We start from the raw sequence: 57,671 nt of genomic DNA, 5'->3' as shown, positions 1-57,671 counted from the left end.
CACCGATCAAGAAGCAAATTCCTATCAGGATTCTAAATTGTAATTTCATATCTTGCCTTCTTTCTATTCACAGTATGAAAGATTACAATTGTATTTTATGCTTATACTATAGTACTTTTTCTGAGCAGATTCAAGCACGAATGGAATATTCTTACTTCTTTTACCTTACAAGCAAAAAAAGCTAGATACCTCTAGCTCTTTGCTTAGAATCTTAATTTTTCCCAATCATCATCTGTCCGTTTACGATAATAGTACTCGGACAAATCTGGGTCTTCCATCACTTCCAGCAGAGGAAGCATGTCGTAGGATAAATCCAACTTTTCTAATTGGTCTTTCTTAACCCAAGAAACTTCTCCTTCATCAGACGATCTTAGCTGGCCTGTATATTCTGTCGCTTTGTAGCAAAAGACGATGTAGCGGCCGCCCTCATCTTGTGGCCAGTCTTTGACTGCGACCAGTTTTGGATTTGTAATTGTAAGTCCTGTCTCTTCGTAGATTTCACGAATGACGGATTCTACAAGGCTTTCTCCTTCTTCGATATGGCCACCTGGAAAAGCATAGCCAGCCCAGTGAGTCTTTTCAGGTGAGCGGAATTGAAGGACCACCTTCCCATTTTCAAGATCTTCGACCATGCAAAGATTGCACAATATAGTAGGCGTTGTACGTGACATAAACTTCCTTTCTATGATTTATTCCTTTTTGTTTCAATATATTTCATAAACAAAACCATTAAAGCAGGTACAGTAAAAAAGACCAGATAGGTTGCTATAGGAAACCAAATGTAACGGTGATCTAGGGATAAGAGGGATGGCAAAATCCCTTTACTATTTTTCCCACCAACCCCGATAAAGAGATGGACCACTAAACCGATACTATTAAGATAAATAAATAAATCTGCATATCTTTTTATTGTCATCCTTGTCCTAGAAAAGTCTAGGAACCAATAGTCAAATAATCGATACACCAGACAAAAAAGATTTATATATAATGGAAAACTATAATTGATATCTCTATAGGGCGACGGAATAGGAAGACTATTAAAAATAAGATTGATACCTATTCCTATTCCTAAGATGAGATCAAGGATCAGGAAAAAGCCTATAATTTTATGAGAATCTAGCCAGAGCTGAAAACTTTCTCTCCTTGATAGATTCTTTTTTGTATTTGATTTTCTTTGATTATTTTTCATTTGTGTGGATTTAAACCATTTTCTTCTTCTCTCTTTTTATTATCAAGATGCTTGGAAATTAAAATTATCAACATAGCCACAAGAAAGAAGATTACATAGGTAAGAATAGGAAACCAGATATAGTGGTGGTCTAGAGTTAGCAGGGGAGGAATACTCTTTCTATTTCGACCCATTATTCCAAAAAACAAATGAAACAGAAAACCTACTCCATTTAGGTACAAGAATGGATCTGCAAAATCTTGTACTGTAAGCATTCCATCAAAAGTATCTCTAAAAACACCGTGATAAAGCATGTTCACTAAGAATACAAGATTCATATAAAGTGGAAAGACATAATAAAAGTTTTGATAGGGTTTTGGAACAAAAGTTGTCCCAAGCAAGAAATAGAGTATCCCAAAAGCTGATAAAAAAAATATACTACTATCTAATAGAAAAGCTATTTTTGAATGCTGTAGCAACCATAATTTTACTTTATCTAGCCAGCTCATTTTTCGATTTAGTTTATGGTATTTTTTTGATTTTTTCTGTGCCGTGACTTTCTTTTTCATTCGTTTCTTAATCTTTCGTTCCATTTACGCCTCCTTCTTCTCTTTTCTATCCGTATAACCAAAAGCAGAATGCCCAGCCCTAAGAAAAAGAAAAATAGATAACTTACAATAGGAATCCAGACATAGGCCGGATCCATAGAAATTATAGGAGGGAAATTCGTTGACTTACGACGTCCTAGCCAATTCAGTCCTACCAAGAGATGAAAAGGAAAAAGAGAACCATTGAAACCAATAAATATCCATGAAAAGTAACGCCATTTCTGAAGTGTATCACTTCCAGAATGAAAGACAAGGCAATAGGTTGAGAAGATCAGAAAGAAAAGATTGAAGCTTAAGGGAGAAAGATAGTTTAAGCTTGGGAGTTGATAACCAATGAAAGGGGCGGCAAGAAATGATACATACAAAGATCCAAATAACACACTCGTATCCAGGAGTTGACCAATCCTTCGGTGCCTTTCCATCCAAAGAGAAAACCTCTTAGTCCAAGAAGACTTTTCTTTTGTCTTGTACTTCATTTGTCTACTCATCTTCATTATCATCTATTCCTTTTTTTGAACCTTTAGAGAGAAAGAAGATTGCCAAAGTTAACATCAAGACTAGAAGGTAGATGACAATAGGAAACCAGATATAAGCTGAGTCAAGTGAAAATAAAGACGAAAGGACGACTTTCCCATTTTCAAGATCTTCGACCATACATAAGTTGGTCAATATAGTAGACGTTTTACGTGACATAAACTTCCTTTCTATGATGGTAACAATTAATCAATATATACTTTCTTCTCTATTTCTTTTTTCATGACAAAGGGATTCACCAGCTCATGGTATTCATCAAAGGCATCTAAAAGGGAGCCTCTTTGAAAGACAATTGACTTCTCTTTTAAATAATATTCCGAGTGAATCGTTACCGAACCATGACCATCAAAACTAAAGAAAAACACAATGAATAATACTAGGATCAGGCTAGCAAAGAAACTAAACAGTAGCCCCACTACATTCTTCCAATTGACTGTGTGAGTTCGATAGAAGCGATACCAGATGTGACTAAATGCCGTCACTGCTCCTAGATACAGCCAGGGATTCCAAAGAAGTGGCGTAAATGCGTAGCCAAACAATTCTAAAAGGAAGTTGGCAAACACGAAAAGTAAAAGAATAAGATACACAATCCTAAACAGGTACAAATACTTTCCCATCATTGACCTCTCCTATGTAAACATTGGTTCAAAGCTTAAAAAACCAATAATCTTCTTATCTTAGATAATGATCAAGAGTACATGGACTGCCAACCGTAGCCAATGATCAATTAGGGGCGCATCTGGATCACTTTTTTTGCTGTCTAAGAATAGACTTAGTGACAACAATAGTAATGCAAGGGCAATAACTAGTTTGAGAGATAACATCATACTACCAAGAACAAGAGAGGCTAGAAAACCAAAAAATGGCAAAGGGGAAAATAAAAATGCCAAAATCCTGAAATACATCATAATCAATGATAAAACCAATAAACCAAAGACGACAATCTTCGTAAAAATAGAGACTCTTTTTCCTTCTCTTTTCATTTTTGATAGTGAATAAATGACATAGATCATATAGATAAAAAGAAACATATGGAATCATTCCTACATTTTATAGATTATGTTAATAGTTTAACCAAAAGCCAATTAAAATACAACTAAAGACACTAACTTATCAGTAGTAACCCATCTCTGATCAAAGTTTCTTCACTTCTGCTGCTACCTTTTGGAGATGGTGTTGCCGCATGCTAGCGGTGTTCACATCCCGGCCGACTTCACCCAAAATGCAAACACGCTTGGTTTTAATCCCACAATGGTTCAAGACAGCATTCTTCAAAACAGAGATGCCATAACTATCTGGAATGTTGAGAGGGCCTGAAAAGATCTTGTACCACCAAGTAGGAGCCATTGAGGTTGCATAAATACTGGCTGTTTTCCCTTTGAGTAACTTCTTGAATTGCTTGCCTCTGAGGTAATTCCAGATAAAGCTTCCCTGATCATTGGACGAGTAGGCAATCCCCGGTGTAAAGACCCGATCGATCCAGCCCTTCATGAGGCTCGGCAGACTACTCCACCAGATGGGATAGACAAAGATCAGGTGATCCGCCCACTGGATCCATTCTTGAGAACGAAGGATAAAGGAATCTTCCTCCATCCGCTTTCGATAGCCGTAGCGAAGAACTGGATCAAAATCCTCTTCATTGAGATTGATCACTTTAAGCTCGTGGCGATTTGAGTCAATAGTTTCGACAATGGTTTGAAAAATAGCCTGACAGTAACTTTCTTGATCAGGATGTCCATTGATGACTAGAATTTTCATTCGTCTTCTCCTTCATTTCTTTAGTTCATTCTATCTCTTTTATTTTTTTACTTGATTAATTGATAATGATTCAAAGATTGATAGATACGTTCTTTAAGAATTATTATTTGAAGAACACATCATCCGCAACTCCTTAACAGGTTTTCCAAGTTCAAGTATTTTTTCTTGACCATCAAAAGTAAAACCCATTTTTTGATAGAAAGCAATGGCTCGCTTATTATCTTTCAAAACCCATAAATAAATTTCAGAGAAATGATCGAGAGCAGCAAATGCATCATGCATTAACTGTTCACTCACACCTTTTCCATAGTAATCTTTTAAAACATATAAGGCAATGATTTCACCAGCTTGAATGGCCTCATCACGAAAATTTCCATAGCTGATAAATCCAACGACCTTTTTTCCATCCATCGCAATCAAGGTATTTTCTGGATACTTTTGACTAAAGAAACGACATCTATCTAATGTCATCGTATCCTGATATTCCGCGGGTAAAAGATTGTCATAAGCCTCTCTCCACGTTTGCCAATGAACGAGAGATTTTCCTTCTATCTCTTCAGGAGTTTCCATTGTTTTAATAATAATCTTCATTCGCTTTATCCTATCTTAATCCAAAGCCTTGACTTCCAACATCATATCACGGATTTGTGCTGCCAATTCGAAATCAAGCACTTCGACTGCTTCTTGCATTTGGCCTTGCAGTTTCTTGACCAGTTCCTTGCGCTCTTGTCGATTGAGACTGGTGATATCGACTTCCTTATCCTCTTCCTTGCCCACCGCCTTGGTAACAGAGATCAGGTCACGAATTTCCTTCTTGATGGTTTGTGGCACAATGCCATGCTCTTCATTATAGGCCATCTGAATCTGACGACGGCGGGCGGTTTCATCGATGGCTTTTTGCATAGACTGGGTCATGGTGTCCGCATACATGATCACATGTCCCTCACTATTACGGGCTGCCCGTCCAATGGTTTGAATGAGGCCACGTTCATTACGTAGGAAACCTTCCTTATCCGCATCAAGGATAGCAACTAGGCTGACTTCCGGTACGTCTATCCCTTCCCGAAGAAGGTTAATCCCAACCAAGACGTCAAAAACGCCCAGACGCAAATCACGGATAATCTCCGTCCGCTCCAAGGTCTTAATATCCGAGTGCATGTATTTGACCTTGACACCCATTTCTTTAAAGTAGTCAGTCAAGTCTTCTGCCATCTTTTTGGTCAGGGTGGTGACAAAGGTCCGCTCTCCACGTTCTACACGCGCATTGATCTCACCCAAGAGATCGTCCATTTGACCCATGGTCGGACGCACTTCCACCTCAGGATCGAGTAGACCTGTCGGACGAATGATCTGCTCGATGACAGTATCAGTTTGTTCCATTTCATAGTCACCTGGTGTCGCAGACACATAAACGATCTGGTGGACATGGCTTTCAAACTCCTCCCGACGCAGTGGCCTGTTATCTAAGGCAGACGGCAAACGGAAACCATAGTTGACCAGCATCTCCTTGCGGGAACGGTCTCCATTGTACATGCCCTTGATCTGTCCCATGGTCATGTGACTTTCATCGATCATGATGAGGAAATCTTCTGGGAAGAAGTCAAGAAGGGTGTAAGGAGGCTCTCCTTCACTCCGGCCATCCATATGACGGGAGTAGTTTTCGACCCCATTGGTGTAGCCCATCTCCCTTAGCATTTCAATATCGTACTCAGTACGCTGTTTCAAGCGTTGAGCTTCTAGCAACTTCCCTTCCTTTTCAAAGACTTTTAACTGCTCCTCAAGTTCCGCCTGAATCTTGGCGATGGCCACTTCCATATGGTCATCATTGGTCACGAAGTGAGTGGCTGGGAAAATAGCCAAGTGGTCCACATCTCCCAGAACCTGGCCTGTCAAAGCTTCAATCTCCCGAATCCGCTCAATCTCATCCCCGAAAAACTCCACCCGGAAGGCATGTTCATCACGCGAAGCTGGGAAAATCTCGACCACATCTCCACGAACACGGAATTTCCCCCGTTGAAAGTCGATATCATTGCGCTCAAACTGGATATCCACCAAGTCATTCAGCAGTTTATCACGAGAAATCTCCAGACCTGGACGCAGACTCACCACGCTATCGGCATATTCCTTCGGCGAACCCAAACCATAGATACAAGAGACAGAAGCCACAACGATGACATCGTTACGCTCCAACAAAGCTGATGTTGCGGAGTGGCGTAGTTTATCAATTTCATCATTGACCGAACTATCTTTTTCGATATAGGTATCGCTCGATGGCACATAGGCTTCTGGCTGGTAGTAATCATAGTAAGATACGAAGTACTCGACCGCATTTTCCGGGAAAAATTCCTTGAACTCCCCATAGAGCTGACCTGCTAGGGTTTTATTGTGAGCAATGACCAGGGTCGGCTTATTGACCTGGGCAATGACCTGACTCATAGTATAGGTCTTCCCCGTACCAGTCGCTCCCATCAGGATTTGCGCCTTCTCACCACCCTCGATGTTATCCACCAACTGTTCAATGGCCTGCGGTTGATCCCCAGACGGTTGGTATTTGGATACTAGTTTAAATTTGTTATCAGTTACTCGATTAATCATCTCTTTGTCCTCACATATATAGACCTTATTTTACCATAAATCACTAGAATTCTCTGAGATGAGGAATGAAAGGGAAAACAACATATTACAAAATAATTAATTGGACACGCATTAGAGTGAAAACTAAACAAGACTCTCGCAATTACTTCGAAAGTCTTGTCTTTTATTCTAAAACAATGCAATACGTAATAAACATCAGTTTCCAAGATGTACAAAAATTAGCAAGGCTTGTTCATCGGTATCATTTTTACGAAATCAATTTACTACTTAACTTCTTGATTCCTTACCAAGAGGTAGAGAGTTGCTCCAAGTGAGCATACAAGTCCAATAACGTAAGTACAGAGTTGCAAATTGGAAATTCTCCCTAATATTGTTTCCGCAATGATATTATAAAATAAATAACTAGTCAATGGTTCCACTACTCTTTCAATGAATGGTTGTACCAAAATAGGAAATAGAAGCAAAATAGCTAAACTCCCCATTGGACTTTTGAAAAAATAACTTAGGAAGTAAGAAATCAAAAAATATTGGATGGAGCCAATCAAATAGAAACTGAAAAGTTCTAAACTGACACCATTTTCGCCACTTAAAGAATGAAACCATACAAGCAGTACAATGAAATATAAGGTTGATTGTAGTACTACATCACATAACTCTACGAACAGGATCCTAATTGAACTTAAGATCCTTTTTCCACTTACCAAATAAACCAGTTTTGTTTCGTGAGATTGTAACTCAACAAATGCATTAACGCACCCAATACTAACAGAGAGCATTGATGCAAAAACAAGAGCTTGCTTTATAGATAATTGTACAACAGTATCATTTATTGAAACTGGTAAAACACCTAAGAGACACACAAAACCTATAAAAAGTAACTGTATAGCTATCTGGTACTTTACGGGTTTTAAACTATATTTTTTGACAATAAGACTAAAAAATATTCTTACCATTCTTCCTCCTCATTCGAATCATTTCTACAAGCATTATGAATACCAAGAACAAGATCCCTTCAACTACTAAAAGTGTAAATCCATATAATTGGCTCGTTTGAGTCCCTTCAATTCGGCCAAAAGCAAATGACTTTGCTCCAATCAAAGGCAAGAGATTTTCTATTTTAGAAGAAATTCCTCTTAGAATACCTGATAAAGTGATTACCAATAACAAAACGTCTGCAATTAATGAAGTCATTGATTTTTTCGTTACTATTACGAAAAGTAAAGCTAATAAAGTAAGAACGATTGCAAATATCATAACTCTTACCGTGACATCTAAGAACAATGTAAATTCTAAATAATTCTTTAAAGTTGAATCTAGAAAAATGAGTAAGATAATAGCATTTACTATAGATAATACTAAAGTAGAAAGTATCGATAAAATAACCGAACTTGCAATAAACCCAGTAAGACGAACTTTCCAGTTTGGGATCAATAACTGAGTAAAATTATCATCACCAAATTGGTAATGGGTTGAATAAACAAGTGAAACTAAGATTGGTAAGAAAATAACACTTGCTTGGTAGGGTGAGGATAAGAGAGCATCTCTGACTGTATAGACTGGATTCGATGATAGCATAGATGGATCAAGGTTAACAGCCTGTCCATTTCCTTCTACTAAAGCATTTATCACCTGGATATTTTGAATTGAAAAAAATATGCTGACTCCCATAATAAGAAAAAAAGTGAATTTAAAAGTAGGTAAACTACAATATTTATAGAGGTCACTAAAAAAGGAACGCTTCAACATATTATTCACCTTCTTTCCCTTCGAGTGCCTTAAAATATGCCTCCTCAAAAGATCCAAACTGTTTCAAAATGTCTTTGGTAGGAGCATCAAGAACAATTTTTCCATTAGAAATACCAACCAAATGATCTACAGTTAATTCTAACTCACTCATATAATGACTTGTCATTAATACAGACTTACCTTCATTGACAAAAGACTGCAAAAAATTGCGTACCCAGCGTATACCCTCTGGATCTAATCCATTGATTGGTTCATCTAAAATTAAGATATCAGGATTTGCTAATAAGGCTGTTGCTAAACCAAGACGTTGCTTCATTCCTAATGAATAGTCTTTTACTTTTTTATTTTTAGCTTCACTTAACCCCACCAACTCTAAACATTCGTTGCACCTATTTTTGTCAACGCCACAAGCCAAACCAATCCACCGAAGATGCTGAAATCCTGTTCTAGTTGGATAAGGTTGACAACTATCTAGGAATGATCCAACAATACAAAAAGGATTATCTCCCAATTGAGAGTATTTTTTCCCATCGATCAACGCCATTCCCATTTGACTATTTTCTAAACCAAGCAAAATTCTAATTAAAGTTGATTTTCCAGATCCATTCGGTCCAATCAATCCAGTAATCTCACCTTTTTTGGCTTTGAAAGACACGTTTTGAAGGACAATTTTATTATTATATTCCTTATGTAGCTTTTGAATTGTTATCATTCATTCTTTTTCCTTTCTAACTTTTAGTGAAATTCCACCTTCACTTGGAGCAAGTATAACAGGAGAAAATCAGGAAATTCTCAGAATAATTATTTTTTTCATTTTCAACAAATTACATTCTATATTTGCTATAATATGCTCATATAATTGGAGGAACTATGAAGTATAAAATTTTAGCCATTGACGATGATGAAAAAATCTTACGATTAATAGAGAATGCATTAAAAGCCAACAACTTTCAGGTGGAAACTCGTAAAAATATAGAGGAGATTAATATCTGTGACTTTACTGGATTCGATCTAATTTTACTTGACGTCATGATGCCTATTTCTGGTTTAGAAATCTGTCGTTCCATTCGTTCACAAATTACTACTCCAATCCTATTTCTAACCGCTAAAGATTTTGAAGAAGATTTACTAAAAGGAATTCAAGCTGGGGCAGATGATTACATCACAAAACCATTCAGCATTAAAGAATTAATTGCAAGAATTCAAATGCATCTTCGTAGGGAAGAAAGATCTCACAACGCCTCTAGAGAAGAGATGGATTCAAATATAACTTTTTATCGAGATAGTCAAGAAGTTTATTATCAATCAAACAGAATTTCATTAACTAAGCGAGAGTTTGATTTACTTTATCTTTTAGCAAAAAATGAGAACCGAATATTTAGCATAGAAGAACTTTACAATTACCTCTATCCTGTAGACTCTGATGCACAACTACGATCCATTACTGAATACATCTATCAAATTAGACAAAAATTTAAGATTCATCAAATTGATCCAATCAAAACAGTATGGGGAGGAGGATACAAATGGAAAAAGAATTGACAATCAAGCAACTCATTAAGCGTACCTACCTTAAAATCATTTGGCAATTTCTTCTATGTCTGATACTTTTTTACATAGTTCCAGCTCTTCTATCTTCTGTATCTGGAATTAATGAGAAAAATGCCAATCACTTTGCTTTATTTTTTAGCGTCAGTTCTTGGATATATCTTTGCATCATTTTAATTTTTATCATTGTAATAAATATTAGACGATTATTAACTGAGATTCAAACAGAAATGAATATGGTTTATCATAGTGGTCTATACTTCACAAAAAATGAACATCACCATTTGCAGATTAAAGAATTCATTGAAACAAACGATCTGATTGAAAAAATGCAATCTGATATAAAAAATAGAATTCAAAATGAAAAAGATCAAAAAAAAGAACTCATGTTTCAAGTATCTAGCGCTGCACATGATCTTCGTAGCCCTCTAACTGTCATTAGAGGAAATGCTGAATTCCTACAATCCACCGAGCAAACACCTCAAACAATGGAATGTCTAAAAGACCTTGAGCAAGCAAGTATTCAGTTAAACGATTATTTTAACAACTTTATCCAATATTCCAAAACTTTTTACGACCATGATATCCAACTTGAAAATATATCAATTAAACAAGTAACTCATCAATTGAAGGAACAGATCACTCCTTTACTCCCTAGAAATACGAATTTTGTTTTTTCAAATACAGTAACTCCATCGACACAAATTGCCATTCATTCCAATCTATTTTTCCGAGCAATCACCAATATTATTAATAATGCAATACAACATCAACAAGATAATGATGCAAAGATCCAGCTAACAATGTCACAAGACAATGGTCAATTAGTTCTAACTATATGGAATAATCAATCTAGTTTTTCAAAAAATGTATTACAACATGCTGGAAATCTTTTCTATAAAGAGGACCAAGCAAGAACACTCTCTCAAGAAAGTCACTTTGGACTTGGTTTATCTTTCGTGAAACGTGTCATGAAACTTCATAATGGAACTATGCACTTAGAAAATAGTAATAATGGTGCACAAGTGAAACTAATCATTCCCATTATTATATAGAAAAAGCCGAACTCATCATTATGTGTTCGACTCAAAACGCAGACAAACGTCATTTTTGGTGTTTGTCTTTTTCATATATGACTTTCAGACATTACACAGAGGTTAGTCATCAAACTTTTCTTTCCTCTCCCCTAAGCGATAGACAATCACTAGGGATACAAGAAGAACCAAAGTGGTGATGATTGATCCTTCTGCTCCAAATGCCCCTCCGGTCAACCAGTCAGGTCCATCTCCCATGGTAAAACTAAAGATAGACGCATCTGCACCTGTGCCACTGACTTGAAAACCAAGGAGATTTCCTTGTACATAGTTCCAAGTGCCGTGTTGGGCGACCACTAGCCAGATACTATCCGTATAGATAAAAAGCAGAGCAGCCAGCACTCCATCGAGGATGATATTCAGAACGGATAAGAAGGTCACTCCTGCATTACCCATATGCAGAATGCCAAAGAGACTACTAGAAATCGCGATCGCTAAAGGCAGATTAGTTCTTGCAGCAATCCGAGTCAGAAGCCAACCTCGCGTCGCTACTTCTTCCGTCCCTCCTTGGATGAGCCAAAATGGAAATAATCCTAGGATAAAAAGCAAGGGCTCTAAACTGAGCTCATTTAACACAAAAGACCCGATGCCACTTACTTGGTAGACAAGCGCGATCACTCCCATTTGAACAAGTGAAATCATGATCCCCCAGACTAGATACTTGAGCCAATTTCTTTTTACAAAGCCTAAGCTTGATATTGCATTCTTCTCTATGACCTTCACCCAAAACATAAAGAGGAACAGAATGATTACAAAACTGAAGAGCTCATAATAGAGAAAATAATGGTAGAAAAATTCTTGAATACTTGCTGTCCCATTTCCTGGTGAAAAGAACTCCGCCAGAAAACCTATCACTAAGGAAAATGGTCCCACCAATTCACTACCAAGCCATAGTCCCCCTTCTATAAAGAGGGAGGCTAAAAATACATAGAATAGTGTAGAAATAAGAACTGGCATAGATGTGTTTGTTTTTATATCCTGAATGATCTTTCCTTTCTTCATGATCAACCTCCATTTATCTAATAGGTCCATTGTAACAAAGAAAATCCAGAGCTGCAATATTGTTTCATGTCAGAAAACCTAACATGAAAACTCGATTTTTCTTGCAAAGCAAAGTCTTTTCTGATATAATAGCTTTTGTAGAAAAACATAAGACCATTCATACTCGTTTTGGTATGAATGATTTGTTTTTTTTAGGCCATCCTTTGGTCAATGTGCTCATGGGTCAAATACCCAAAGAGAAAAGAATTAAAAGGAGACAGAAATGAAGAAAAAATTACTAGCATGTTTGCTGTTCTTATTTCCATTCGTTGCATTCGCTGGTCATGCTCATGCTGAAACGATCAAGGTCGTTTTCGACACAGCATATGCACCGTTTGAATTTAAGGATTCAGATCAAACCTATAAAGGAATTGACGTAGAGATCTTGGACAAGGTCGCTGAAATCAATGGCTGGAATTTGGACAAATCCTTCCCGGGATTTGATGCAGCGGTCAATGCAGTTCAAGCTGGTCAAGCGGATGCCATCATGGCAGGGATGACCAAAACAACAGAACGTGAAAAAGTCTTCACCATGTCTGATACTTACTACGATACAAAAGTTGTCATCGCGACTACGAAAGCCGATAAAATCACGAAGTACAGCCAATTAAAAGGGAAGACAGTCGGTGTCAAAAACGGAACTGCAGCCCAACGCTTCCTCGATAAAAACAAGGACAAGTACGGCTACAAGATCAAGACTTTTGATACTGGTGATCTCATGTACAACAGTTTATCAGCTGGTGCGGTCGATGCGGTGATGGATGACCAACCTGTTATTCAATACGCCATTCAAAAGGGGCAGGACCTAGCTATCAATATGGACGGGGAAGCAGTCGGTGGCTTTGCCTTTGGTGTAAAAAAAGGCGGTAAGCATGAAAAGTTGATCACTGAATTTAACAAGGCCCTCGCTCAAATGAAAGCTGATGGAACACTTGATGAGATCATCAAGAAATGGACAGGTGAAAGCCAATCATCAAGTAACAGTACCGTTCCAGAAACAACTACTCCTGCTGGTCAAAAAGCAACTCCTAAAAAATCAAAATATGTAATTTCAAGTGACTCATCTTTTGCACCATTTGTCTTCCAAAATGGAAAAAACAAATACACAGGGATCGATATGGACTTGATCAAGGCTATTGCCAAAGACCAAGGATTTACCATCGAGATTAATAATCCTGGATTTGACGCAGCGGTAAGTGATGTCCAATCCGGACATGCGCAAGGAATGATCGCAGGGATGACCGTAACAGATGCTCGGAAAGAAACATTTGATTTTTCTGAACCATACTACACGGCCAATTCTATTCTAGCCGTTCAAGAAAGCAGCAAGATTGATTCATATGATGACCTAAAAGGAAAGACAGTCGGTGTTAAAAACGGTACTTCCTCACAAAACTTCCTTGAAAAAAACCAAAAGAAATATGGTTACAAGATCAAAACGTTCTCTGATGGAGCTTCTATGTATGATAGTTTGAATTCTGGTTCTGTTGCAGCGATTATGGATGACGAACCTGTTATCAAATACGCTATTAAACAAGGACGTAAATTCAAAACACCTATCGAAGGGACTCCAAGTGGTCAACTAGCATTTGCCGTTAAGAAGGGTGAAAATCCTGAATTGATCGAAATGTTCAATAACGGTCTTGCGAACTTGAAGAAAAGCGGTCAATACCAAAAGATTCTCGATAAATACCTTAAAGCAGATAGCAAATCAAGTACTTCAAGTACAACGGCAGATGAAACAACGATCTGGGGCTTACTTCAAAACAACTACAAACAATTGTTAAGTGGTTTGGGTGTGACTCTTGCCCTTGCACTTCTCTCTTTCGCCATTGCTATGGTGATCGGTGTTATCTTTGGGATGTTTAGTGTTAGTCCTTATAAGTGGCTCCGCTGGACAGCAGAAATCTTTGTCGATGTTATTCGTGGGATCCCACTCATGATCCTTGCCGCCTTCATCTTCTGGGGAATTCCAAACTTGATTGAATCGGTCACAGGTCACCAATCCCCAATCAACGACTTTGTCGCAGGTACCATCGCCCTCTCCCTCAATGCTGCTGCTTATATCGCAGAAATTGTCCGTGGGGGGATCCAAGCTGTACCGATTGGACAGATGGAAGCCAGCCGAAGCCTTGGAATCTCTTATGGCAAGACCATGCGCAAGATCATCTTGCCACAAGCAACCAAACTCATGCTTCCAAACTTTGTGAACCAATTCGTCATTGCCCTGAAAGATACGACTATTGTGTCTGCAATCGGATTGGTAGAACTCTTCCAAACTGGTAAGATCATCATTGCTCGAAACTACCAAAGTTTCAAGATGTATGCTATCCTTGCCGTCTTCTACCTCGTGATTATCACCTTGCTAACACGATTTGCAAAAAAATTAGAAAAGAAGGTTAACTAATGGCTAAATTAAAAATTGATGTCCATGACCTCCACAAATACTACGGTGAAAATGAGGTCTTAAAAGGAATCTCAACAAAATTCTACGAAGGGGATGTGGTCTGTATTATCGGGCCGTCCGGTTCTGGTAAATCGACCTTCCTTCGTAGTCTTAATCTCCTCGAAGAAGTGACAAAAGGTCAAATTACCATAAATGGATATGATCTAACCGATCCAAAAACCAATGTTGATTTGGTCCGTGAAAATATCGGGATGGTTTTCCAACACTTCAACCTTTTCCCTCACATGAGCGTCCTTGAAAACATTATGTTTGCGCCAGTAGAGCACAAACTGATGACCCGTGAAGAAGCTCAAAAAGTCGGGATGGAATTGTTGGAAAAAGTTGGACTTGCAGATAAAGCCGATGCCAATCCAAATAGTCTTTCCGGTGGTCAAAAACAACGTGTGGCCATTGCCCGTGGACTCGCCATGAATCCAGATATTATGCTCTTTGACGAACCGACTTCTGCCCTTGACCCTGAGATGGTCGGAGATGTATTGAACGTTATGAAAGAGTTGGCAGAGCAAGGCATGACCATGATCATCGTTACCCACGAGATGGGATTCGCCCGCCAAGTAGCCAACCGCGTCATCTTTACCGCAGACGGTGAATTCCTCGAAGATGGCAAACCAGACCAAATCTTCGACAACCCACAACACCCACGTTTAAAAGAATTCTTGGATAAAGTTCTAAACGTTTAAAAAGATAAAAACGAGTGGTTCTGAAGCATCTAGCAATTTTGCTAGATGTTTTTTTAGTCCAAAAAAGCATTTTCAAACCTGAAAATGCTTAGATTGAAGATAAAGACATATTAAAAACTTTCCTTAGGTGAGTACGGACGTCAGCGAACTTCTACGAAGTTCCATGACTTAGTTTTGAACCTAAAGTTTCAAAACTCCCGAATGCCTGAAACTAAATTGTTTCAGGCACTTTTCTCACGGCGGAAAGTTTTAATGTTCTCTTAATTCGTTATACAAATTAAGTAGATATTTATTTCTTTACAGAATCACTTTACTTATTTACTTTAATAATAGTTTGTCTACATTCTAACTAATCTGTTGCTGAGCTGTCTGCATCTTGTAGTAAACACCTTGCGCTTCCATTAGCTCTTCATGAGTGCCATGTTCAACAATATCGCCATCGACCATGACAAGGATCATATCAGCATTTTGAATGGTCGATAAGCGGTGAGCAATGATAAAGCTGGTCCGTCCCTTCATGAGCTGATTAAAGGCGTCTTGAATCAAGACCTCAGTCCGAGTATCGATGGAGGATGTCGCCTCATCCAAGATCAAAATCTTAGGAACCGAAAGGAAAACCCGCGCAATCGTTAAGAGTTGGCGTTGTCCTTGAGACAAAGACTCTCCAGCATCTGAAAGATAAGTATCATACCCTTGTGGCAACTGCCGAATGAAGAAATCTGCATTGGCCGCTTTGGCTGCTTCTATGACTTCTTCTCTAGTTGCATTTGGACGAGAAAAGGCAATATTTTCATGAATGGTCCCGACCTTAAGCCAAGTTTCTTGCAGGACCATACCAAACTGTTGGCGGTAAGAAGCACGAGTGTAGTCCGTAATTGGTACCCCATCAATCGTGATCTCTCCAGAATTAACAGGGTAGAAACGCATGAGCAAATTAATCAAGGTCGATTTTCCTGCTCCTGTAGGCCCTACAATGGCCACTTTACTGGCGGCTGGAACCTGAATGGTTAGATCTTTAATCAAAGTCCGCCCTAAATCATAGCCAAATGTGACGTGTTCAAAACCAATCGCGCCTTTAACATCCTGACTTTCCAGGACCCGTTGCCCCGTCTCTTCGACCTCAGCTTGATCCAAGACGCTGTACAAGCGCTCTGCGCAGGCAAGGGCACTTTGGAGTTCTGACAAGACAGAGGAGATATCATTAAAGGGCTTGGTGTATTGGTTGACATAATTGAGGAAGGTCACCAATTGACCGACAGTAAAGTGAGATCCCGAAATAATGCGTACAGCACCAAATCCAGCCACTACTGCATAAATCAAGGCATTCACAAAGCGAGTGGCAGGGTTGACAGTTGAGGAATAAAAGACAGCGGATTGGGAATAATTGGCATAGCTTTCATTAGTCCCTTTAAAAGCCGTACGGAATTGATCCTGAGCATTAAAGGACTGGATCAAACTTTCCTGGGTCAAAGACTCTTCGATCAACTGGGTTTGAAGACCACGCGCCTTGGTCTGCTTTTTGAAAAGCGTATAAGAACGCTTGGCAATAAAACGAGCAATCAAGAGGGATAAAGGGGTCAAGACCAGAACCGCCACCATCATAAAGAAATCCAATTCTGCCATCGTCACGATAGTGACAAGAATGGTTAAGAGGCCAACAAAGAACTGGTTAAAGACCATCAGAAGACCACTATTGAGTTGCTCTACATCGGTCGTGAGGCGACTGACGAAGTCCCCGCTCCCTTGTTTATCTAGATAAGACAAGGGCAATCGGTATACTTTTTCCATCACTTCTGCTCTTAGGCTTTGGCTAAAACGATAGACCAATTGATTGTAGAGAAGAGGATTGATCCATTGGATCAAGGTATTGGCCACAATGACCAGAACCATTTGGATCAAAACGGGCCATAAGACTGTCATCCCTTGAGGATTAATGACCAAGTCAACCGCATGTCCGATCAGGATCGGCAACCAAACCGTTAAGGCCACTTGAGCGATGGTTCCAAGACTAGCTAGGATCAGGAGCCCGGGATGGTGAGCAAAATCTCTAAATAGACGTTTTACATAACTAGAACGTTTTTGACTCATGCTTCCTCCCTCCCGTGTTGTGAATAATGAATTTCTTGATAAATCTCATTGGTAGACAAGAGGAAATCATGATTTCCCAGTCCAACTTGATGTCCCTTGTTCAAGACTAAAATCTGATCAGCAGACTTGAGACTATTGGTTCGTTGTGATACTAAGATCAAACTCGTATCACTCAATTCTTCTTTAATCGATTTTAAGAGACGAGCTTCCGTCAAATAATCCAAGGCAGAAGTTGAATCATCCAAAATCAAGAAAGGAGCCTTCTTCAAAAGGGCACGCGCAATGGTCAACCGCTGGCGTTGGCCACCTGAGAAATTTCGACCAAAGGCTTCCACTGGCTCATCGAGTTGTCCTTCTTTTTCACGAACAAAATCAGCCGCCTGAGCTGTTTCTAGTGCCCACCACAAATCTTCATCCGATAGATTTTCTTCCATTCCAAGTAAGAGATTCGAGCGGATGGTTCCTCTAAAGAGCTCTGCCTTCTGTGGGACAACAGCTACCCACTCCCGCCACTCCTTAAGAGTTTTAGGAGAGTGACCTTGATGAAAGAGGGCTAATTTTCCATGACTAACGGAATATAAGTGACTCAATAACTGAACCAGGGTGGATTTCCCAGATCCTGTACCACCGATAATTCCCAACATCTGTCCATGATCCAGATCAAAGGAAATATCTTCTAGAGCTGGGCTTGAAGCCGTTGGATAAGTGAACGAAACTTTCTGGGCGCTGATCGCTTCTTGCTCTCTTGCAGTTTCTACTGGCAAAGCTTCAAGGAGGTCTTCTTCCTTCAAATCAAAAATCTCTTGGACACGCTTGGCAGAAATATAGCTGACATTTAAAGACGTAACCAGCATCGCGAGTTTGATCAATTCTGTTAAAATTTGCAATAAATAATTGACCAAAGCGACCAACATCCCTTGGGTTAGTAGGCCAGCAGAGATAGTTAGTTGTCCCTGCCAAATGACACAGACCAAGGTCGTATTGACCACAAGGAAGGTCAAGGGACTCACCAAACTAGACCAGATACCAACACGAATTTGCCAGATCTTGTAGTCCTGATTGACCTCTCTAAAATCTTCTAATTCACCAGACTGTTGTCCAAAGGCTCGAATCACCCGCATCCCTTGAAATTGCTGACGCGTCACCGTAACCATCCGGTCTGTGATTTTCCGAATCTTAGCAAAGAGCGGATTGACAATCCGTGACATGATCACAATAATCAGGGTTAAAATCGCCACCATCCCCAAGAACCAAAGGGTTAGTTTAGGACTGATGGTGAAAGCCATGATGATCGATCCAAAGACAATAATGGGTGCTCTCAAAAAGAGGCGCAAGAATTGGTTGATCCCAACCTGGATTTGATAGGTATCAGAAGTGAGACGGGTTACCAAACTAGAAGTCCCGATCCTATCTCGCTTGTCCTTTGGAAGTGATAAGATCTTATCATACAAATCCTTGGTCATCTCTCGGGTAAAGCCGACAGCTGCTTTAGAAGAAAAATACTGGGCCGTAATAGCTACGACGACACCAAAGCTCGCAAATAAAAACAAAACACCGACCGTCATCACAACTGCGCTCGTTTCCTTTTTTGGAATGACCTGATCGACTAAGTGGGCGATGATTAAGGGGACACACAATTCAAAAATAGCTTCTAAGAGTTTAAAAACGGGCCCTAGAAAAGTTTCCCATAGATAGCCCTTAAAATACTTCAATAATGATTTCATACGACTCGATTCTTTTTTTAATGGATATACATATTTTACCACAAATTCTTAAGATGAAAAAACTCTCCCTGGAAAGCAGAGAGAGTTGAATACTGACCAGATGAAGGTCAGAAATCTTATTCCTTCTTTGTCACCTTGCTTAAGGTCTTGCCCATTTTCCCCAACCCAAACATCAAGAGAGGGAAAGAGAATAGCGTTATAAGGCCTAATACAAGAAAGACTGCTACAAAGCCATAGCTATCAATGAACCAACCAGTCAGTGGGAAAATGACAATCATAGATAAACTAAACATCATCGAATTGATACTCAGCATAGTTGCTCGTACACTGGATGGCAGATAAGCTTGTAAATCATTGTAGTAGATAGGTTGATAAACGGCATAAAGGGCATTGGTCAAGAGATAGACACTCAGATAGGCAAATGGAGTCTTGAATGTTACCAAAAGCAAGACCAAACCTGTCAGTGCAACTAGAATCGGAAAGATTTGATTACTATTCCATTTTTTCCCGATTTGACTGGCCAAATAAACCGCTAGGAGATTGAATCCACTACCAATCAACATGATAAGCGAAACCTGCCAACTGGCTAGGTCACTGATTTTCTGTTGGTAGTAAAAATAAAACATACACATGATGGTCCCTACCAACTGATAGGTGAGCATCCAGTAAAACAAGACTGGTTTGTCCTGCCATTCTTGTTTCACTACCTCCAATATCCGCTTTAAGGTCAAATGATTTCTTTCATCACTCTTGCTCTCTGGCTCCTTCATCAGAAAAATCAGGAGAATAGAAAGCAAGGAAAGCCCAATAGCAATATAATAGGTCCAAGCCAATGCTCCGTGAATAAAGAAGCCTGCCACCACTGTACCTAACGTTCGGGTAACTTCGGCCACACCAGACAAGAAGCTGGAAATCTGAAGATAACGGTCCTTTTGGCCCGCTTCTACTGCTGAATCAAATAAGAAAGCGGTACTGGTCCCCGAGTCAAAATTATAAGACCAAGCATTGACCATCATGGCAATGGCATAGATCCAAAAATTCCCCTGACCAAATAAAATCAAGATAGAAGATCCAATACTGGACAAGCGAGCCAAATAGAGATTGGTCTTGTAGCTAAATCGATCAGCTAACATACCAGACGGGATCTCACACAAGAGACTCGTCCCATGAAAGATACTCTCTAATAAACCAATCTGAAGTAAAGAAAGACCATTCTGAATAAAAAAGAGAATCCAAAAACTGGTGATTCCAAAATAAGATGTAAATTCCAGACCTGCTAGGAGTGAAATATTGCGTTTGTAAGTTCTTTTAAACATCGTTTTTCCTCTTTCAATAGATTATATAAGTGTTTCTAAAAGACTTACTTAGATTTGCCTACATCTTCTCCACCTCCTTCATTTTTTCTTGATTCATTTCTTGACGCAGCTGGGCCACTTGATTAGACAAGGACACCAACAATTCGGTTTGCAACTTTTGAATTTCCAGTAAATCCGTCTGGTCTTGCTGCACCATATGATCAATCTTCGTATGCAGTAAGCGAATTTCTCTTTCCGACTCCATATTGACGTTAAAGTCATTTCGCGCTTGCAGGCGATCATAATCTGCTGCCCTGTTTTGGCTCATCATGATCAAAGGAGCTTGAATCGCCGCAATCGTAGAAAGTGCAAGATTGAGCAAGATGAAAGGATAAGGGTCAAAATTCCAGCCAAAGGGATGCAAGACATTGATCAACATCCAGATAGCCATCATCATGATGAAGCTAATAATAAAGGTCCAAGAACCACCGAAGCGCGCAACAGAATCCGCCACCCGCTGACCGAAGGTATAGCTGGCTGTCAAGCGGTCTTCAACGTTAAAGGGACGCTCGCTTTCAGGCATGACACCTGTCACCTGCTGTTTAATGGCTTCGTTTTTATCATTGGCACGCTCAATAATCTGTCCAAGATAATCCATACAATATTGGCTCAAATTTTTATACGTGATAAAATCATCTATTTGACTTTCCGGGTAGGAGGTCTTGAGCATCTGTTGAATACTATGGTCTAGATCTGCGATCAAAGACCCCTGACCATCCTCGTATTCTTTCCCATCGATGATATCTATTTTCAGCATTGAGTTTCCTTTCATAGTTTTTGGAGCAGATAAAAGTGAAAAACGCCTAATGGCGTTTTTACGTCTATTAAGGTTTGATACGATGCAACATACGTGGGAATGGAATGGCTTCACGGATGTGTTTAGTACCAGCTGCGAAGGTTACCATACGCTCGATACCGATACCAAATCCACCGTGTGGAACTGTACCGTATTTACGAAGATCAAGGTAGAATTCATACTCTGTAAGATCCATGCCAAGAGATTCCATCTTCGCAACAAGGGCGTCGTAGTCTTCCTCACGCATAGATCCACCGATGATTTCTCCGTACCCTTCTGGTGCAAGCAAGTCTGCACAAAGCACGCGGTCTGGATTACCAGGAACTGGCTTCATGTAGAAGGCCTTGATGTCAGCTGGATAGTTGATCACGAAGGTTGGTACACCAAAGTGGTTTGAAATCCACGTTTCGTGTGGTGAACCGAAGTCATCACCATGTTCAAGATGTTCGTAGTCCGCATCTTCATCGTTCTCATGCTCTTGCAAGAGATCAATGGCTTCATCGTAAGTAATGCGTTTGAATGGCTCAGCAATGTAGCGTTTCAAGAGCTCAGTATCACGCTCCAATGTTTCCAAGGCTTGAGGAGCACGGTCCAACACACCTTGGAGCAAAGCTTTAACATAAGCTTCTTGCAAGTCAAGTGACTCATCATGTGTCAAGTATGAGTACTCCGCATCCATCATCCAGAACTCAGTCAAGTGACGGCGAGTCTTAGATTTTTCAGCACGGAATACTGGACCAAAGTCAAAGACACGACCAAGCGCCATAGCACCTGCTTCCAGATAAAGCTGACCTGATTGGCTCAAGTAAGCTGGAGTACCGAAGTAGTCTGTTTCAAAAAGTTCAGTTGAATCTTCTGCAGCATTTCCTGAAAGAATTGGGCTATCAAACTTCATGAAGCCATTCTTATCAAAGAATTCATAAGTTGCATAGATGATAGCGTTACGGATTTGCATAACAGCAACTTGTTTGCGTGAACGCAACCACAAGTGACGGTTGTCCATCAAGAAGTCTGTTCCGTGTTCTTTTGGAGTGATTGGGTAATCTTGAGATTCACCGATCACTTCGATGTCTGTAATATCGAGCTCATAACCAAATTTAGAACGCTCGTCTTCTTTGACAATCCCTGTTACGAAAACAGATGTTTCTTGGCTTAGACGTTTGATGGTGTCAAATTTTTCAAGACCTACTTCTTCGCCGAATTTTTCGATAAAGTTTGGTTTGAAAGCAACACCTTGGAAGAAGGCCGTTCCGTCACGCAATTGCAAGAAAGCGATCTTCCCTTTTCCTGATTTATTCGCAACCCAAGCACCGATGGTCACTTCTTGACCTACATAGTCTTTTACTTCGATGATAGTAATCCGTTTTGTCATCATTCATCTTCCTTTTCTCGTTAAACTTGTCCGAAGACATTATCTTCTTAATTGTATCATAAATAGGCTTTCAGTGCTAGGTTCTACCTGTGAAAACCAGATATTTTTTAAAGAAAAAGATCCTCAGCTCATTACTAAGGATCTTGTAATTTTATTTTTCCATAAAGGCCTTGAGTCGGCGAACAGCTTCTTTCAGGGTATCCAAATCTGTCGCATAAGACAAGCGAACATTTTCAGGGGCACCAAAGCCAGCTCCCGTTACTAAAGCAACCTCTGCTTCTTCTAAAATTGCTGTGGTAAATTCCGTCACATCCGTATAGCCCTTCATCTCCATGGCCTTCTTGACATTTGGGAAGAGATAGAAGGCTCCTTGAGGTTTGATGGCTTCAAAACCAGGTACTTCATTCAACAAAGGATAAATAGTATTCAAGCGTTCTTCAAAAGCTTGACGCATGATCTCAATAGAAGATTGATCTCCTGTGAGGGCTTCGATTGCAGCATATTGGGAAACGGTTGTTAAGTTGGAAGTTGTTTGGCTGATTACCTTGGCCATGGCTCCAATAATCTCAGGATCTCCTACAGCAAAACCAACCCGCCAACCTGTCATAGCATAGGTTTTAGAAACTCCATTTATCACGATAGTTTGCTTGCGAATCGCTTCTGATAAGCTAGAAATGGGCGTAAAGGTATTGCCATTGTAGACCAATCGTCCATAGATATCGTCTGCCAAAATCAAGATGTCATGCTCGACAGCCCAATTTCCGATCGCTTCGAGTTCTTCTTTACTGTAGATCATCCCTGTTGGATTGGATGGCGAATTCAGCAAGACAACTTTGGTCTTGTCTGTCCGAGCTGCTTCCAGTTGCTCAACCGTTGCCTTGAAGTGATTTTCTTCTGTTGTTTGGAAAGTAACAGGTGTGCCTTCTACCATCTTGACCTGGTCTACATAAGAAACCCAGCAAGGGGTTGGAATGATGACTTCATCACCTGGATTGATGACAGAAGTAAAGAAGGCATAGAGGATAAACTTAGCACCAGTACCGACCACAACCTCATTTCGGTTCACTGCATAGCCATAAAACTCTTTCATATAGTCGCTAATGGCATCCTTCAATTCTGGAAGTCCAGATGCTACCGTATAAAAGCTAGCGCGACCATCCTCGATGGAAGCGACTGCTGCTTCTTGAATATTTTTTGGAGTCGCAAAGTCAGGTTGACCCAGGGTCAAACTTAAGATATCACGACCTTCTGCTGCCAAAGCTTTGGCACGCGCATTTGCAGCCAAGGTCACACTTTCTTCCATTTCCAATACACGATTTGATAATTTCATATTTCCTCCTCAAATCTTAAAAAACACCGGTGACTTTCCCAGTCTTGAAATCCACCACATAATAGGAACTCCCGGCCTTGACTTCCCAGATCGGTTTTCCTTTAAAGCGTCCAAAAGTGACACGATCAATCGCGTCCTGACTCTTCTCTTTGACGACAGAAGCTGCCTCTTTGGAACTAACTCCTTCTTTCAAAGGGTAGGTATAGACTGCATCATCCGCCTGCGCCACCAAGACCGCTAATTCTTGTCCTTCTTGGTCCTTGCCAATGAAGGAAAGATACGCTTCTTTGCCATGAAAGAAACTCTCCGTCTCAATGGTCGTAATCGAAGAGTGAGACAGAGCTATTTTTCTTGCTTGCGCCATTTGATCCTGCAAGCGATCAGAAGTTTTTTCAGCAAGAAATAGCCAAGAAAAAAGGATCGTCAACACTAAGATACAGATTCCTATTATATGTTGCCATACTATAAAAAGATTATTTTTCTGTTTCACTCCCTCATTATACACCAAAGCTACCTAGAATTCTATAGATTTTCAAGAAAGAATTGTTGCTAATATTTCATACCTATTACAATGTTTTAGCATGAAATTATTTGATAAACAAACTAAAATCAACACCTTTGCTATTATGTGTTCATAGTTTAATAAATTTGTCACAATTTTGTAACTAATTTGAAAATAAAATTAAACGACAGAAATACTATTTATTGATAAAATATAGATATGGAAAATTTAAAGAGATTATTCAAAGAAGCAAACGTAGATTTAAAAACCATGATCGTCTTCCACAAGGCAGAACGATTGATCCGTGCCTCTGAGGCTCATATCTTTAAAAAGCACCAGTTGACACCAACTCAATTCTCTGTACTTGAGACCTTGTACAGCAAAGGCGATCTCCGCATTCAAGATCTGATTGATAGCATTCTTGCGACCTCTGGGAATATGACTGTGGTTATTCGCAATATGGTCCGCGATGGTTGGATTACACGCGAAACCGATCCAGAAGACCGCCGTGCTTATCTTGTATCTATTACAGATGCCGGTCGTAAAAAAATCGAAGAAGCTCTTCCAGATCATATCAAAAATATTCAACGCTTGATGCAAGTCTTTAATAGTGGCGAGCAAGCTGAGTTGACAGAACTCTTGAAGAAATTCAAACATATCGCCTAAGCCTACTGCTCAAGACGATTCTGACTCCAAAATCCTCTATTTTGGAGTTTTCATCGTGCATTCTCTTTATCTAACAGATCAAAAAAATATTCCTGACGCTTCTCAGGAATATTTTTATTTATTCTTTCACAAAGACCCATTCTTTCTCTTGCGATAAATCCTCACGATAAGAGAAACCTGCTACTTCTAATGATTTCAGATCTTCTAGATGGGTGATTTCTTCCTTCATCATGGCTGTCACCATGGCCCCACGTGCTTTCTTTGAAATCGTCGAGTGAATCTTCAGTGTCCCATCACGATTCTCCATGAATTTGATCCGAATTATTCGCTCACGAATGGCTTTTGAAAAGACCTGTTCAAACTCAGAGGACAAAAGGGATAAGATCTGCTCCTCACCTTCTACTGCCTGATCATAGTCCTCTTTCCAGAGTACCTTTAGAGATTTTCCAGCTGGTTTTAACTTCATCATAAAATCCAAGCGATGGGGAGCAATCCCTTCATAGGCAGGTAGCACACCGTATAAAGCAGTCGTGATCAACAAATGCTCCTGCAGATAAGCCTGCTCTTTTTCGGATAAGTCTTGACGCTCGATACTACGATACATAAGGCCATCAAACAGTTCTAAAGCAGGATAGGTTTTAGCACTCCCAGCTAACAGAGCCTCAATTCTTTCCTTTTCTACTAGGGCTCTTTCCTCTGAGATACCGTAAAAGGTCGCTAATTCTTCTAGCGAGAATGCCTTCAAAGCTTGGAGGATGGTTTTTGTGTTCTCTGACAAGGGTTGGGGCTCGACGATACGAGCCTGTTCGTTCAGTTCTTTGGCGGATGGAATTAATAGTTTCATAGGTCTATTGTACCATATTTTTCAAATTTTCTTGACAGGAGTTTTTATTAATGTTATTATCTAGTTATGAAAACTAGATTAAAGAAAGGTGAAGATTTCGTGTCCACTTTTTCCTATCCAACGTGGGAGCAACTGCCTGAGCTAGACCTCTATCTCGATCAGGTCCTTCTTTATGTCAATAAAACCTGTGCACCTGTTCTCTCTTCTTCAGACAAGGGCTTGACGGCTGCCATGATCAACAATTACGTAAAACATGGCTATGTCGAGAAACCAGATAAGAAGAAATACCAGCGTAGACAGGTGGCCCGCTTGATCGCTATTACAACCTTAAAAACGGTCTTTTCTATTCAGGAGATTGCTTCTACCTTGAATTTCTTGCAGGACCAGGCAAGCTCAGATCTTCTCTATAATAGCTTTGTCGCTTATCTCAATGAGCAAAAAGAGCCAATCGCTCCTATCATTCGCTCTGCCTGTCAGACAGTTCAACTTTATCTTGAAACCCTATCTTATATTCAACCAGTAAAAACGGAGGAAGAAACTGATGAATTACACCATGAAACTAAGTAAAAAATTATCCTTTGGAGAAGAGATCGCAAATAGCGTAACCCATGCTGTTGGCGCCCTCCTCATGTTGATCTTACTTCCGATCTCAGCAGTCTATAGTTTTGAGCAACACGGTCTTCTCAGTGCTTGCGGGACTTCTATCTTTGTTATCAGTCTCTTTTTGATGTTTCTGTCTTCGACCGTCTACCATGCTATGTCTTACGATTCACCTCAAAAGTATGTGCTTCGTATTATCGACCATTCCATGATCTACATTGCGATCGCAGGCAGTTACACACCAGTTGTCCTCACCTTGATGAATAACTGGATGGGCTACAGCATTATCTTGATCCAATGGGGGACCACCATCTTTGGTATTCTCTACAAAATCTTTGCCAAAAGAGTCAATGAAAAGTTCAGTCTCGCTCTTTACTTGATCATGGGCTGGTTGGTCATCTTTATCATTCCCCAAATCGTTAGTCAAACCAATCCGATCTTCTGGGGTCTCATGCTCATGGGTGGTCTGTGCTACACGGTTGGAGCCGGCTTTTATGCCAAGAAAAAACCTTACTTCCATATGATATGGCACCTTTTCATCCTTGCAGCTTCTGCTCTTCAGTATTTAGCCATCGTTTACTTTATGTAATACTGCTACCACTCTTCGGAGTGGTTTTTTTGTGATTTTTTCTGTACAATAGAAAAAAACTGTATGGGGACAGTCAGAATGAAGACAAGCAAATACCAAGAAATTATTCATGTTTTAAAAAAAGGTATTCAAGATGGTGAACTAGAAACTGGACAGAAAATTCCTTCTGTTCGTCAATTAGCCAGTCAATTTTCTTGTAGTAAGGACACGGTGCAACGAGCCTTGCTGGACTTGACTTACCAGCACTTCCTCTATGCTAAGCCTCAAAGTGGCTACTATGTTTTGGAGCAAGAACCGAATCGACATGAGGATCTTCCACTAAAATTAGAGAAAGATCGCAACCAGGCTTTTGAGGACTTCCGGACCTGTATCAATGAAACCTTGATTGGACGGGAGAATTATCTCTTCAACAACTTTTCGGACCAAGCAGGCTTACTCGAAGTACGCCAATCCATTCAAGGCTTATTAAAGGAGGAAGGGATTTATACGACTGCGGATCAGATTGTTTTGACTGCTGGTACCCAGCAGGCGCTTAATATCCTCAGCCAGATTGATTTTCCCAATAAAAAATCGCAGATTTTGATCGAGCAACCGACTTATCACCGGATGAACCAACTCCTTGATTCGCAGCAACTTGCCTACCGTACCATTCAACGTAATTTAACGGGGATTGATCTCGAAGAACTTGAAGAGATTTTCAAAAGTGGCCATATCAAATTCTTCTACACGATTCCTCGTTTTCACTATCCGCTAGGTCATAGCTATTCGACCAAGCAGAAAGAAGCGATCTTGCAACTAGCTGACCAATATGATGTCTACCTTGTTGAGGACGACTATTTGGGAGATCTTGATGGTAGTAATGCTCCATCTTTTCATTATTTGGATCAAAAGGGCCGAGTCATCTACATCAAATCTTTTTCGACCAATCTCTTTTCTGCTCTTCGCATCACTTCCATGATCCTTCCTCAAGACCTTCTAAAGCCGGTCTTAACCTATAAGACGATTCTGGACTATGATAGCAATCTGATCATGCAAAAGGCCTTAAGTCTCTACATTGATAATGGTATGTATCTGACAAATAAAAAGCGACTCCTAGCCAGAAAAAAAGAGGAAGAAGCCAGTCTAAAGACCTTGATGGCCCAGTCTCCTCTTCTTCCCCATCTGACCCTGACCCACGATGGGATCCTTTTAGAACTCGGCCAAGTTCAATCACTTGCTGCCTTAAAACACAGTGGACTCCCGCTTGATTTCTTTGAAGCAGCCTACATCACTTCTTGTCCTTATCAACTCGCCAAGATCCAATCAGCAGATGTGGCCAACGTTTTACCAAAACTTACAACTTTTTTTGAATGAGAAACCCTCGTACAGATTATACGAGGGTCTTTCTTATTTCTTCAATTGCTCATAAATAAGTTTGGCATTTTGAAGGCCGATCCGATAATCGAGGCGAATCAGGCGAATCGCTTCCATCTCTGGTTCTTTGAGGTACTTCTCTCTTTGTTCCTTGGAAATACTACCTGGTTTTAGAAGATAATGAGTAAATTGATTTCTGACTTTATTGAGCTCAACTTGAAGGGTGAAATAGAGTCCAAATAAGACAATAACAACTCCCATCAGGATCAGATCGTTTGACATGGTGTATGCTCCCTTTTTCTGTTCTTTTCTTTATTTTACAGCTTTCAAGCAAGAAAAACAAGGTTAAACTTGCATTTAGACCTTGTTTGTCCTTATTTCATCATACCGGCCTGGAGGTCATACATTTTCTTATACGTTCCTCCTAGAGCAATGAGTTGGTCGTGGTTGCCTGATTCGATGATTTTTCCTTTATCGAGAACATAGATGCAATCGGCATCTTGGATGGTAGAAAGGCGATGGGCAATGGCAATGGTTGTCCGCCCTTGGCGCATCTTCTTCAGAGAATTTTGGATCATCTCTTCCGTCTCTTGGTCGATATTGGCAGTGGCCTCATCCAAAATGAGGATCTTAGGCTGGGCAGCAATCGTTCGGGCAAAAGCCAGAAGCTGACGCTGACCGGTCGACAAGGTAGAACCCCGCTCTGTTACCGGATGATCATAGCCACCAGGTAAACTCTCAATAAAGTCTGCTACATCCACAAATGCAGCTGCTTGTCGGATTTCCTCATCAGTCAGTTCTTCATGGTACATCCGGATATTAGAAGCAATGGTTCCATGATAGAGGAAGGGTTCCTGCAACACTAGACCAATGGACTTGCGCAAGGCTTCCTGGCTGTAGTCCTTGATATCCTGTCCATCAATCAAGATCTGGCCACGATCAAATTCATAAAAGCGCATGAAGAGATTGATAATAGAGGATTTACCAGACCCAGTATGACCAACAAAAGCGATGGTTTGCCCATTTTTGACCTCAAAGGAGATATCTTTTAGGACATCCCGTTTGCCATCATAAGAAAAAGATACATGGTCAAAACGAATATCTCCCCGCTCGATCTCTTTCAGGCTACCAGCTTGCTTGGGCTCATAGTCGTCTCGATCCATCATTTCAAACACACGACCTGCAGAAATGGTTGAGGTCTGCAAGGTTGCAAAATTTTGGGTGACATCAATCAAGGGCTGGAAAAGCTGGTTAACATATTGGATAAAGGCATAGATAAGACCTGCTGTAAAGCCTGAGGACTGCCAATTTAGGCCAAAAAAGGTTAGAATGACCGCATAAGCCAGGACCTGTAACAGGGTCATAGCTGGCCTCAAAAAGAGGGAATTGACATCCACAGATCGGTTGGCATAATCCAAATGTTCCCCATTAATCTGTTCGAATTCATCCGTCAAGCGCTTTTCTTGACGAAAGGCCTGCACGATCCGCATTCCTTCAATGGATTCCGATAATTTCACATTGATATCTGATAATTTTTGTCGGGTCATCTTGACCAAGCGATTGGATAACTTGCGATAGAGACGAATAGAAAACCAAATGATGGGAAGAAAAGGCAGGATCCAAATGGTCAAATGCCAGTCCAAGCTAAACATAGTTACCAGGGTGACTAGAAAGAGTAAAAAGGATGAAATCAGGCTTGAAAAGACCGTAGAAAACATATCTGCGACTGCCTGTGTATCATTAGTCACCCGCGAAACAATCGAACCTGCTGCTGTCTGGTCATAAAAGGACATGCCCAGCCTTTGAAGATTTTGGAAAATATCTAGACGGATATCTCTTACGATAGAATTGGATACACGCGCAAAGGTTAATTGACTCAGGTAGGTTGCTAGCACGCGCCCAATGAATAAGCCATAGTAGAGAATGAGAAACTGAAAAGCTGTCAGTACTGGAGAGCTAGCTTCTGTCGGATCCACTAGGTGGTCAATATACCAGCGAGCTGCAAGAGGAATCTCCGTCAATAACAGACTAGTCAGGAAGGTAAAGACTAAGGCTAGGGCTGTTAACCACTTATAACGCCACATGTAAGTCAAGAGCCGCTTCATCACATGAGCTTCAGATGTTTTCATTCAGCTTTCCCTCCATTTCTTCTGATAATTGTTGGGCTTGGTAGGTTTCATAATACCAACCTTTTTGAGCCATTAATTCCTCGTGATTTCCTCGCTCCTTGATCTGTCCATTCTCTATTACCAGAATCAAATCCGCATGAACGATAGCTGATAGGCGGTGGGCTGTGATGATCGTTGTTTTCCCCTTGCGTTCCAGCTTCATATTTTCAATAATTTGATGCTCCGTTTTAGCATCTACTGCAGACAGGGAATCATCCAAAATCAAGATCTCAGGATTCATGACCAAAGCACGACTCATGGCAATCCGTTGCTTTTGCCCGCCAGAAAGAGAGACCCCTCTCTCTCCCAACACTGTCTCCATCTGGTCTGGCATGGCCAGAATATCCTCATAGACTCCACAAGTTCTCAGAGCCTTCATTACCTCTTCTTCCTTGATCTGTGGATCTGAAAAAGCTACATTCTCGCGAATGGTCATGGCAAAGAGGATCTGATCTTGAGGGACGTAGCCGATCAAGCTTCGAAGATCTTCTAAGCGATAATGTTTGATGGAGATTCCATTGAGCAAAATATCTCCCTGCTCCAAGTCGTGCTCTCTAAGCAAGAGACGCAACAAGGTGGTCTTTCCAGATCCAGTTGGACCCACAATTCCAAGGGTTTGCCCTTTTTCTAAATAAAAGGCAACCTTTTCAAGGACAGGCTCTTTCTCATAGGCGAATTCTTTAATGTCATATTCCAGATCGCCGTTTTGAATGTCTGTGACTGGTTGACTCGGATCTTGAATATCAGGTGTTTCTGCTAAAAGTGTCTCAATCCGATCATAGGAGACGCTAGCACGCTGACTAATATTAAACAAGAAGCCCATGGCTTGAAGGGGCCAGACGAGCATATTGAGATAGGTAATAAAGGTTACGATTTGTCCAACCGTCAGGCTCCCTTCCTGAACAAATAGCCCTCCGAAGTAGAGCGTCAAAACATAGGAGAGACCGACAAAAAGAAGAGTAGTCGGATCAAACAAAGCATTGTAACCGGCTGAAGTCATATTCTTTGAAAAGACCATTTGATTGGTTTTTTCAAAAGCCCGAATCTCATCTGCCTGAAAACCAAAAGATTTGGTCACCTTGACTCCTGATACGGATTCCTGAACAAAGTTGTTCAGCTCTGAGAAGCCTTCTTGGGCCTCTTTGAAGGCTTTGTGGTTTTTGCGTCCAATAGCTGAAGTCACTACCACCATAACCGGTAAGGGCAAAATAGCTAAGAGGGTTAAGCGCCAATCAATCATGAAAAACATGCTGACCAGGGTCACCAAGGCTGTCACGGAAGCATCCACTGCAGACATAACCCCGCCACCGGCAAACATGGTTACCGCATTGATATCATTAGTAGCATGGGCCATGAGATCCCCTGTGCGATAACGCTGATAGAAAGATGGAGACATGAGCGTAAATTGCTTAAACAAACGGTAACGCAAGATCCGAGCCAACTTATTAGCCGTCCCAAAAATATAGCGTCTCCAGACAAAACGAAGGCCATACATGGAAAGAGCTGCTAGGACCAAAAGGGCAATATCCATAACTAACTGCCCCAGAGTCAGCCTTTTTTTATCGATCAAATCGATCACAAGCCCCATGATTCTTGGAGGAATGAGGTTTAAAAAACCAACCAAGATCAAGGACCCTATCCCGATCAAGTATCGCTTCTTCTCTAAATTAAAAAACCAAGATAATTTCCTCAACAGATTCATCTTATTTCCCCTTTTTGGTGAGTTGCCAGCTACTATCCACCAGAGCAAACAAGTCCTCATCAGCAATTGTTCCATCTAAGGGGATACTCACCCAATATTTTTTATTCATATGAAAAGCTGGATAAATCCCTTTCTGCTGGATGAAATGGGCTACTTGATCAGACTTAACATTCAAAACTTCTATTTTCCCAGACTTGCTAGCATCCAGTTTTTTCCAATCAATGGTCATAAAGACACCATACCACTTGAGGGTGTCTCGGTGGCGAATAGCGCCGGATTCCGGAGATCTTTCCCACAAATACTCAATCGTTCCCTGATAGTGCAGGGAGATATAGGCCATGAGACGCTTGGCTTGAGGATAGAGAAATTCTTCTACCTCAAAACAAGCTTGCCGAATCCTTGCAAGACTTTCCTGACAGGCTTCCCTGACTTGGCCGACGAAATTTCCTTGTAGCTGTTCCAGATGGATCTGGATATACTCGTCCCCTGTATCCTGATCATAGACCTGAAAAGAAATCTTCTGGTCGCAGACACGGACCTTTAAGAGAAAAGTGTCAGATAAGACGGGACACTGGTACTCATAGCCTGCCCCTCTCTTCTCAAATCCGTAAGCCAATCCCTTTTCTGGCTGAAAGGTGTACCGGTCAAAATAATGCTCTAAAAACATTTTCTCTCCCTTATTCATTTTTGCACTAGAAGAGGCTGGAAACAACGTCCCCAACCTTGATAACGGATCTTCAAAACTACTTCAAGCAGTGATCGTTTCTTCTTTAAAACACGATGCGCGTGCCATGCAGTTGACAAACGCCCAATTGCTCCAAAAAGAGCTGACGATTGTCAAGGGTCACACCTCCACCTGGCAGGATCTGAATTTTTCCCTTAGCCGCATCTAATAAACGATGATAGTGTGCAAAACGTTGCTCTAGTGGGTCACCTGGACTTCCAGCTCGTGATAAAATGCGGGCTACACCCTGATCAGAAAGCCACTCAATCGCTTCTAGCTGATCTGTATGAGCTAACTCATCAAAGGCCATATGAAAGACAACCTCTGCCTCTCCACAGGCTGCTAGTAAAAGCTGCATGATCCTCTGGTCCAACTTTCGATCGCTCGTCAGCGCTCCCAGCACAAAACAAGTAACCCCTATTTCTTTCGCAGCACGAATATCCGTCAGCATAGCTTCGACTTCCAGATCAGTATAGACAAAATCGCCACCTCGGGGTCGGATAATGACACATAGATCCACGGACTTCGCTCTTGTCAGTTTGATTGCTTCATTGATCACACCTATACTAGGTGTGGTCCCTCCTACTGCCAGGTTATCGCACAGTTCAATGCGACCTGCCCCAGCAGCAATCGCCTTATCAATATAAGTTAAATTCTCTGCACAAAATTCAAAGACAAGCATGACAACTCCAATTACAAAGACTTAAAACAAGGATATACTAACGGTTACCTTAGCATTGCCATTTTCCACTCTCGCTTTTGAGATGCTATAGCCTGCTTGAGGGATATCAAGGGTGATTTGATCACCATTCACTGTGAAGCCGCCTCCATTTTGATTGGATTGATCCTTCAAATAGTTGAGAACCAAGAATTTTGGAATGGGCATTTTCCCTAATTTAGCACCGGTCACGGTCAAATTCATGACATTGTTTTCAACTTGACCGGTCATGGTTAAATCTAGATAGCTATCAACTGGCCCTAAGGAAACAGGAACTTTGACATGAAGGTCATTGCCATCCATTCCTAATGCCATCTTTTGATAGTCAGAATTGTCAAGGGCGGATCCAGCACTTGTTTTTACGACCTGACTCAATTGCACTGAATTGAGACTTAGCTCAGTTGAGAGCCCTTCAGTGCTCACAGAGGCATTTGAAACAGCATTTTGAGCCAACTCAATCAAAGAACTCCCTGCCTGCACATTTCTCAGTTGCTCTCCTTCAGGGATAGATCCAGGAACCAACAAGATCACTAATAACATAAATAAAACGATCACCATGCCAATTAGGCGTCTCATCCACTTAAACATCTGCTCCTCCAATACGTGAAAAGTTGTATTCTTATTGTACCCTAAATCTAAAGAAATTGCGACTAAGAGGGGCCTTTAGAAAGCAAAAGAGACCGAGGAAACCTCGCATCTCTCTTTGCATTATTTCGATTTAATGTAGTTAACACCATCTGCTTTAGGCGCAACTGCTTGTCCGAAGAAGGCTGCCAAGACAACCATGGTCAAGACGTAAGGCGCAATTTGCAAGTAGATGGATGGGATACCTTTAAGCAAAGGCAATTGATTCCCGATAACAGCCAAACTTTGTGAAGCTCCAAAGAAGAGACTAGCAAGCATTGCCCCGATTGGGTTCCATTTCCCGAAAATCATAGCTGCGAGGGCGATGAAACCAGGACCAACAATAGTAGTCACCGCGAAGTTAACGGAAATAGACTGAGCGTAAATGGCTCCTCCGATTCCTGCTAGGGCACCTGAGATCATCACTCCTAAGTAGCGCATTTTATAAACATTGATTCCCAATGTATCTGCTGCTTGTGGGTGTTCCCCAACTGAACGAAGACGCAATCCAAATTTTGTCTTGAACATGATGAACCAAGCAAAGAATGAGAAGAGAATCGCAACCCAGCCGATGATGCTGGCATTGTTGAAGAAAATATCCCCAATTACCGGAATTTTAGATAAGACCGGAATGGAAGTCTTCCCAAAGGCAACTTTGATATTATCCGTTTGCCCCTTGTTATACATCGCTTTAACTAGAAAGACGGCTAACGGAGGTGCCATCAAGTTCAATACTGTACCTGAGACGATATGGTCAGCACGGAAATGAATGGTTGCCACCGCGTGGATCAAGGAGAATAATACTCCAATTCCTGCAGCAACAATCAAAGACAACCATGGTGTCAAATTCCCTAAGCTTGGCTCAAAAGTCAGGTTAAAGACAATTCCTGAGAAGGCTCCCATAACCATAATTCCTTCCAGACCAACGTTAACAACCCCAGCGTGTTCTGAGTAAGCTCCTCCGATACTTGTGAAGATCAGTGGCGCCGCATACACAATCATAGAGGAAACAAGAATACTTAAAATCGTTACAATACTCATTAGTTTGCTCCTCCTTTTTTAGCTGAACGCATTGAAATCATCTTTTCGATAATGTAGTGAGCACATACGAAGAAGATAATGGATGCTGTCACAATTTGAACGACTTCTTCAGGGATTGCAGCTGGCTTCATACCAACTCCCCCAATTTGAAGTGCTCCAAACAAGAAGGCAGCAAATGGAATCCCAATTGGTGAATTCATTGCAAGAAGGGCAACGGCCATTCCGTTAAATCCAACACTCATTGAGCTAGTTTGAACATAGACATTTGAGTAAATACCCAGACCTTCTACTACCCCACCGATACCAGCAAGAGCACCAGAAATGATCATAGAAAGGATAATGGTGCGTTTTGCAGACATCCCTGCGTATTCTGCCGCATTGGCATTGAGACCAACGGCACGGATTTTAAAAACCAAGAGTTGTTTTCTTCATCAAGAACCAGATGACTACCACTGCAATGATAGCAAAGAAGATCCCGATGTTCATTTGTGATTTGTCCGTCAAATTACGCAACCACTCCGTCTGGTAGACAGCGTTGGCTCCCACATCAATAGTTGAGTCCTTGTTTTTCATCAAGGAAGCTGGGAAGCTATGGATCAAGGCATTCCCACCATAGAGAACAATGTAGTTCATCATAATGGTGATGATCACCTCACTGGTTCCAAGATAGGCACGAAGGAAACCTGGAATCGCTCCAATAAATCCACCTGCAATAGCCGCAATCAAAACGGTTATTGGAATCATCAGTAATCGAGGCATATTTGGGAAGGAAAGAGCAAACCAAGTCGCCATGATCCATCCTGCAAAAGCCTGACCAGGAAGTCCAACGTTAAAGAAGCCGGCTCGGCTAGCTACCGAAAATCCAAGAGCAACCAAAATCAGTGGCCCCATAGCACGGGAAATATTACCCCAACTCTTAATCGAACCAAAGGCTTTCTTAAACAGCAATTCATATCCCCAAAGGGCATCATAGCTGAAGGCCCACATAATAATGGCACCCAAGACCAATCCTAAAAGGACAGACACCAATGGAACAGCAATTTGTTTTAAATTCTTATTCATTAGATGCTCCCTCCTCTACTTTTCCTCCTGCCATGAGGATTCCAAGTTCTTGCTTATTCGTCGTTTCAGGGGTTACGATCCCTTGGATCTTCCCATCATGAATAACCGCAATACGGTCAGAAACATTCAAAATCTCATCTAATTCAAAGCTGACAACCAGAACGGCTTTCCCATTATCCCGTTCTTGAATCAAACGTTTGTGGATATATTCAATCGCTCCAACGTCCAAACCACGAGTTGGCTGGCTGACGATCAAGAGATCTGGATCGCGATCGATTTCCCGCGCGATAATGGCTTTTTGCTGGTTTCCTCCAGAGAGAGCCTTAGCTGGTACCACTTCACTAGCTGCACGAACGTCAAACTCATCCATCAACTTCTTGGCATAAGAGGTAATATTTGGATAATTCAAAATACCATTCTTGCTAAGAGGTTCTTTGTAGTAAGTTTGAAGAGCCATGTTTTCAGAGATCATCATATCAAGGACCAAACCATCCCGGTGACGGTCTTCAGGGACGTGCCCTACCTTCATTTCTGTGATTTGACGTGGACGTAGTCCTACAACATCCTTGCCTTTAATCTTAATTGAACCCGATTTTACCTTCCGTAGACCTGTAATGGCTTGGATCAACTCAGATTGACCATTTCCATCAATCCCTGCGATCCCAACGACTTCACCAGCACGAAGTTCTAGCGAAAGATTCTTAACAGCTGGGACTCCCCGGTTTTCGTTTACAACCAAGTTCTCAATCGACAAGACCACTTCTTTCGGTTCAGAAGGACCTTTCTCCGTTTTAAAGGAAACAGAACGACCGACCATCATTTCGGCCAAGTCTTGGTTGGTAGCTCCACCAATCTCGACTGTTTCAATAGATTTCCCGCGACGGATAACCGTTACGCGGTCTGAAACAGCACGGATTTCATCCAACTTGTGCGTAATCAAGATAATGGATTTTCCTTCATTCGCCAAGTTCTTCATGATTGTCATCAATTCTTCGATTTCTGCTGGTGTCAACACTGCAGTTGGTTCATCGAAGATCAGGATGTCGGCTCCACGATAAAGCGTCTTTAAGATTTCCACACGTTGCTGCGCACCAACGGAAATATCCTCAACTTTAGCATTTGGATCTACTGCCAGGCCATATTTTTTAGACAAGTCAAGGATATCTTGGCTGGCTTTTTTAAGGTCCAAAACACCATGTTTAGTGGTTTCAGAACCAAGGATGATATTTTCAACAACAGTGAAGGCTTCAACTAACATAAAGTGTTGGTGCACCATTCCAATTCCTAAAGAAGCTGCTTTTGAAGGTGAGTCTAGGTTAACAGTATTTCCATTTACCACAATGTCTCCGCTTGTTGGTTCCAACAAACCAGCCAGCATATTCATCAGGGTAGATTTCCCTGCACCATTTTCTCCAAGAAGTGCATGGATTTCACCTTTGCGCAACTGAAGATTAATCTTGTCATTTGCTACAAAGTCACCAAATTTTTTGGTAATCTCACGCATTTCGATGACATATTCATGTGTCATGTGGGTGTTTTCCTCTCAAAATTTTTTTATTTCAATAAAATCTGCTAGAGAACTAACAGATTTTATTGAGACAAAAATGTCTCACTTTAAAAGAAACGGCCCTTAAAGGGAGGGCCGCCCAATCAAATATTATTTTTCAGGAACTTTAAGAGATCCATCAAGGATTTTAGCTTTGGCATCTTCGACAGCTTTTTTAGCATCTGCAGAAAGGTTGTCAGTTGTCAAATCAACTCCACCATCTTTCAAGCTATAAGTAATCACTTTACCGCCAGGGAATTTACCGTCAGCAGCTTTCTTAGCCAAGTCTTTTACAGATTCTCCGACTTTCTTCAAGCTTGAAGCCAAGACAAAGTTAGATTTTTTACCATCTTTAGAAGTGTATTCACCCTCAGCTTTTTGGTCACGGTCCACACCAAGAACCCAAACTTTTTCGTCTTCATTTTTCTTCTCGTTCAAGTCTTTTGCTTCAGAGAAGACACCTGCTCCAGTACCACCAGCTACTTGGTAGATAACGTCTGCACCTGCAGCGTATTGTGCAGCAGCAATTGTTTTACCTTTAGCAGCGTCACCGAATGAACCAGCGTAGTCTACTTGAACTTTGATAGATGGGTCAACAGATTTAACACCAGCTTCAAATCCAGCGCGGAAACGAGTGATAACTTCACTTTCCATACCACCTACAAAACCAACTTGTTTAGTTTTTGTAGTTTTCGCAGCAGCGATACCAGCAAGGTAACCAGCTTCGTTGTCGGCAAAGACAGCAGATGCTACGTTCTTTTTACCTTCAATACGGTCGTCAATGATAACAAAGTTTGTTCCTTCGTTGTCAGAAGCCGCTTTTTCTACTGCATCACGCAAGGCAAAACCAACACCAAAGATCAATTTGTAGTCGTTAGAAACAGCTTCATCAAGGTTTGTCGCATATTGAGATTCATCTGTTGATTGGAAGTAGTCAAATCCGTTTCCTTTAGAAAGACCGTTTTCTTTCCCCCAAGCTTGCAAACCTTCCCAAGCAGATTGGTTGAATGATTTGTCATCCACACCACCAGTATCGGTAACGATAGCAGCTTTCAAATCAGTTTTTGATTCTGAGTTTGCGCTATCTTTTTTAGACGCACGATTTCCACATGCTGCAAGTCCGATAGCAGCGACAGTTACTAGACCAAGGCCTAGCCATTGTTTCTTGTTCATTACTGAACCTCCTAAATTATTGTGCAACATTGTTGCGAAGTATTGAAAGGGTCAAAAGACCGCCTCACAGACCAACTAAGTCAAGTCTGTAAAGGAATATGGAAGTAATTCCTTGACCGTCATCACGACCGTCGATTTATCTTTAGATACCAAAGTTACAGGCAGGTCTGGTTCAAAAAATTCAGCCATGACCTGACGACAAGCACCACACGGAGAGATGGGCTTTTCTGTTTGCCCATAGATAATCAGCTCTTTGAACTCGCGAGCTCCTTCAGAAACAGCTTTAAAAATGGCTGTCCGTTCTCCACAGTTGGTTAATCCAAAACTGGCATTTTCGATATTGACACCTGTATAGATTTCCCCATCCTTCGTTAGCAGTACAGCTCCAATTGGGAAGTGAGAGTAAGGCACATAGGCTTGTTGACTCACTTCAACTGCTAAGTCAATCAACTCAGTAGTCGCCATGAGCCACCTTTCCTTCCATGATGGCTACACCAGAAGAAGTCCCGATACGGGTCGCACCTGCTTCGATAAAAGCAAGAGCATCTTCATAAGAGCGAGCACCACCAGAAGCCTTAACACCCATGTCGGGTCCAACAGTTTGACGCATTAAGGCTACATCTTCTACCGTTGCTCCTCCAGTTGAAAAGCCAGTTGAAGTCTTCACAAAGTCTGCGCCAGCTAACTTAGCAATTTGACAAGCAACGATCTTTTCATCATCGGTTAAGAGACAAGTCTCAATGATGACTTTGACCAGCTTATCACCGCTCGCTTCGACTACAGCTTGGATATCTTCCTCAACTAGTGCTAAATTCTTAGACTTAAGAGCCCCGATATTAATGACCATGTCAATCTCATCGGCACCATTTTGAATCGCATTTTTTGTCTCACACGCTTTGACAAATGGTGTATTTGCTCCTAAAGGAAAACCAATGACGGTACAAACTTTAACGTCTGAATCGCGCAAGCCCTCAGCCGCAAAATTCACCCATGTCGGGTTCACACAGACACTCGCAAAATCATAAGCCTTGGCTTCTTCGATCAGCTTTTCGATCTGTTCTTGTTGTGCATCTGGTTTTAAAAGAGTGTGATCGATATATTTATTTAACTTCATACAATCTCCTGAGCTGCTTAAGATATTATTTCAATAATTTCTTTAACGCTTTCAGCCCTTTCTAGTATTTTAACATTTTTTTTGAATTCTGTAACTCTTTCTTGTGAATTTTTTTCATTCATGAAAATGCGGGCAATGCGTTCCCCTTTTTTGACGTGCTCTCCCACTTTTTTGTCAAACACAATCCCTGTTTCATAATCGAGGGGATCCGATTTGACAGCACGACCAGCACCCAGCCTCATAGCAAACAAACCAAACTCCATGGCAGGTAAAGCAGCAATAACGCCATCTTGGTCCGCTGTTACTTCAAGGACCTGATCCACTTTGACGGGACGATGCAAATCTTCTAAGTCTCCACCTTGAGCCACAACCATTTCTTCAAACTTCGCTAAAGCCTGACCATTGTTCAAGTGTTCATGGATGGCTTCAATTGATTGATCTACATTGGCCAATTTCAACATGATTTGCGCTAATTCACAAATAAACTCTGTGACATCAGCGCGTCCTTGTCCTTTCAGAATATCCAGGGCTTCTAAAATTTCTAAACGATTACCAATGCTGGTTCCCAAAGGTTGGCTCATATCTGTAATGACAGCGATGGTTTTCCGACCCACTGCATTTCCAAGATCCACCATGGTACGTGCTAAGCGACGAGCATCCTCAATATTCTTCATGAAGGCACCCTCGCCTACCGTCACGTCCAAAAGAATGGCATCCGCACCTGCAGCAATTTTCTTACTCATGACGGAGCTAGCAATCAAAGGAATGGTATCCACTGTCGCCGTTACATCACGCAGAGCATACAAAAGTTTGTCTGCCTTCACAAGTTGGTCAGATTGCCCAATAACCGATAAGCCAATCTCCTGAACCTGCTGGATAAATTCCTCTTGGGTCCGTTCAATTTGGAAACCTTTAATGGATTCCAACTTATCGATGGTTCCACCCGTGTGGCCTAAGCCACGACCGCTCATTTTAGCAACCGGCACTCCAAAACTTGCAACCAGAGGCACCAAGACCAAGGTCACCTTGTCTCCCACACCACCAGTCGAATGTTTGTCTACCTTGATTCCTGGAATAGCTGACAGATCAAACTGTTGCCCCGTTTGGACCATCTTCATGGTCATATGGGAGATTTCTTCCGTCGTCATCCCTTTAAAATAAACAGCCATAGCAAAAGCGGACATTTGGTAATCTGGAACCGTTCCAGCCACATAGCCCTCAATCAGCCATTCAATTTCTTCCTTGTTTAAGGCAAGACCATCTCTTTTTTTCTGAATGATATCTACTGCTCTCATGATTCTTTCTCACTTCTTAAAATATAATAGCCCTTGTCTTTTTTTACTGTCTCACAATTGCCAAAGGTCTCTTCCATCTTGGCCTTAGCACTTGGAGCCCCTTGTTTTTTCTGAATGACAATGGTCAAGTCTCCACCTGGTTTCAAATGTTCAAAACTACCAGTGATCACTTGGTGAACCACTTTCTTACCAGCTCGGATCGGCGGATTACTGATCACATGGTCAAAGACCCCTTCTACTGCTTCATAGACATCCGAAGAAAAGATCTGAGCTTCCACGCCATTTCGGCTGGCATTTTTCTTAGCCAAGTCCAGCGCCCGCTCATTAACATCCACCATAGTCACTGCAACTCCTTGCGCTTTAGCGAGAGAGAGGCCAATTGGACCATAGCCACAGCCAACATCAAGGACACTTTCTCCTTCTTGAAAATCCAGGGTTGATAAGAGCACCTGGCTTCCATAGTCAATCATTTTTTTACTAAAGACGCCGGCGTCCGTATAAAAATTCATCTTTTGCCCCAATAAAACTACAGCCAGATCATGAATATCATGGGCTGCATCTGGGTTTACATCAAAATACATTTTACTCATAAGGTTATTTTATCATAATTCACTCCTTTTTTAAATCGTTTACATGACCTCTAAAAATTGGTATACTAAAGACTACAATAGGAGTGACATATGGACAAAGAATTTCTACATTTTGAAAAAATTAATCGGGAAACTTGGCAAAATTTGCACCGCAAAACCACCCCACCTCTCTCTCAAACAGAGCTCAATTCTATTAAAAGTTTTAACGACCGCATCAACCTCCAGGATGTACGTGACGTCTACCTGCCTTTGACAAACCTGATAGGCATCTACAAGCGTTCCAAAGAAGATTTGGCCTTCTCAAAAGGTATTTTCCTTCAAAAAACGAGTGAACGCCAACCCTTTATCATTGGGGTTTCAGGGAGTGTTGCGGTTGGAAAATCCACCACTAGCCGTTTACTTCAAATCCTGCTGTCACGAACCTTTGAAGGCTCGACGGTGGAGTTGGTAACAACGGATGGCTTCCTCTATCCAAATGCTATCTTAAAAGAACAAGAGATCCTCAATCGAAAAGGATTTCCGGAAAGCTATGATATGGAATTGCTCCTTGATTTTCTCAATCAAATTAAAAACAACAAGAGCGTAGAAATCCCTGTCTATTCCCACGAAATATACGATATTGTCCCAGATGAGAAGCAAACCATTTTACCGGCTGATTTTGTCATTGTAGAAGGGATCAATGTCTTTCAAAATCCACAAAATGACAGTCTCTATATGACCGATTTCTTTGATTTTTCAATCTATGTGGATGCCGCAGTCAATGATATCGAATCTTGGTATATCGATCGCTTCCAAAAACTCCTTGCATTAGCTCAGAATGATCCCAATAACTACTACTATCAATTTACAGAGCAACCCCTAGAAGAAGTTTTAAGCATGGCCCACCAGGTATGGGAATCCATAAATTTAGTCAACTTGCAATATTACATCCAACCAACCAGAAACCGAGCTGATCTGATTCTCCATAAAGCAACCAATCATGAAATCGATGAAATTTATCTCAAACGCTAGAGAAAATGGCCTGTTAACGGTACTTTTTTAAGGAAAAGCTATTTTAGGCTTGTCAAATCTTAACTTTTCATATATAATGAGATAGTTAGATTATCAATGGAGGTGAATAACTTGGCAAACATTAAATCAGCTATCAAACGCGCTGAATTGAACGTTAAACAAAACGAAAAAAACTCAGCTCAAAAATCAGCTATGCGTACTGCAATCAAATCTTTTGAAGCAAACCCATCTGAAGAACTTTACCGCGCTGCTAGCTCAGCTATCGATAAAGCAGAAACTAAAGGTTTGATCCACAAGAACAAAGCTAGCCGTGATAAAGCACGTCTTGCAGCGAAACTTGGTTAATCAAGAACAGCATAAAAATCAAGCTCTCCGGAGCTTTTTTTGTGCCTAATTTTTTGAGAGGTGCTTATGAAAATCGTTATTATCGGCTATTCTGGATCAGGTAAATCCACCTTAGCTGAAAACTTATCCCGCCACTACTCCATTCCCAAGCTCCACATGGATACCCTTCAATTTCAACCGGGCTGGATAGACAGTGACCGGGATACGATGGAAGGTGAGATGAGACAGTTTCTCAGCGATCATAAAGCCTGGGTCATTGATGGCAATTACTCTTGGTGCTGCTATGAGGAGAGAATGGAGCAAGCCGACCAGATTATCTTTCTCAACTTCTCTCGTTGGAACTGCCTCTTTAGAGCCTGGAAACGATACTGCCGTTATAAGGGACGCGTCCGTGAGAGTATGGCAGCAGGCTGCCCTGAACGCTTTGACTGGGAATTCATCCGTTGGATCCTTTGGGATGGACGAACAAAAAGTGCCAGAGAAAGGTATCAAAGCATCCACTCCACCTACCCTGAGAAATTTCTCTCTCTCAAGAATCAAAAAGAGCTAGATGCGTTTCTAAAAAACATACAATAAAAAGGTTGGGATATCAATCCCAACCTTTTTTATTTATCAACGTAATCGCCACCGGTGAAGCCATAGTATTCTTCCAGACTCAAGCCTGAGTCCGCGATATCTTGTGCTTCTTTTCCGATATAGCGGAGATGCCAGCTTTCTGGCATGTAGCCTGTCACTTTTTCTTTTCCTTCTTGGTAACGAACCACAAAGCCATATTTAGCGGCATTCTTGAGCAACCACTTACTTGGTCCAGGTTCTGTCACCAGATTACCACTGGTATCGATCAAATCAAAGGTCAAACCTGTCTGGTGTTCACTATAACCCGGTCTTGCGGAATAACGATCTGCTGCTTCCTGACCATCTTGATTGACATAGTTTTGATAGAGGCCAACTTGGGTGTCGTAGCTACGAAAACCACTGTATTGATCACTAATTGGATAACCCTCTGCCTGCATGGCTGCGATCAATTCATGAAGGGCTGAAACAGCTTCAGGATCTTCACCTGGGTTAAAGTCAGGCGACAAGGGATAATGTTTGTTGGCGATCATGACCTCACCATATTTCCCTTTTACACTATAGTAAGAACCATTATAGCTGACACCAGAGTCCACTTTCACATCTGACTTGCCAGCTTTTGACGACTCTTCTTTGCCAGTTTCTTTTGACGTATCCTTTGTAGAAGACGTTTCTTTGGAAAACTTGGTTTGCGTTTGTTTAGTTTCTTCTTTTGCAGAAGATTTAGAACTAGTGGATTGAGATTGGGAGCAAGCTGTCAGGGTTAACAAGGCAACTGTCACCAAAGTGAATTTGGAAAATCTTGCTTTCATGGGGAATCTCCTATGATTCTTTTGTTACGACAATATCCGTAATCACATAACTTGCACCTACTTTTTTCAAGGTGTAGGTCTTGTACTTGCGGTTTTGTGAATCTGGATGGCTATCTGTATAATGCACGGTAAAGTCTTCATAAGTCTTGATCGTCACCACACCATTTTCTTCCGTGACACTTTGAATGTCCAAAGCTCCTGGAGTATAGTAGTCAATTTTAGCCTTTCGAACCCCATCACCAGTTGTGAACTCAACCATGTCCTTGTAGGCTTGACTTTGTGTGTCATAGTATTTAGAGTAGGTGTTGTTTCGATTTGAAACTGAGCTAAAGACAGCGTCGCGGTACTCTTTCAAGAACTCTTCTGCCAAGGTCCGATTTTGTTCTTCTTTGGCTGCTTGCGCTTTCTTAGCATCTTGTGCACTCTTGATGCGTTTTAGGGTATCTTTGGCTAGTTTAAGTTCGATCGGATCGTTCTCACCCTCTTCAATCGTCACCTTAGCCTTTTCAGTTGTATAGGTTTCCCCATTCATGTTGAAGACGGCATGTACTTCAATTTCTTGATAAGGGATGCTATCTACCTCAAAGGTCGTGCTCGTTCCGACTTCTTTGCCGTTGACCACAACCTTCACATCTGTTGGGTTTTCAACTTCATCTGGAAACTCAACTTCTAAATTGCGTTTTTCAGAATTCAACTGCAATTCTAAATTATTCTTGGTTGCTTTTTTAGGATTGAGATGGATCTTAGAAGTAACATTTCCGACCTCTGTTTTAGCAGTTAATTCCATTTCTTTTGTATTGTAATGGAAAGAACCAAGATCTGTCACTGCATCTTTTTTCAAGGTTACCGTTTTATTGGCAGCCACTTTGAGTTTGGCTTGGTCCAAATTGGTCTTGACCTTCACTTGTACTGGATAGCTGGCCACACGGTATTCTTGGAAGATTCCAAATTTCTTGTCCGCTTTTTCCAAACCAAAGATCTTGTTTCCAGATTTATCCGTATAGCTGCCTTCTCCACCATTATCAATGATCTTGTTCAACTCTGTGCCGATATCGACCCCTTGATCTTCCATGCTGGTAATAAAGCTTTCGGCTTCATCCTTTGTCCATTTATCGTTATCGGTTGAAAGTAGATCTGCTGCTTCGCGATAATCCTTGGTGTCCACTGCCTTAATAAATTTATCTGCAGTCACTTCGACACGCGTTGTTGACTGGAAGTAAAAGAAGGCTGCTACCATAGCGATCACAAGGACTGCAATAGCAGAAATAATCCCAATTTTCTTCTTGGAAAGTTTCTTTCCACCCTTCGTTTTAGGAGCCTTTTGTTTTTTCTGAGCTGGACCTGCTTCTGTAACATTTGGACCAGCAAAGACCTGCGTTTGCTCAGCAGCAAGTGGAGCCGTATACGCTTGAGTCGGCTGTTGAGGCACATATTCCTGTGTTACTTCTGTTGCATCTGGGTTCGCAAATTCTGCTTCAGGAACAGGTCCTACAAAAAACTCAAAGTTTTGACTTTTAGCCGCGGTAAATTCTTCTGCACTTGGCTTGCGCCCATAGGTTTCTTCAAAATGTTGCAACCAAGCCTGACGAGCTGCTAGAAGTGGATCAACATTCTTCACTTCTTCAACTGGTTCAAGCACTGGTTCCTCAACAGGAGCGACTTCCTCTGCTGGGGCATTCCCTGCGATAGACTGAATTTGTTTCAAATCAAATCCACAAGCTTTCCCAGCCATAAACTCTTCTGGTGACGGTTTGCGACCGATCACTTTTTCAAATAATTCAACCCATTTCTTTTGCATGGATCTCTTCTCCCTCATTATAAAATAGGGAAAGTGGGTCCCCCCACCTTCCGTTTTGTGATATTGTTAGAATCCAAAGTTAGAGAAATTTGGAGCACTTGGAATAAATCCTACGGCTACTTGTTCTAAAATACGAGCATTCACATAAATGACAAAGATGGCAATGAGAAGCAAGACAACAAATGATGCTACTAGAAGTAAGAATTTATCTGCTTTAAAGCTTGTCTTGTTCAAACCTTGATGAACAACATAGCATGTTCCAACAAAGAACAAGAAGAAAATAAAGAAATTTACAAAGCCATAAAATTCATAAACTTTTACAAGACCTACTAAGAAAGCAAGAAGGGCAAGTGGCAAAGTGTAGACAGACAAACGTCCAAATTCTTCAAATGAACGACTATAACTGTATTCCTTATCTTGAAGAAGTACACGGCGAACAAAGAATCCTGCTACTTGGAAGGCGTAAACGCTAAAGAATAGGGAAATCAATGTCAACATAAAGGCACGGAAATCCATTCCATAACCACCTGTAGCTCCACTAGCTGTGAAGAAAGTTGATAGGGTCAAGACAAAGGCAGTTAAGACATACTGTAAAATTCCGTTAAGAGCTTTTGGATTTTCTACAGCAGTTGGACGTTTCAAAGCTGAAAGGAACCAATTCCAGTAACCACCAACGGCTACACCAAATTGACTTGGTTGGCCAGGATAAGGTTGTCCTGGTTGACCTTGGTAAGGAGCTTGTTGATAAGCTGCTTGAGTAGGTTGTTGGTAAGCTTGTTGTGGAGCTTGTTGGAAAACAGGTCCATTCGTTGGAGCTGCTTGAGGGGCAGGCTCTTGAACTTGAGCTGCGACTGGCTCTTCAAAAGGTGCAGTTGGGGCTGCAACAAACTCTGGGGCTTGTGGAGCTGCAACTGGTTCTTCAGTAGGGGCAGTTGGCGCTGCGACAAACTCTGGGGCTTGTGGAGCAGCAACTGGTTCTTCCACAGGTGCAGTTGGCGCTGCGACAAATTCTGGAGCTTGTGGAGTTTCTGGAACCACTACTTCTTCTTGAAATTCTCCTGCAGCCAGTGCTTGAGCAATTTCTTCTGCACTAGCAGAACGACCATTTACGGCTTCGAAATAATCCAGCCAATCTTGTTTTGACATAATGAATCTCCTTAACTATTGTTCATACTAGGATATTATACAAAATTTCTTAACCATTTTCAATGAAAGACTGGAAAATCCCTGTAATATCTTTTGAAAAACATACAAATTCTACTCATTTTTAGAAATTAGTAAAGAAAAAACCTCTTTTCAGAGGTCATTTTTTAGGATTCAAATGCATCCATGCCACCTTGGACGTTGGTCACATCATAGCCTTGCTCTTCCAAAAATTGGCAAGCGCGTGCTGAACGTCGACCTGACTTGCAGATGACATAATAGGGATGATCCTTCTCTAATTCCTGGTAGCGATCTGCTAACTCAGATAAGGGAAGAAGACGAACCCCATCTAAGTGAAGGGCATCATATTCCTCCTGCTCGCGTACATCAAGAACGTGTAAGTCTCCTTTTTGATAAGCTTGGTAAAAGCTTGAAAATGGAATTTCTTTCATGATTTCTCCTATAAGTTATGTTATGGAAGGGTTAGAATTTCATAGCTAAAGCCAATTGACTCTAAAAATCGGAACAAGTCTTGGGTTTTAATAAAGATCGTTTTTTCGTTGGTATTGGGATGGAAGGTCATGATCTCCTCTGACACAATGTCTTTATCGAAATATACTCGAATATCTTTTTCTTCATTGTTCAATAAACCAAATGGAGAAACCGTTCCTGGCGATAATTGCATTTTTTTAGCTAAAGAATCTGCTGAGGCCATGCGGATCCGGTTGGCTTCCACTTGCTCTTTGAAATCATCCATATCCAATGGCTTCTGGTCATCCATGATGAGCAGATAGTATTGGGTTTTCTTCTTGTTGGTCAAAAACATGGTCTTGGTCCGGACACCTTCTAAGCCTTCAATATAAGAATCCGCCTGCTCCGTCGTAAAGGCAGGTGGGTGTTCCACCACGTCAAATGAAATGCCTAACTCATCTAATTTTTCTTTAACTTGTTGATAAGGATCCATCGTCGCTCTCCTTTATTTTTGAATGATCTCTTGTACTAAGGTTTGCAATTCCGGCACCACCTTTGCCTCAAACCAAGGATTTTTAGCCATCCAGATTTGATTGCGAGGGGAAGGGTGAACGAGTGGAAAATAGGTTGGCAAATAATCTTTAAAATGGTGGACCCGTTCGGTTACTTTGCCACTAACCTTCTCATGAAGGTAGTATGCTTGGGCGTATTGTCCAATCAGGAGGGTCAACTCAATATCCGGACACTCTTTGAGAAGTTGAGGGTGCCACTTTTCCGCAAAGCCTTTGCGAGGTGGAAGGTCACCAGATTTTCCATGCCCTGGGAAATAAAAATCCATGGGAATGACCGCAAACAAACCAGAATTATAAAAGGTGTCTTCGTCAACTCCTAACCATTCGCGCAAGCGATCACCACTCTTATCCTTCCAGTAAATGCCTGCTTCTTGTGTTTTCAGTCCAGGTGCCTGTCCGATGATATTGATGCGAGCTGTCTTTGGAGCTGCAAAGAGTGGCTCGATTCCTTTATCCGTATATTCTTTATTTTGAGGATCTGCCATAATGACTTGTTTAATGGTTTCAATCCTTGACATAAGTCCTCCTTCTATGGAAAAACTCAGCCAGAAAAAACTGGCCGAGTAGTGGATTATTTGATTAGTTCATAGATAGCTTCTGCGTAAATAGCAGCTGCACGATAGAGATCTTCGACATCTGCGAACTCATTAGCTTGGTGCATGGTATTGACATAGTCTGGGAACATAGCACCAAAGGCAACCCCACGTTTCAAGAGACGACCAAAGGTACCACCACCGATCACTTGTTCGTGTCCTTTGAGGCCAGTTTGTTTTTCGTAAACACGCAAGAGAGTGGATACCAATTCGTCATCCATCGGAACATAGTGAGGTGTGTGACCATGAGCGGACAAGCTTACTGTAGCCACTCCTTCAATCTTTTCAAGGGTGGATTTGATGGTTTCAGGATCTGTACCTTGGGGGTAACGGATATTGAGGGCAATAGTGTTGTCTGCTTGGCTATCATCAAAATGGAAGACACCTGCATTCATGCTCAATGGTCCCATTTTGGCATCCGTATAGGCAATACCTAATTTTTCACCAGCAAAATCTTCGTGAAGAAGTGAAGCTGTCACATGAAGGTAAGCCTTAGCAGCACCACCAAAATCAAATTGGTTCAACAAGAGAGCCAAGTAGGTCGCACCATTGATCCCATCTTCAGGAGTTGATCCATGAGCAGATTTCCCAACAATCGTAACGGTATAGGTTTCTTCATCAACAGCTGAGATTTCATACTGAAGCTGGTGTTCCTTAGCAAAGGTATCTAAGAGGCCAGCAAGATCTGGAAGTTGTCCAGAAACGACTGCAGTCGCTGACTCTGGTACCATGTTTTCACGAAGGCCACCTGTAAAGCTATGAAGATGGGCACTTCCAGTGTTGTCATTTCCAAAATGAAGGTACTCAGTGATGTTTCCTTTTTCCCCATTGATGATTGGGAATTCCGCATCTGGTGAGAAACCAAAATCTGGCTCGGGAAGTCCGACGTGTTTGAAATAGTAATCCATATCGCCCCAGCCAGATTCTTCATCAGTACCGACCACGAAGCGCACGCGCTTAGATACAGGTAATCCCAGATCCTTGATAATCTTCAAGCCGTAGTAACAAGCTACTGTAGGCCCCTTGTCATCTGATGAACCACGCGCATAGAGCTTGCCATCGATAATCTCAGGTTTGTAAGGGTCTGTATTCCAGCCACTACCTGCAGGCACGACGTCCATATGGGCAAAGATCCCAAGCTCTTCTTCTCCTTCACCAAAAGTAAAGTGACCGGCATAATTGTCGACATTCTTGGTTTCATAGCCATCACGTTTGGCAATTTCCAAGAATTTTTCAAGAGCTTTTACAGGACCAGGTCCAAAAGGATGCTCTGCATCTGCCTTGCTGTCATCGCGTTCAGAATTGATTTCCAAGAGGCTGTATAGGTCAGCCATCATCTCATCGCGACGTTTTTCTACTTCTGCTTTAAAGTCAACTGTTGTCATGAATTCCTCCTCAATCTTCTATTTGCTAATTGGCTTAGCGTTTGTCAATGATTTCGTCCACTGGTAAGCGATAGCTTGGCTCTACTTTTTCAGCCGCGTAGCCAACCGTAATCAAGACTTCTGGACGGAAACGCTCTTCGATGTCCAATACTTCATTGATTTTTGATTTATCAAATCCCAAGATAATATTGGTTCCAATGCCTTGGTCCGTCAAAGCAAGTACCAAGTTCATGGCCACAAGACCAGCATTCAAAGCCAAGTAATCACTTGTTTGTTGGGCATCATAGCGTGCAAATTCAGCAGGAAGATTTTGCATAAAGTATTGCAACTGCTCGTCTGTGAAGTTTTTCACCCCACCGACACGTGCAATCTTGCGAGCCCGTTTTTGCAAATCAGTATCTGTAAAGAGGGCGATGGTCACAGGTGCTTCCATGACTTGATCGTAGTTTGCACCATAGGCTAATTTTGCCAATTCCGCATTTTTTTGACGAACGACCACAAATTTCCAAGGCTGGCTATTGTGGGCGCTAGGGGCCAAGGTTGCAATCTCAATGGCAGTCCGTACATCCTTTGGATCGACCGGTTGGTCAGTGAAATGCTTGATCGCATGGCGTTTTTTATTGAGCTCTAGAAATTTCATAAGCTTCTTCCTTTTCTATTTCTGTTACCTCTATTTTAACACAAAATGAAAGAGCTTGCAGGGTTTTACAGCCTAAGATTGTGAAAAAAGAAGCGGACATTTTGAAGATCCGCTTCTTTTTTATAGGTTGAATACACAAGAGATCCACCTATTATTCATTGGAAAGATTGAAATAGGCAGCTACTTCTTTGGCATAACCGTATTTCTCAATTAAGCTAGTTAGAAGCTCGATGTTATGGCCCCGATAGTTATCCTCGCGTCTCAATTCTTCGTACATCTCAATAAAGGAAAGGCCCTTGTCCTTAGCATCTTGGAGCTCTGCTTCATAGTCATAGGCCACCTTACGAAATTGCAGGTTGGTCACCCCATCTTCTTCGACATCGATCAGAGCATACTGAGCTCTATGGTTTTGAATTGGTTCCCAGTCGAAATAAGGCATGCCAATAGTCCCCGGATTGAGGATCTGTTGGCCCTGACTGCCATAGCGAAGTATCTGTTTGTGGACATGACCATAGATCGCCAGATCCGTCTGATCATCCAGCAATTGGTCAAAGTTCTCCGTCGCATTTGCTGGACGCAAATCTCCACCATAATTCTTTTCTGGCAAATTGTGGGTCAGTGAAAAGCGAATACCGTTGACCTCCTTCTTCTCTACCAATGGAAGGGAGCGAAGCCAATCGATCCGCTTAGGATCTAGTCCTTCCATAAGATACTGAGTAAGACGTAGAAGTTGGATCTCCTGCGGATCCTCAAGACCGTACTCGCCATCCAAAGCCTCTAGGACACAATCGTCCCAATTTCCACGAACAGCTGCTGTAATAGGTATCGCATCCAGCAATTCAAAAAGGTCCTCTCTTCCAGGCCCCGGTAGCAAAATATCTCCCAAAAGCCAGTATTCCGTTGCGCCTAGAGCACGCGCATCCGCAATCACTGCCTCCAGGGCTGTCGTATCTCCGTGGATATCAGATAAAATAGCGATTCGATGGTTCATTTTAAACTCCTTATGATTGGTATGATTCAGAATCCTCCGCAACTTCCATCAAGAGACTTGCTTCTTCTTGCTTTCCTTGATGGAGCTTAGCTTGCACCGCTTCAGCCACTGCTCGTGGGATGCCAACTGTGACGATCTCATCTACAGTAGCTTCTTTGATTTTGGTCAGTGACTTGAAGTGTTTCATCAGCAACTGCTTGCGTTTTGGTCCCAAGCCTTCGATCCCATCCAGCTGGGAGGAGAAGGAATTCTTAGACCGAAGCTGGCGGTGGAAGGTGATGGCGAAACGGTGGACCTCATCCTGGATCCGTTGCAGGAGGAAAAATTCCTGCGAGGTTCGAGAAAGTTCGATGACTTGGAGAGGATCACCGAAGAGCAATTCATGGGTTTGGTGCTTGTCATTCTTTTGCAGGCCTGCGATGGGAATGTCCAGCCCCAACTCTTCTTGGATGACTTGCTTAGCGACATTAACCTGGCCCTGACCCCCATCGATGACGATTAGATCTGGTGGCGTCAAGCCATCCCGCATGACCCGACTGTAGCGTCTGCGAATGACCTCCCGCATGCTGGCATAGTCATCTGGTCCGACAACGGTCTTGATCTTGTACTTGCGGTAGTCCTTTTTACTTGGCTTCCCATTGACAAAGACCACCATGGCAGAAACGGGACTGGTCCCCATGATGTTGGAGTTGTCAAAGGACTCAATACGCACAGGAGTTGGGATTTGCAGGAGTTTTCCAAGGTTTTCAATAGCACCTTGGGTCTTCTCCATGGATTTTTCAAGGAGATTGAACTTCTGCTCCAGACTGACACGCGCATTTTTAATAGCCAGATTGACCAACTGCTTCTTCTCCCCACGCTGGGGCTTGAGGACCTTGGTATCCACTAGGGCCTTGACCGCTTCCTCATCGATATCCTGAGGGATCAGGATTTCATTGGGGATCAGGTGGGATTTCTCCTGGTAAAACTGCCCCACATAGGTCAAAAAATCCTCGTCCGGATCATTGTAGTAAGGAAAAAGGTTGACGTCGCGCTCGATCAGCTTACCCTGACGGACAAAGAAGACCTGCACACACATCCAGCCTTTGTCCACGTAGTAGCCAAAGACATCCCGGTTCTGCAAATCCTTAGCCATGACCCGCTGTTTGGTCCGCAGGGTCCCGATGGCCTGGATCAGATCGCGGTACTCGGCTGCCCGCTCAAATTCCATGTTTTGCGCAGCGGTATTCATCTTGAGCTTGAGCTCATCGATAATCTTGTCATCCTGCCCCTTGAGGAAGTCAGAAACCTCCTGGGCCATGCCCTTGAAATAGGCCTCGTCCTTGTGGCAGACTGTGTGAGCCATACACTGTCCTAAATGGTAGTAAAAGCAGACCTTGGAAGGCGGATTGGTGCACTTGCGGAAAGGGAAAATCCGATCCAAAAGCCTTTTGATCTCATTAGCCGCTCCTACGTCTGGATAGGGACCGAAATAGAGACCGCCATCTTTTTTGACCTGGCGCGTGATGATAAGACGGGGATAACGCTCATTGGTAATCTTGATGAAGGGATAGGACTTATCGTCCTTGAGCATGATATTGTACTTGGGCTTGTTCTCCTTGATGAGGTTGATCTCAAGAAGCAAGGCCTCAATATTGGACTCAGTGACGATAAACTCAAAATCCACAATCTCAGATACCAGCGCTTCTGTCTTGGTATCGTGGCTTCCTCTGAAATAGGACCGCACGCGATTGCGAAGATTCTTAGCCTTCCCCACATAGATGATGGTACCGTTCTTATCTTTGTGAATGTAACAGCCCGGACTCGTCGGCAAGAGCTCGAGCTTGGATTTAATCAAGTTATTCATACTCTCTATTATATCAAAAAAGAGAGGCGCTTACCTCTCAATTGTATGTATCCAACTTTACATCCTCAGCCTTTGAGATTAGCCATCTGGAAGATCGGAATCACATAAGGAACAATAGACATCAGGATAGTGAATAGCACGAAGAACCAGAACCAGAAGGAAGCGAGGGCACGCTGGAAAACTCCTGGCTGTGGTTTATTGGCCTGAATATAAGCCTTGATAGCTGGCCATTTGGTCGCAAGAACCACTATCATGACAATGGAACCAATGGCTAAAACACCGATTTGGAGCCAATTCGCTAGTCCCTCGTCCACATGATAAGCTACATAATGCAAACCTTGGGAAATGACAAAGTTATTGAAAATGTGATAGAAAATCGCCCACCAGATATTGTATTCAAAGGCAATGTAGCCGAATCCTAGACCAATGATACCCGCGAAAAAGAGCTGGTCAAAATTGGCATGGAAGAGGCCGAATAAAATAGCCGTCATGACAATGGCAAAGATTTTGCCATACCGTTCCAAGCCTCGCAAGCCTGCCCCACGGAAGAAGAATTCCTCTGTGATAGGACCAAAAAAGCCAGCATACAAGAGCATAGTCCAAGATCGCTCAATCGTATCTCCTAGATCTGGTGTTGGAGAATGAAGGCCAATGGTCTCAAACATGCGCTCAATCACTTGTGTCATTACAGATGAAAAGACTTGAGAAAAGCCAAGAAAGGCGAGAAGAATAAAGAAGACTGAAAGTGTCATCTTACGTCCCTTATGCTTAAGATCATATTTATAAAGGGCCTTCTTGCGATAGGCATTAAAAAGAAAGAGTCCAATGGAAATAGAGATGAGGTAGGGAATACCTGCCCACACATTCAGGGTATTGAGCTTCTCCGTTACTTGACTTGGATCTTTTCTGAGCGAACCTGAAAGGATCATGCCTAGGAGCACTTCCCACAGGACGGTTACCAAAGTCATCACCAAGAGATAAATGGCAAGTGTCCCAGAATACATTCCTATATCTTTTTTAGGGTCTAATAATCGGTTATATTGGTTCATTTCTTCCTCCTAGAAAATAGATAAAAACTCGCACAGACTCCTTCGTATAAGACAAAGAAAATCAAAAAGGCATGCATAAAGTAGTCTTCTGGTAATGCAAGAATAATCGAATCCACGCGCGGATCAAAGAGCCAAGTATTATCTCCAGCAAATAAGACCTGATGAAAGAGCGTAAAGAATTGATCAAAGCCAATCATAACAGTCATCACTGCAAGCACTACTGGTAAAACCATCATCCAAAAGAAGAGACTTCGGTACAGGGCCAGGTAGCCTTTTTTGACGACTGTTCGCATAAACTGGATAAAACCAGGTAGAGTCACCAAGAAAACGACCGTCACCAAGTGAAATAGGTACTTGACGGCCTCAAAATGGTGCAAGCCATTTTTTGAAGAGGGGAATTGAGGCATCTTCAACACCCATTGAAAAGGATTGGTCAAATAGTTCATCAAGACATTAAAATTCTTCATGATGACTGAAGCCGAAAAACCAGTTCGGCTTTGAATCCCCAACCAATGAATCTCCATGGGATAGAGGACCCATGCTAGGCCAATGGTGAGAAGGATCGTGGCTGACAAGATAAAGAAAAATTGGTTGATTGATTTCAGACTTTTAAGCATCAAAATCCCACTCCGCTAAACTGGAAACAACATGTGTCGGTGCAATTGGTAAGGTCGGCACTTCTTCTGGTTTGGTAAAACCTGTCGTCACCAAAAGGGTTGGAATCCCATTGTCAATACCTGCACGAATATCTGTTAGATAATTATCCCCGACCATAACGACTTCTTCTCTTTCAAGACCCAAGTGTTCAATAGCCTTATCCATGATGATGGCCTTTGGTTTTCCAATGATCACTGGCTCCACCCGTGTCGCTGCTTCGACAAGGGCAATCAGGGATCCCGCACCCGGCATCAAGCCACGCTCTGTTGGAATGTTCAGGTCCGGATTGGTTCCAATAAAGTGAGCTCCTTTTTGAATCGCCAAGGTCGCAATAGCAAACTTCTCATAATCCACTTGCCAATCCAGGCCAATCACCACATAATCAGGCGCTTCTTCATCGATGATATAGCCAGCTTCTTCAATAGCATCTTTGAGCCCCGCTTCTCCGATCACATAGACCTTTTTGCCCAGATTTTGATCATTCATGTAGTCAATGGTCGCAAGGGTAGCTGTATAGATAGTCGAAACTGGGGTTTCAATATTGAAATGAGTGGCCAACATATCCCGAACAGTCTCTGGTGTGCGGGTTGTGTTATTGGTGACAAAGAGATAGGGAATCTCACGCGCCTGCAATTCATGGACAAAAGCTTCTCCTGCTGGAATTCGTGATTTACCTTTGTAAATAGTGCCATCCAAATCAATTAAATAGCCCTTGTAGTGCATTTATTCTTCCCTTTCTGTATCAGCTTTTTCATGCAACTTCTCTGCATCGACTCGTCCACCAGAACCATATAAAAGCAAAGCTCCAGCATAGAGGACAAATTGTAAAATCAACCCTGTAAAATTGATCCCTTGATTTCCTGATTGGGTAAACAAGAAGGAAGCCACCATGAGAATCACAATGGTCAATAACAGGCCTATTACGGTTGCCTGATCCACACTGATTTGATAAACCGTGCGTTTGGTGCTCCGGTTCCGGCCGTCTGACTTGGTTTCTGGTTGCAAATTCTCCACAAAATCCGTCACCAAGGTCGCAGCGAGGCTGACTGTTGTGCTAAAGAGCACGCCTTGAGACAAACGATGATAGAAATTAGACCAGAAAGAGCCTGATTGGCTGGTAATGCCAACTGAAAAGATCACGACAGGCAAGAGAAAGGCCAAGGTGAAATGGATCCAGACCCGGTACCAACGTACATCTTCTTTCAAGAAACGGCTAAAACTCTCTAAATTCAAACGGTAGCGGAAAAATTTGTAAATTTCTTCCACCAGGATGATGCCCAAAGCACAAAGAGTCAAGAGCCAATCTCCCAACATGTACAAAGGGTTCTTTTGACGCTTAGCATAGGCCACAACCCGTTTTTGGTAGCCTGCTAGCTCTTGTTTTTTATTTTTTAATCTTCTACTTTCCATAAGTCCAACCCTTTTCTTCTACTTCTTCCCACTCAATTTCAGCTTGGGCATTGATATGACCATCTGAGCTAATTTGGTGCTGGGTCTTCAAGCCCTCTTGTTCATATTGAGAGGTAATGACACCTCCTGCCAGCACTTCTTTGACATATTTTAAATGAAC

The 57,671-nt window shown here is 41.8% G+C and carries 60 protein-coding genes and 1 pseudogene (2 of these 61 cut by a window edge); 11 read left to right on the top strand and 50 right to left on the bottom strand.

Going from position 1 to position 57,671, the window contains the following annotated elements; all coding sequences use genetic code 11:
* From SM121_RS06395 to SM121_RS06340, 12 genes are all read right to left on the bottom strand, one after another.
* Positions 1–49, bottom strand: the start of a protein-coding gene (locus SM121_RS06395) for a hypothetical protein (protein WP_320910670.1). 92 nt of this gene lie to the left of the window's left edge; only the first 49 of its 141 coding nucleotides appear in the window; its start codon is at positions 47–49; its stop codon lies off the left edge, out of view.
* Between the two features lie 154 nt (positions 50–203).
* Positions 204–671 (bottom strand): 8-oxo-dGTP diphosphatase, encoded by a 468-nt coding sequence (locus tag SM121_RS06390; protein ID WP_320910669.1) that lies wholly within the window; start codon positions 669–671, stop codon positions 204–206.
* Positions 672–682: 11 nt separating this feature from the next.
* The gene (locus tag SM121_RS06385) at positions 683–916 is read right to left on the bottom strand and encodes a hypothetical protein (RefSeq protein WP_320910668.1); all 234 of its coding nucleotides are present in this window, start codon (positions 914–916) and stop codon (positions 683–685) included.
* 269 nt (positions 917–1,185) lie between these two features.
* A complete protein-coding gene (locus SM121_RS06380; protein ID WP_151378835.1) occupies positions 1,186–1,761 on the bottom strand; it encodes a hypothetical protein in 576 nt (191 codons plus the stop codon).
* Between the two features lie 495 nt (positions 1,762–2,256).
* On the bottom strand, positions 2,257–2,469 hold the full coding sequence (locus SM121_RS06375) for a hypothetical protein (protein WP_320910667.1): 213 nt from the start codon (positions 2,467–2,469) through the stop codon (positions 2,257–2,259).
* A 26-nt stretch (positions 2,470–2,495) separates the two neighbouring features.
* Positions 2,496–2,930: a hypothetical protein gene (locus tag SM121_RS06370; RefSeq protein WP_003001615.1), complete on the bottom strand. Its 435-nt coding sequence runs from the start codon at positions 2,928–2,930 to the stop codon at positions 2,496–2,498.
* 514 nt (positions 2,931–3,444) lie between these two features.
* Positions 3,445–4,068 (bottom strand): NAD(P)H-dependent oxidoreductase, encoded by a 624-nt coding sequence (locus SM121_RS06365; RefSeq protein ID WP_320910666.1) that lies wholly within the window; start codon positions 4,066–4,068, stop codon positions 3,445–3,447.
* Between the two features lie 93 nt (positions 4,069–4,161).
* Positions 4,162–4,659: a GNAT family N-acetyltransferase gene (locus SM121_RS06360; protein WP_320910665.1), complete on the bottom strand. Its 498-nt coding sequence runs from the start codon at positions 4,657–4,659 to the stop codon at positions 4,162–4,164.
* 15 nt (positions 4,660–4,674) lie between these two features.
* A complete protein-coding gene (gene uvrB, locus SM121_RS06355; RefSeq protein WP_320910664.1) occupies positions 4,675–6,663 on the bottom strand; it encodes an excinuclease ABC subunit UvrB in 1,989 nt (662 codons plus the stop codon).
* Positions 6,664–6,926: 263 nt separating this feature from the next.
* Entirely contained in the window at positions 6,927–7,616 is a 690-nt protein-coding gene (locus SM121_RS06350; RefSeq protein WP_320910663.1) for a hypothetical protein, read from the bottom strand.
* Positions 7,597–8,409, bottom strand: coding sequence for a hypothetical protein (locus SM121_RS06345; RefSeq protein WP_320910662.1), 813 nt, complete (start codon positions 8,407–8,409; stop codon positions 7,597–7,599). The genes SM121_RS06350 and SM121_RS06345 overlap by 20 nt, the downstream gene beginning before the upstream one ends.
* A 1-nt stretch (position 8,410) precedes the next feature.
* On the bottom strand, positions 8,411–9,121 hold the full coding sequence (locus SM121_RS06340; protein ID WP_320910661.1) for an ABC transporter ATP-binding protein: 711 nt from the start codon (positions 9,119–9,121) through the stop codon (positions 8,411–8,413).
* 158 nt (positions 9,122–9,279) lie between these two features.
* Here SM121_RS06340 and SM121_RS06335 point away from each other — a divergent pair, with 158 nt between their 5' ends.
* The gene (locus tag SM121_RS06335) at positions 9,280–9,951 is read left to right on the top strand and encodes a response regulator transcription factor (protein WP_320910660.1); all 672 of its coding nucleotides are present in this window, start codon (positions 9,280–9,282) and stop codon (positions 9,949–9,951) included.
* On the top strand, positions 9,936–11,012 hold the full coding sequence (locus SM121_RS06330; RefSeq protein WP_320910659.1) for a sensor histidine kinase: 1,077 nt from the start codon (positions 9,936–9,938) through the stop codon (positions 11,010–11,012). The genes SM121_RS06335 and SM121_RS06330 overlap by 16 nt, the downstream gene beginning before the upstream one ends.
* A 102-nt stretch (positions 11,013–11,114) precedes the next feature.
* Here SM121_RS06330 and SM121_RS06325 read toward each other — a convergent pair whose 3' ends face one another.
* Entirely contained in the window at positions 11,115–12,053 is a 939-nt protein-coding gene (locus tag SM121_RS06325; RefSeq protein ID WP_320910658.1) for a CPBP family intramembrane glutamic endopeptidase, read from the bottom strand.
* 262 nt (positions 12,054–12,315) lie between these two features.
* Here SM121_RS06325 and SM121_RS06320 point away from each other — a divergent pair, with 262 nt between their 5' ends.
* Both SM121_RS06320 and SM121_RS06315 read left to right on the top strand, forming a co-directional pair.
* Entirely contained in the window at positions 12,316–14,499 is a 2,184-nt protein-coding gene (locus tag SM121_RS06320; RefSeq protein WP_070588928.1) for an amino acid ABC transporter substrate-binding protein/permease, read from the top strand.
* Positions 14,499–15,239, top strand: coding sequence for an amino acid ABC transporter ATP-binding protein (locus SM121_RS06315; protein WP_320910657.1), 741 nt, complete (start codon positions 14,499–14,501; stop codon positions 15,237–15,239). The genes SM121_RS06320 and SM121_RS06315 overlap by 1 nt, the downstream gene beginning before the upstream one ends.
* A gap of 345 nt (positions 15,240–15,584) precedes the next feature.
* Here SM121_RS06315 and SM121_RS06310 read toward each other — a convergent pair whose 3' ends face one another.
* From SM121_RS06310 to SM121_RS06280, 7 genes are all read right to left on the bottom strand, one after another.
* Positions 15,585–17,327: an ABC transporter ATP-binding protein gene (locus SM121_RS06310; protein WP_320910656.1), complete on the bottom strand. Its 1,743-nt coding sequence runs from the start codon at positions 17,325–17,327 to the stop codon at positions 15,585–15,587.
* Positions 17,324–19,051, bottom strand: a complete 1,728-nt coding sequence (locus SM121_RS06305) for an ABC transporter ATP-binding protein (protein WP_320910655.1) — start codon at positions 19,049–19,051, stop codon at positions 17,324–17,326. Before SM121_RS06305 ends, SM121_RS06310 begins: the two co-directional genes overlap by 4 nt.
* Before the next feature lie 116 nt (positions 19,052–19,167).
* On the bottom strand, positions 19,168–20,367 hold the full coding sequence (locus tag SM121_RS06300) for an MFS transporter (protein WP_320910654.1): 1,200 nt from the start codon (positions 20,365–20,367) through the stop codon (positions 19,168–19,170).
* A gap of 58 nt (positions 20,368–20,425) precedes the next feature.
* A complete protein-coding gene (locus tag SM121_RS06295) occupies positions 20,426–21,163 on the bottom strand; it encodes a DUF1003 domain-containing protein (RefSeq protein ID WP_320910653.1) in 738 nt (245 codons plus the stop codon).
* Positions 21,164–21,230: 67 nt separating this feature from the next.
* Positions 21,231–22,577, bottom strand: a complete 1,347-nt coding sequence (gene asnS, locus SM121_RS06290) for an asparagine--tRNA ligase (protein WP_195487552.1) — start codon at positions 22,575–22,577, stop codon at positions 21,231–21,233.
* A gap of 148 nt (positions 22,578–22,725) precedes the next feature.
* Positions 22,726–23,904, bottom strand: coding sequence for a pyridoxal phosphate-dependent aminotransferase (locus tag SM121_RS06285; protein ID WP_003014756.1), 1,179 nt, complete (start codon positions 23,902–23,904; stop codon positions 22,726–22,728).
* A 16-nt stretch (positions 23,905–23,920) separates the two neighbouring features.
* A complete protein-coding gene (locus SM121_RS06280) occupies positions 23,921–24,334 on the bottom strand; it encodes a cell wall elongation regulator TseB-like domain-containing protein (protein ID WP_320910652.1) in 414 nt (137 codons plus the stop codon).
* A gap of 291 nt (positions 24,335–24,625) precedes the next feature.
* Here SM121_RS06280 and SM121_RS06275 point away from each other — a divergent pair, with 291 nt between their 5' ends.
* On the top strand, positions 24,626–25,072 hold the full coding sequence (locus SM121_RS06275) for a MarR family winged helix-turn-helix transcriptional regulator (protein ID WP_003001765.1): 447 nt from the start codon (positions 24,626–24,628) through the stop codon (positions 25,070–25,072).
* A gap of 118 nt (positions 25,073–25,190) precedes the next feature.
* Here SM121_RS06275 and yaaA read toward each other — a convergent pair whose 3' ends face one another.
* Positions 25,191–25,916 carry a peroxide stress protein YaaA gene (gene yaaA / locus SM121_RS06270; protein ID WP_320910651.1) on the bottom strand — a complete coding sequence of 242 codons (726 nt, stop codon included), beginning with the start codon at positions 25,914–25,916 and terminating at the stop codon, positions 25,191–25,193.
* A 66-nt stretch (positions 25,917–25,982) separates the two neighbouring features.
* On the opposite strand from yaaA, the gene SM121_RS06265 reads away from it, so the two are divergent.
* From SM121_RS06265 to SM121_RS06255, 3 genes are all read left to right on the top strand, one after another.
* The gene (locus SM121_RS06265; RefSeq protein WP_049498294.1) at positions 25,983–26,483 is read left to right on the top strand and encodes a DUF1836 domain-containing protein; all 501 of its coding nucleotides are present in this window, start codon (positions 25,983–25,985) and stop codon (positions 26,481–26,483) included.
* Positions 26,458–27,105 carry a PAQR family membrane homeostasis protein TrhA gene (gene trhA / locus SM121_RS06260; protein WP_320910650.1) on the top strand — a complete coding sequence of 216 codons (648 nt, stop codon included), beginning with the start codon at positions 26,458–26,460 and terminating at the stop codon, positions 27,103–27,105. The genes SM121_RS06265 and trhA overlap by 26 nt, the downstream gene beginning before the upstream one ends.
* Positions 27,106–27,168: 63 nt before the next feature.
* Positions 27,169–28,458, top strand: a complete 1,290-nt coding sequence (locus SM121_RS06255; RefSeq protein ID WP_320910649.1) for an aminotransferase-like domain-containing protein — start codon at positions 27,169–27,171, stop codon at positions 28,456–28,458.
* A gap of 33 nt (positions 28,459–28,491) precedes the next feature.
* Here the strand turns inward: SM121_RS06255 and SM121_RS06250 are convergent, their stop codons facing one another.
* From SM121_RS06250 to SM121_RS06185, 14 genes and pseudogenes are all read right to left on the bottom strand, one after another.
* Positions 28,492–28,740, bottom strand: coding sequence for a hypothetical protein (locus SM121_RS06250; protein ID WP_003001593.1), 249 nt, complete (start codon positions 28,738–28,740; stop codon positions 28,492–28,494).
* 92 nt (positions 28,741–28,832) lie between these two features.
* Entirely contained in the window at positions 28,833–30,587 is a 1,755-nt protein-coding gene (locus SM121_RS06245; protein ID WP_320910648.1) for an ABC transporter ATP-binding protein, read from the bottom strand.
* Positions 30,574–32,328 (bottom strand): ABC transporter ATP-binding protein, encoded by a 1,755-nt coding sequence (locus SM121_RS06240; RefSeq protein ID WP_320910647.1) that lies wholly within the window; start codon positions 32,326–32,328, stop codon positions 30,574–30,576. The genes SM121_RS06245 and SM121_RS06240 overlap by 14 nt, the downstream gene beginning before the upstream one ends.
* Position 32,329: 1 nt before the next feature.
* Positions 32,330–32,995, bottom strand: a complete 666-nt coding sequence (locus tag SM121_RS06235) for an MmcQ/YjbR family DNA-binding protein (protein ID WP_320910646.1) — start codon at positions 32,993–32,995, stop codon at positions 32,330–32,332.
* Positions 32,996–33,098: 103 nt separating this feature from the next.
* Entirely contained in the window at positions 33,099–33,734 is a 636-nt protein-coding gene (locus SM121_RS06230; protein ID WP_320910645.1) for a copper homeostasis protein CutC, read from the bottom strand.
* 21 nt (positions 33,735–33,755) lie between these two features.
* Positions 33,756–34,358, bottom strand: coding sequence for a hypothetical protein (locus tag SM121_RS06225; protein ID WP_320910644.1), 603 nt, complete (start codon positions 34,356–34,358; stop codon positions 33,756–33,758).
* Positions 34,359–34,478: 120 nt separating this feature from the next.
* A complete protein-coding gene (locus tag SM121_RS06220) occupies positions 34,479–35,435 on the bottom strand; it encodes an ABC transporter permease (RefSeq protein WP_155126008.1) in 957 nt (318 codons plus the stop codon).
* A pseudogene (locus SM121_RS06215) lies at positions 35,435–36,497 on the bottom strand (ABC transporter permease). The gene SM121_RS06220 and the pseudogene SM121_RS06215 overlap by 1 nt, the downstream one beginning before the upstream one ends.
* Positions 36,490–38,025: an ABC transporter ATP-binding protein gene (locus SM121_RS06210; protein WP_155126012.1), complete on the bottom strand. Its 1,536-nt coding sequence runs from the start codon at positions 38,023–38,025 to the stop codon at positions 36,490–36,492. Before SM121_RS06210 ends, SM121_RS06215 begins: the two are co-directional and overlap by 8 nt.
* 129 nt (positions 38,026–38,154) lie before the next feature.
* Positions 38,155–39,216, bottom strand: a complete 1,062-nt coding sequence (locus tag SM121_RS06205; protein WP_155198880.1) for a BMP family lipoprotein — start codon at positions 39,214–39,216, stop codon at positions 38,155–38,157.
* Between the two features lie 75 nt (positions 39,217–39,291).
* Positions 39,292–39,681, bottom strand: coding sequence for a cytidine deaminase (locus SM121_RS06200; protein WP_155172025.1), 390 nt, complete (start codon positions 39,679–39,681; stop codon positions 39,292–39,294).
* Positions 39,668–40,330, bottom strand: a complete 663-nt coding sequence (gene deoC, locus SM121_RS06195) for a deoxyribose-phosphate aldolase (RefSeq protein ID WP_003001619.1) — start codon at positions 40,328–40,330, stop codon at positions 39,668–39,670. Before deoC ends, SM121_RS06200 begins: the two co-directional genes overlap by 14 nt.
* Before the next feature lie 17 nt (positions 40,331–40,347).
* Positions 40,348–41,625, bottom strand: a complete 1,278-nt coding sequence (locus SM121_RS06190; protein ID WP_320910643.1) for a pyrimidine-nucleoside phosphorylase — start codon at positions 41,623–41,625, stop codon at positions 40,348–40,350.
* The gene (locus tag SM121_RS06185; RefSeq protein ID WP_037615364.1) at positions 41,622–42,215 is read right to left on the bottom strand and encodes a class I SAM-dependent methyltransferase; all 594 of its coding nucleotides are present in this window, start codon (positions 42,213–42,215) and stop codon (positions 41,622–41,624) included. Before SM121_RS06185 ends, SM121_RS06190 begins: the two co-directional genes overlap by 4 nt.
* A 90-nt stretch (positions 42,216–42,305) precedes the next feature.
* Here SM121_RS06185 and coaA point away from each other — a divergent pair, with 90 nt between their 5' ends.
* From coaA to SM121_RS06170, 3 genes are all read left to right on the top strand, one after another.
* Complete coding sequence (coaA, locus tag SM121_RS06180; protein WP_003001846.1) at positions 42,306–43,226, top strand: type I pantothenate kinase; 921 nt, start codon at positions 42,306–42,308, stop codon at positions 43,224–43,226.
* Between the two features lie 96 nt (positions 43,227–43,322).
* Positions 43,323–43,571, top strand: a complete 249-nt coding sequence (gene rpsT, locus SM121_RS06175) for a 30S ribosomal protein S20 (protein ID WP_128861136.1) — start codon at positions 43,323–43,325, stop codon at positions 43,569–43,571.
* Between the two features lie 66 nt (positions 43,572–43,637).
* Positions 43,638–44,147, top strand: coding sequence for a DNA topology modulation protein (locus SM121_RS06170; protein ID WP_003001866.1), 510 nt, complete (start codon positions 43,638–43,640; stop codon positions 44,145–44,147).
* Positions 44,148–44,176: 29 nt separating this feature from the next.
* Here SM121_RS06170 and ldcB read toward each other — a convergent pair whose 3' ends face one another.
* From ldcB to SM121_RS06095, 15 genes are all read right to left on the bottom strand, one after another.
* Positions 44,177–44,956, bottom strand: a complete 780-nt coding sequence (gene ldcB, locus SM121_RS06165) for an LD-carboxypeptidase LdcB/DacB (protein WP_320910642.1) — start codon at positions 44,954–44,956, stop codon at positions 44,177–44,179.
* A gap of 10 nt (positions 44,957–44,966) precedes the next feature.
* Positions 44,967–46,754: a TcaA second domain-containing protein gene (locus SM121_RS06160; RefSeq protein ID WP_320910641.1), complete on the bottom strand. Its 1,788-nt coding sequence runs from the start codon at positions 46,752–46,754 to the stop codon at positions 44,967–44,969.
* A gap of 66 nt (positions 46,755–46,820) precedes the next feature.
* Positions 46,821–47,900, bottom strand: coding sequence for a DUF6574 domain-containing protein (locus SM121_RS06155; RefSeq protein WP_320910640.1), 1,080 nt, complete (start codon positions 47,898–47,900; stop codon positions 46,821–46,823).
* 164 nt (positions 47,901–48,064) lie between these two features.
* Positions 48,065–48,349 carry a rhodanese-like domain-containing protein gene (locus SM121_RS06150; protein WP_070449063.1) on the bottom strand — a complete coding sequence of 95 codons (285 nt, stop codon included), beginning with the start codon at positions 48,347–48,349 and terminating at the stop codon, positions 48,065–48,067.
* Between the two features lie 20 nt (positions 48,350–48,369).
* Complete coding sequence (locus SM121_RS06145) at positions 48,370–48,861, bottom strand: prolyl-tRNA synthetase associated domain-containing protein (protein WP_320910639.1); 492 nt, start codon at positions 48,859–48,861, stop codon at positions 48,370–48,372.
* 12 nt (positions 48,862–48,873) lie between these two features.
* Positions 48,874–49,458 (bottom strand): uracil-DNA glycosylase family protein, encoded by a 585-nt coding sequence (locus tag SM121_RS06140; RefSeq protein ID WP_320910638.1) that lies wholly within the window; start codon positions 49,456–49,458, stop codon positions 48,874–48,876.
* 53 nt (positions 49,459–49,511) lie between these two features.
* Positions 49,512–50,918: a dipeptidase PepV gene (pepV, locus tag SM121_RS06135; RefSeq protein ID WP_320910637.1), complete on the bottom strand. Its 1,407-nt coding sequence runs from the start codon at positions 50,916–50,918 to the stop codon at positions 49,512–49,514.
* Between the two features lie 34 nt (positions 50,919–50,952).
* Positions 50,953–51,558: a nitroreductase family protein gene (locus SM121_RS06130; protein ID WP_003001591.1), complete on the bottom strand. Its 606-nt coding sequence runs from the start codon at positions 51,556–51,558 to the stop codon at positions 50,953–50,955.
* A gap of 151 nt (positions 51,559–51,709) precedes the next feature.
* On the bottom strand, positions 51,710–52,549 hold the full coding sequence (locus tag SM121_RS06125; RefSeq protein WP_320910636.1) for a metallophosphoesterase family protein: 840 nt from the start codon (positions 52,547–52,549) through the stop codon (positions 51,710–51,712).
* 10 nt (positions 52,550–52,559) lie between these two features.
* Positions 52,560–54,395: an excinuclease ABC subunit UvrC gene (gene uvrC / locus SM121_RS06120; protein ID WP_023918337.1), complete on the bottom strand. Its 1,836-nt coding sequence runs from the start codon at positions 54,393–54,395 to the stop codon at positions 52,560–52,562.
* 65 nt (positions 54,396–54,460) lie between these two features.
* Positions 54,461–55,444 carry a CPBP family intramembrane glutamic endopeptidase gene (locus SM121_RS06115; RefSeq protein ID WP_320910635.1) on the bottom strand — a complete coding sequence of 328 codons (984 nt, stop codon included), beginning with the start codon at positions 55,442–55,444 and terminating at the stop codon, positions 54,461–54,463.
* The gene (locus SM121_RS06110) at positions 55,441–56,061 is read right to left on the bottom strand and encodes a TIGR01906 family membrane protein (RefSeq protein WP_320910634.1); all 621 of its coding nucleotides are present in this window, start codon (positions 56,059–56,061) and stop codon (positions 55,441–55,443) included. The genes SM121_RS06115 and SM121_RS06110 overlap by 4 nt, the downstream gene beginning before the upstream one ends.
* Positions 56,054–56,824, bottom strand: coding sequence for a TIGR01457 family HAD-type hydrolase (locus tag SM121_RS06105; RefSeq protein WP_045759548.1), 771 nt, complete (start codon positions 56,822–56,824; stop codon positions 56,054–56,056). The genes SM121_RS06110 and SM121_RS06105 overlap by 8 nt, the downstream gene beginning before the upstream one ends.
* The gene (locus tag SM121_RS06100) at positions 56,825–57,511 is read right to left on the bottom strand and encodes a hypothetical protein (protein WP_003001805.1); all 687 of its coding nucleotides are present in this window, start codon (positions 57,509–57,511) and stop codon (positions 56,825–56,827) included. It abuts the gene before it with no gap.
* Positions 57,501–57,671, bottom strand: the final stretch of a protein-coding gene (locus SM121_RS06095) for an acyl-ACP thioesterase domain-containing protein (protein ID WP_003001707.1). Its footprint extends 585 nt past the window's final position; 171 of the gene's 756 nt are visible here — the last part of the coding sequence; its start codon lies off the right edge, out of view; it ends in the stop codon at positions 57,501–57,503. Before SM121_RS06095 ends, SM121_RS06100 begins: the two co-directional genes overlap by 11 nt.

It is taken from the genome of Streptococcus sp. S1 (genome assembly GCF_034137685.1).
Taxonomy (GTDB): Bacteria; Bacillota; Bacilli; order Lactobacillales; family Streptococcaceae; genus Streptococcus; species Streptococcus dentalis.
Note: the sequence above shows the minus strand (reverse complement) of the source record. Positions and strands in the feature narration are given on the sequence as shown.

Coding starts and splice junctions, on each gene's coding strand:
- SM121_RS06390 (WP_320910669.1), bottom strand. CDS start 671: ATGTCACGTACAACGCCTACTATATTGTGCAATCTTTGCATGGTCGAA.
- SM121_RS06385 (WP_320910668.1), bottom strand. CDS start 916: ATGACAATAAAAAGATATGCAGATTTATTTATTTATCTTAATAGTATC.
- SM121_RS06380 (WP_151378835.1), bottom strand. CDS start 1,761: ATGGAACGAAAGATTAAGAAACGAATGAAAAAGAAAGTCACGGCACAG.
- SM121_RS06375 (WP_320910667.1), bottom strand. CDS start 2,469: ATGTCACGTAAAACGTCTACTATATTGACCAACTTATGTATGGTCGAA.
- SM121_RS06370 (WP_003001615.1), bottom strand. CDS start 2,930: ATGATGGGAAAGTATTTGTACCTGTTTAGGATTGTGTATCTTATTCTT.
- SM121_RS06365 (WP_320910666.1), bottom strand. CDS start 4,068: ATGAAAATTCTAGTCATCAATGGACATCCTGATCAAGAAAGTTACTGT.
- SM121_RS06360 (WP_320910665.1), bottom strand. CDS start 4,659: ATGAAGATTATTATTAAAACAATGGAAACTCCTGAAGAGATAGAAGGA.
- uvrB (WP_320910664.1), bottom strand. CDS start 6,663: ATGATTAATCGAGTAACTGATAACAAATTTAAACTAGTATCCAAATAC.
- SM121_RS06350 (WP_320910663.1), bottom strand. CDS start 7,616: ATGGTAAGAATATTTTTTAGTCTTATTGTCAAAAAATATAGTTTAAAA.
- SM121_RS06345 (WP_320910662.1), bottom strand. CDS start 8,409: ATGTTGAAGCGTTCCTTTTTTAGTGACCTCTATAAATATTGTAGTTTA.
- SM121_RS06340 (WP_320910661.1), bottom strand. CDS start 9,121: ATGATAACAATTCAAAAGCTACATAAGGAATATAATAATAAAATTGTC.
- SM121_RS06335 (WP_320910660.1), top strand. CDS start 9,280: ATGAAGTATAAAATTTTAGCCATTGACGATGATGAAAAAATCTTACGA.
- SM121_RS06330 (WP_320910659.1), top strand. CDS start 9,936: ATGGAAAAAGAATTGACAATCAAGCAACTCATTAAGCGTACCTACCTT.
- SM121_RS06325 (WP_320910658.1), bottom strand. CDS start 12,053: ATGAAGAAAGGAAAGATCATTCAGGATATAAAAACAAACACATCTATG.
- SM121_RS06320 (WP_070588928.1), top strand. CDS start 12,316: ATGAAGAAAAAATTACTAGCATGTTTGCTGTTCTTATTTCCATTCGTT.
- SM121_RS06315 (WP_320910657.1), top strand. CDS start 14,499: ATGGCTAAATTAAAAATTGATGTCCATGACCTCCACAAATACTACGGT.
- SM121_RS06310 (WP_320910656.1), bottom strand. CDS start 17,327: ATGAGTCAAAAACGTTCTAGTTATGTAAAACGTCTATTTAGAGATTTT.
- SM121_RS06305 (WP_320910655.1), bottom strand. CDS start 19,051: ATGAAATCATTATTGAAGTATTTTAAGGGCTATCTATGGGAAACTTTT.
- SM121_RS06300 (WP_320910654.1), bottom strand. CDS start 20,367: ATGTTTAAAAGAACTTACAAACGCAATATTTCACTCCTAGCAGGTCTG.
- SM121_RS06295 (WP_320910653.1), bottom strand. CDS start 21,163: ATGCTGAAAATAGATATCATCGATGGGAAAGAATACGAGGATGGTCAG.
- asnS (WP_195487552.1), bottom strand. CDS start 22,577: ATGATGACAAAACGGATTACTATCATCGAAGTAAAAGACTATGTAGGT.
- SM121_RS06285 (WP_003014756.1), bottom strand. CDS start 23,904: ATGAAATTATCAAATCGTGTATTGGAAATGGAAGAAAGTGTGACCTTG.
- SM121_RS06275 (WP_003001765.1), top strand. CDS start 24,626: ATGGAAAATTTAAAGAGATTATTCAAAGAAGCAAACGTAGATTTAAAA.
- yaaA (WP_320910651.1), bottom strand. CDS start 25,916: ATGAAACTATTAATTCCATCCGCCAAAGAACTGAACGAACAGGCTCGT.
- SM121_RS06265 (WP_049498294.1), top strand. CDS start 25,983: ATGAAAACTAGATTAAAGAAAGGTGAAGATTTCGTGTCCACTTTTTCC.
- trhA (WP_320910650.1), top strand. CDS start 26,458: ATGAATTACACCATGAAACTAAGTAAAAAATTATCCTTTGGAGAAGAG.
- SM121_RS06255 (WP_320910649.1), top strand. CDS start 27,169: ATGGGGACAGTCAGAATGAAGACAAGCAAATACCAAGAAATTATTCAT.
- SM121_RS06250 (WP_003001593.1), bottom strand. CDS start 28,740: ATGTCAAACGATCTGATCCTGATGGGAGTTGTTATTGTCTTATTTGGA.
- SM121_RS06245 (WP_320910648.1), bottom strand. CDS start 30,587: ATGAAAACATCTGAAGCTCATGTGATGAAGCGGCTCTTGACTTACATG.
- SM121_RS06240 (WP_320910647.1), bottom strand. CDS start 32,328: ATGAATCTGTTGAGGAAATTATCTTGGTTTTTTAATTTAGAGAAGAAG.
- SM121_RS06235 (WP_320910646.1), bottom strand. CDS start 32,995: ATGTTTTTAGAGCATTATTTTGACCGGTACACCTTTCAGCCAGAAAAG.
- SM121_RS06230 (WP_320910645.1), bottom strand. CDS start 33,734: ATGCTTGTCTTTGAATTTTGTGCAGAGAATTTAACTTATATTGATAAG.
- SM121_RS06225 (WP_320910644.1), bottom strand. CDS start 34,358: ATGTTTAAGTGGATGAGACGCCTAATTGGCATGGTGATCGTTTTATTT.
- SM121_RS06220 (WP_155126008.1), bottom strand. CDS start 35,435: ATGAGTATTGTAACGATTTTAAGTATTCTTGTTTCCTCTATGATTGTG.
- SM121_RS06210 (WP_155126012.1), bottom strand. CDS start 38,025: ATGACACATGAATATGTCATCGAAATGCGTGAGATTACCAAAAAATTT.
- SM121_RS06205 (WP_155198880.1), bottom strand. CDS start 39,216: ATGAACAAGAAACAATGGCTAGGCCTTGGTCTAGTAACTGTCGCTGCT.
- SM121_RS06200 (WP_155172025.1), bottom strand. CDS start 39,681: ATGGCGACTACTGAGTTGATTGACTTAGCAGTTGAAGTGAGTCAACAA.
- deoC (WP_003001619.1), bottom strand. CDS start 40,330: ATGAAGTTAAATAAATATATCGATCACACTCTTTTAAAACCAGATGCA.
- SM121_RS06190 (WP_320910643.1), bottom strand. CDS start 41,625: ATGAGAGCAGTAGATATCATTCAGAAAAAAAGAGATGGTCTTGCCTTA.
- SM121_RS06185 (WP_037615364.1), bottom strand. CDS start 42,215: ATGAGTAAAATGTATTTTGATGTAAACCCAGATGCAGCCCATGATATT.
- coaA (WP_003001846.1), top strand. CDS start 42,306: ATGGACAAAGAATTTCTACATTTTGAAAAAATTAATCGGGAAACTTGG.
- rpsT (WP_128861136.1), top strand. CDS start 43,323: ATGGAGGTGAATAACTTGGCAAACATTAAATCAGCTATCAAACGCGCT.
- SM121_RS06170 (WP_003001866.1), top strand. CDS start 43,638: ATGAAAATCGTTATTATCGGCTATTCTGGATCAGGTAAATCCACCTTA.
- ldcB (WP_320910642.1), bottom strand. CDS start 44,956: ATGAAAGCAAGATTTTCCAAATTCACTTTGGTGACAGTTGCCTTGTTA.
- SM121_RS06160 (WP_320910641.1), bottom strand. CDS start 46,754: ATGCAAAAGAAATGGGTTGAATTATTTGAAAAAGTGATCGGTCGCAAA.
- SM121_RS06155 (WP_320910640.1), bottom strand. CDS start 47,900: ATGTCAAAACAAGATTGGCTGGATTATTTCGAAGCCGTAAATGGTCGT.
- SM121_RS06150 (WP_070449063.1), bottom strand. CDS start 48,349: ATGAAAGAAATTCCATTTTCAAGCTTTTACCAAGCTTATCAAAAAGGA.
- SM121_RS06145 (WP_320910639.1), bottom strand. CDS start 48,861: ATGGATCCTTATCAACAAGTTAAAGAAAAATTAGATGAGTTAGGCATT.
- SM121_RS06140 (WP_320910638.1), bottom strand. CDS start 49,458: ATGTCAAGGATTGAAACCATTAAACAAGTCATTATGGCAGATCCTCAA.
- pepV (WP_320910637.1), bottom strand. CDS start 50,918: ATGACAACAGTTGACTTTAAAGCAGAAGTAGAAAAACGTCGCGATGAG.
- SM121_RS06130 (WP_003001591.1), bottom strand. CDS start 51,558: ATGAAATTTCTAGAGCTCAATAAAAAACGCCATGCGATCAAGCATTTC.
- SM121_RS06125 (WP_320910636.1), bottom strand. CDS start 52,549: ATGAACCATCGAATCGCTATTTTATCTGATATCCACGGAGATACGACA.
- uvrC (WP_023918337.1), bottom strand. CDS start 54,395: ATGAATAACTTGATTAAATCCAAGCTCGAGCTCTTGCCGACGAGTCCG.
- SM121_RS06115 (WP_320910635.1), bottom strand. CDS start 55,444: ATGAACCAATATAACCGATTATTAGACCCTAAAAAAGATATAGGAATG.
- SM121_RS06110 (WP_320910634.1), bottom strand. CDS start 56,061: ATGCTTAAAAGTCTGAAATCAATCAACCAATTTTTCTTTATCTTGTCA.
- SM121_RS06105 (WP_045759548.1), bottom strand. CDS start 56,824: ATGCACTACAAGGGCTATTTAATTGATTTGGATGGCACTATTTACAAA.
- SM121_RS06100 (WP_003001805.1), bottom strand. CDS start 57,511: ATGGAAAGTAGAAGATTAAAAAATAAAAAACAAGAGCTAGCAGGCTAC.